Raw genomic sequence first — 57671 nt, 5'->3', positions numbered from 1 at the left:
ACCGCGGCGCAAAGCGTGTTGGGCAAGATCACGCCGATCAACAAGAACCGCGGCCACCCGATCGATCTCGACGACGGCACCAGGGTTTTGGTGACGGTGCATCCGTCCTATCTGCTGCGGTTGCCGGACGCCGAAGCCAGGGCGAGCGAATACCGCCGCTTCGTTCAGGATCTCAAAATTGCCGCCGGCGTGCTGCGAAAATCAGCACATGCGGCCTGAATTCCGCCAAGCCGGCAGCCGCAATATCTGGTGAAAAATAACGGGAAAAATTGACAATCCCGCCTGCAACCATTAATTGATGGGCGACACAATCGCATTCTCAAGGGAATGTGGGACGTTTTGGTTCACGCCATGATGCTCCTGCATGGTCGACGCGCTGCGCGGTCCTCCTCCAGCCCCGGCGCCGTGCAGCGCTCGACCCTCTTTTTTCTCGCGGCGCCACCGCCGCCGTACGGACGGCCCTCGGGGGTTCCATCGACTAAACACCCCTCGCGTAGCGAGGCGTCCTAGCCCCTCGCCGCGGCCTCCAGTTCTGCGATATCGAACTTGACCATCTTCAGCATGGCTTCCGCCACCCGCTTGGCTTTTGCCGGGTCGGGATCGTTCATCAATTCGCCGAGCCGTCTGGGCGCTATCTGCCAGGACAGGCCCCAGCGGTCCTGCAGCCAGCCGCACTGCTCGATCCTGCCGCCCTCTTTCAAGGCGTCCCACAAGCGGTCGATCTCAGCCTGCGTGTCGCATTCAACCATGATCGAGAAGCTGTGGTTGAACGGATCGAGCGGACCCGCCTCGATCGCCATGTAGCGCTGGTCGCCCAGGGTGAAGGCTGCAATCTTGACGCTGCCCGCGGGACCGCTCGGGCTCTCGGCCGGCAGGGCCGAAACCCACTGCACCGACGAACCGCGGATGTGCGAGGTGTAGAAGCCGATCGCGGCCTCCATGTCCTTCTCGAACCAGAGATGCTGTGTGACCTTCATCGGGGCTCCTTCCTCCAAATGGCCAGCGTGCGCACGGCCGCTTTCGTTCCAAGGACGGATGAAATGAACGTCCGCCGACAGGGACGACGAGATTTTCTCGTGCAGACCATCGGCCAAACCGCTGAACCGATAAGCAATTCAGGAGCGCCTTGTTGGATCCGCGCATCATAAATCGGTTCAAAGGAAAATAATGAAGACCCGCACTGGAGATACGGGCTTTCCTTGATGTGCGATCAAACTTCAGCGACGCTGCCGGCCCCCCTGTCATCTAACCTTCAAGGGCCTCGGTCAAAGATGCCCGCCTCTCAGCCTATTTCGACGGGGCGTCAGAATGACCGATATGGCTCTCAATTCAACGATGGGCGATGCAACGCCTGTCCAGCCGGCTTCGCGGCCGAACCTCGACAAGGGGTTCAATCCGCTGACCCTGATCCTGTTCTTCGGCATCCTTGCCGCCGGGCTGCTGTACGTCGCCTACAGCATCTACGTCGACATCGACGCGACCGGTATGCGGGTCACGGCCTGGCTGCCCTATATCCTCTTGCTCGTGGCGCTTTTGATCGCGCTCGGCTTCGAGTTCGTCAACGGTTTCCACGATACCGCCAACGCGGTCGCGACCGTGATCTACACCCATTCGCTGCCGGCGGAATTCGCCGTGATGTGGTCGGGGTTCTTCAATTTCCTCGGCGTGCTGCTCTCGTCCGGCGCGGTCGCCTTCGGCATCGTTTCGCTGCTGCCGGTGGAATTGATCCTCCAGGTCGGAAGCAACGCCGGTTTCGCAATGGTGTTCGCGCTGCTGATTGCCGCCATCGTCTGGAACCTCGGCACCTGGTATTTCGGTCTTCCGGCGTCCTCTTCGCACACGCTGATCGGCTCGATCATCGGCGTCGGCATCGCCAACGCGCTGATGCACGGCCGCGACGGCACGTCGGGCGTCGACTGGACCAAGGCGACCGAGATCGGCTACGCGCTGCTGCTCTCGCCGCTGTTCGGCTTCTGCATGGCCGCGATCCTGCTGCTGGTGTTGAAGTTCGTCGTCCGCAATCCGGCGCTGTATGCCGCCCCCGAAGGCAACAAGCCGCCGCCGCTGTGGATCCGCAGCGTCCTGATCGCGACCTGCACGGGTGTCAGCTTCGCCCATGGCTCCAATGACGGTCAGAAGGGCATGGGCCTGATCATGCTGATCCTGATCGGTACAGTACCGACCGCCTACGCGTTGAACCGCGCGCTGCCGGAATCCCAGGTGGCGCAGTTCCAGAAGACCTCGGACGCCGCTTCGAAGGTGATCGCCGCCAAGGGCGCCGGCCACAGCATCATCGGCGATCCCCGGCCCGCGGTGACGCAATACGTCTCCGCCCGCAAGATTAGCGAAGGCACCTACCCCTCGCTGGCCGTGCTGGTGAAGGACGTCGGCGAGCAGGTGCAGAAATACGGCTCCCTGAACAAGGTGCCGGCCGAAGCCGTCGGCAACACACGCAACGACATGTACCTGACGTCGGAGGCGATCCGCTTCCTGATGAAGGACAAGGAAAACGACCTGCAAAAGGAAGAGGTCGACACCCTCAAGGCCTACAAGGCCTCGCTCGACTCAGCCACCAAGTTCATCCCGCTCTGGGTCAAGATCGCGGTCGCAATCGCGCTCGGCCTCGGCACCATGATCGGCTGGAAGCGCATCGTCGTCACCGTCGGTGAGAAAATCGGCAAGTCGCATCTGACCTACGCGCAGGGCGCCTCCGCCGAACTGGTCGCCGCCTCCACGATCGGTGTCGCCGACGTGTTCGGCCTGCCGGTTTCCACCACCCACGTGCTGTCATCCGGCGTCGCCGGCACGATGGCGGCCAACGGTTCGGGCCTGCAGATGGCAACCGTGCGCAATCTCCTGATGGCATGGGTGCTGACGCTGCCGGCTGCGATCTGCCTGTCGGCAAGTCTCTACGTACTGTTCGCGAACTTGTTCTGAGTATCGGCAGTGCGGTAGAGGCGCGGAAGGCCGGAACCAAATTCCGGCCTTCTGCTTTCAGCTAGGTGCCCTGACCGATGATACGGCAGGCCATCGACATTCACACACCACGCGAACCCAACAGCTCTGCAGCTGGAGCCCGCCATGACCAAAAGACCCCCGAATGGCACCATCCACGATCCCATTCAGGCGGAAATGCTGGATAGTTTCGATGAGGAACTGGAACTTGAAATCGACGACGATCGTCTCGATGCACTGACCAATGAATTTGCCGACCATACGGCCGAAGAGACCATCGATCGGCGCGTCTACTTCAAGGAATTGTTTCGCCTGCAGGGTGAGCTGGTAAAACTGCAGTCCTGGGTGCAGCAGCACCACCTCAAAGTGGTGGTGATTTTCGAGGGGCGCGATTCCGCCGGCAAGGGCGGCGTCATCAAGCGCATCACCCAGAGACTCAATCCGCGGGTCTGCCGCGTCGCGGCGCTTCCGGCGCCGAACGAGCGTGAGCGCACGCAATGGTATTTCCAGCGTTACGTTTCGCACTTGCCGGCCGCCGGCGAGATCGTGCTGTTCGACCGCAGCTGGTACAACCGCGCCGGTGTCGAGCGCGTGATGGGCTTCTGCACCGAAGACGAAGTCGAAGAATTCTTCCGGTCGGTGCCGGAATTCGAACGTATGCTCGTGCGCTCCGGAATCACCCTCATCAAGTACTGGTTTTCCATCACCGACGAACAGCAGCATTTGCGCTTCATGATGCGGATCCACGATCCGCTCAAGCAGTGGAAGCTCAGCCCGATGGATGTGGAATCACGCAGCCGCTGGGAGCAATATACCAAGGCCAAGGAAGCGATGCTGGAGCGTACCCACATTCCGGAGGCTCCCTGGTACCTCGTCGAGGCCGACGACAAGAAGAAGGCACGGCTGAACTGCATCGCGCATCTGCTCGAACAAATTCCCTACCAGGAAATCAAGCGCGAGCCGGTGGTACTGCCGCCGCGGGTTCGCCATCCGGAATATAGCCGCGGTCCGATTCCACCCGAAATGTATGTACCGGAACGCTATTGAGCGCCGGACCGCAGACCGGTCCGTCAGTCGGGCAGCATCCCGAACCCGAACAATCCGGCGGCGTGTCGCTGATCGCCGACGCCGCCGTTTCGGCTGCAATTCCGGTTCAACGGAAAATAAAGAAGGCCCGCACTGGAGATACGGGCCTTCCTTGATGTGACGTTGCGCTTCACATGCGGTTCAGGTTGAAGAACCTCTATGCCGCCGCGAGCTTGTTCTCGACCAGCTTGATCCAGTACGACGTCCCGTACACGATCGCCTCGTCGTTGAAATCATAGGCGGGGTGATGGAGCCCTGCGCTGTCGCCGTTGCCGCAGAAGATGAACGCGCCGGGGCGCGCTTCCAGCATGTAAGAAAAATCTTCCGCGCCCATCAGCGGCGGCATGTCGTGGACGTTCTGGGCGCCGGCCACTTCCTTGGCCACCTGCGTCGCGAACTCGGTCTGATCGGCGTGATTATTGGTGACGGGATAGCCGCGCTCATAAACCAGGTCGATCCTGGCGCCGGTCATTTTGGCCACGCCCTCGCACACCTCACGGACGCGCTTCTCGACCGTCTCGCGCACTTCCGCCGTCAGCGTCCGCACGGTGCCGCGGAGTTCGGCGGTGTGCGGAATGACGTTGCGCGCGTTGCCGGCATGGAACTCGCAGATCGAGATCACCGCCGACTCCAGGGGATCGATGGTCCGCGAGACAATCGACTGCAGCGCGGTAATGAGCTGCGAGCCGACCAGGACGGAGTCGATACATTTGTTCGGGCGCGCGGCATGGCCGCCGAGGCCCTCGATCTTGATGTCGATCGAGTCGGTTGCCGCCATCACCGGGCCGGGCCGGATGGCGAAGGAACCGATCGGAATCCCGGGTCCGTTATGCATGCCATAGACCTGCTCGATGCCGAACCGGTCCATCAGCCCGTCCTCGATCATCGCGGCGGCGCCCGCCCCGCCCTCCTCGGCCGGCTGGAAGATCACGACCGCGTCGCCGGCGAAATTCCGGGTCTCGGCGAGATAGCGGGCTGCACCCAGAAGCATCGCGGTGTGGCCGTCATGGCCGCAGGCGTGCATCTTGCCCGGCGTCTTGGAGGCATGGGGAAGATTGGTTGCCTCCTCGATCGGCAGCGCGTCCATGTCGGCGCGGAGCCCGATTACGTTGATCTCGCCCTTGCCGGGCTGCTTGCCCTTGATGACCCCGACGACGCCGGTGCGGCCGAGGCCGGTCGCCACCTGATCGCAGCCGAATTCGCGCAGGCGGTCCGCCACGAATGCTGCAGTGCGGTGAACGTCGTAGAGCAATTCGGGATTTTCATGGATATCACGGCGCCAGGCCTGAATATCGGGTTGCAGATCGGCGACGCGGTTGACGATAGGCATGGGATTTCTCGAACCTCAGTTTGGAACGCGTAAGGCTTTTGTAGCATGCAAGGTGCGGTCCACCCAACACTCTGCCGCAGAGCCGCCATCCCCGGCGGAAGCAGGGCGGGAAAAGCGCCTCACGCGGCCAGCGTGTTCTCGACCAGCCTGATCCAGTAGGAGGTGCCGAACACGAGCGCCTCGTCGTTGAAATTGTAGGCGGGGTGATGGAGCCCTGCGCTTTCGCCGTTGCCGCAGAAAATCAGCGCACCCGGCCGCTGCTCCAGCATGAAGGCGAAATCCTCGCCAGCCATCAGTGGCGGCATCTCCTGCACATTGGCTTCGCCGGCGATCTCCCGGGCCGCCCGCGTCGCGATATCCGTCTGCCTGACATGGTTGACCGTTACCGGATAGCCGCGATCGTAGGTCAGATCGATCCTGGCGCCGGTGATCTGCGCCACGCCGGCGACGACCTCGCGGACCCGCCTTTCCACCATCTTTCGTACGTCGCCGTTCAGGGTACGGACGGTGCCCGCCAGCTCCGCGGTGTGCGGGATCACGTTGCGGGCGTTGCCCGCGTGAAACTCGCACATCGAAATCACAGCCGATTCCAGCGGATCGACGCTGCGCGACACGATCGACTGCAGCGCCGTGATCAACTGCGCGCCGACAAGCACGGAATCGATGCTTTTGTGCGGCTGCGCAGCATGCCCACCGCGCCCCTCGATCTTGATGGCGACGGCATCGCCGCCGGCCATGATCGGACCGGGCCGAAGCGCGAACGCTCCGACCGGAATGCCCGGACCATTATGCATTCCGTAGACCTGCTCGATACCGAAGCGGTCCATCAGCCCGTCCTTGATCATCGCAGCCGCGCCCGCGCCGCCCTCTTCGGCCGGCTGGAAGATCACGACCGCATCGCCGGCGAAATTGCGGGTCTCGGCGAGATAGCGCGCCGCCCCCAAAAGCATGGCGGTGTGGCCGTCATGGCCGCAGGCGTGCATCAGGCCCTTCGTTTTGGAAGCGTAAGGCAGATTGGTCGCCTCCTCGATCGGCAGCGCGTCCATATCCGCCCGCAGCCCGATGACCTTCACGTCGCCATTGCCGGCGGGCTTGCCGCCCTTGATCACGCCGACGACACCGGTGCGGCCGATACCGGTAACGACCTCGTCGCAGCCGAACTCCCGCAACCGGTCCGCCACCAATGCCGCGGTGCGGTGCACGTCGTAGAGCAGTTCCGGATGTTCATGAATATCCCGGCGCCAGGCCTGGATCTCGGGTTGAAACTCGGCGACGCGGTTGACGATGGGCATGGGATAACTGGCTTTCCGGGTTGAACGTGTCCTGTAGCATGCAAGCGGCGGTCCAACCAATGCACCCTCGCCGACACATCCGGCCTCGCCGTCATGGCCGGGCTTGTCCCGGCCATCCACGTCTGACTAATAGGTGAAAAGACGTGGATGCCCGGGACATCTGGCGCGAAGGCGCTTCGCGCTTTTGCCCGGGCATGACGGATCGCAAGTGGGCGGAAACCAAGATGCCGAAGCAGTTCGAAGGCGATTTCGATTACATTGTGGTGGGCGCTGGGACTGCCGGCTGCATCATGGCCAACCGGCTGTCGGCCGATCCGAAAAACCGCGTGCTGATCCTGGAAGCGGGCGGCAACGACAACTGGATCTGGTTTCAGATCCCGGTCGGCTATCTCTTCGCGATCGGCAATCCCCGTTCGGACTGGATGTTCAAGACCGAGGCGGAGCCCGGGCTCAACGGCCGCTCGCTCGCCTACCCCAGAGGCAAGGTGATCGGCGGCTGCTCCGCCATCAACGCCATGATCTCGATGCGCGGGCAATCCGCCGATTACGATCACTGGCGGCAACTCGGCCTGACCGGCTGGGGCTATGACGACGTACTGCCGCTGTTCAGGCGGCTGGAGGACCATTTCCTCGGGGAAAGCGAGCATCACGGCGCCGGCGGCGGCTGGCGCATCGAGGCGCCGCGGCTGTCCTGGGACGTTCTCGACGCGGTCGGTGAGGCCGCCGAGGAAATGGGCATCAGGCGCATTGCCGATTTCAACACCGGCGACAATGAGGGCGTCAGCTATTTCCACGTCAACCAGAAGCGCGGCCGGCGCTGGTCGTCGGCGCGTGGCTTCCTCAAGCCGGTGCTGAACCGCAGCAATCTGCGGCTGGAAAAGCATGTGCTGGTCGACCGGCTGATCGTCGAGAATGGCCGCGCGGTTGGCGTGCGCTTCATGCAAGGCAATGAGGTGATCGAAGCCCGCACCAGGGGCGAAGTGGTGTTGTGCGCGGGAGCGATCGGCTCGACGCAGGTGCTGCATCGAACCGGCATCGGCCCCGCCGACTGGCTGTCGCCGCTCGGCATCGACGTGACGCTCGACAAACCGGGCGTCGGCCGTAACCTGCAGGACCATCTGCAGCAGCGCGCGATCTACAAGGTCGAGGGCGTGCGCACGCTGAACGAGACCTATTACAATCTGGTCCGGCGCGGCATGATGGGGCTCGATTACGCCTTCCGCCGCCGCGGCCCGCTGACCATGGCGCCGTCGCAGCTCGGCATTTTCACCCGCTCCGATCCCCATCGCGCGCGCGCCAACATCCAGTTTCACGTGCAGCCGCTGTCGCTCGACAAGTTCGGCGATCCCCTGCACCGCTTCCCCGCCATCACCGTGAGCGCCTGCAACCTGCAGCCGACATCGCGCGGCACGGTGCGCATCAAATCGGCAACGCCGGACGAAGCGCCATCGATCGCGCCGAACTATCTCTCGACCGACGACGACCGCCAGGTGGCGGCCGATGCCATCCGCACTACGCGGCGGCTGATGAAGCAGAAACGGCTCGAACGCTATCGGCCGCAGGAATATCTGCCCGGCCCCAGCGTCGGCGATGACGACGCGTCCCTGGCCAAGGCCGCCGGCGATATCGGCACCACGATCTTCCACCCCGTGGGGACTGCGAAGATGGGCACCGCCAACGACCCGATGGCTGTCGTCGACGAGCGGCTGCGGTTCTACGGCATCGGCGGCTTGCGCGTGGTCGATGCGTCGGTGATGCCGACGATCACGTCGGGCAATACCAATACGCCGACGGCGATGATCGCGGAAAAAGGTGCGACGATGATTTTGGAGGATGGGCAGTAGAGCGGCGAGATCGAGCCGCGCCGCACGATTACGAGGCAAAGTGGGATCTTGTGCGGTTACCGCTACTCCCTCGCCGAAATTCTCGCGTGAATACGCGCCGAAAGCGCCAGGTCGTCGTTGGTGGCGTACAATTCAAGAAGGGAAATGGTTGTTTGGACGACAACCTGATCGCGCCACTGATCGATCAGCTCGGCAAGTTCTGCGGTCTCCAACGCATCGAATTCGGTGCGCATATGATAGTACCCTACGAGGTAGAGCTTCGTGGGGGCCACGCCAACGCTCTTCTGTACCAGCGCAAAAGCGTCTTCGCCCTCAATTTGCTGCGGGTAGACCGGAAAATAGATGCGCCCGGCATTCCTGTTGCCGAGAAACGGACCTTTGAGACAAATCGATATCGGGCCGGTCTTGTCCAGCACCTCCTGCGCCGACGCCGCGCAGCGATCAAGATCTGCTTCCGAAATGCCGCTCGCAAGCGTCGCGTGCAGCCTTGACCGGCGCCGTTCTCCAAGCTCCCACGCAATCTTCGGCGCGAAGCGCGCCGACTTCATGGCCCGCTCGAGCGCCTGAGCCGGCTCGGATTGCAGGAAGACCTCCGCGGCAACCGGTATCACGAGCGCATAGCGCGCCTTCTCGTAGATGCCGTTTCGATAGTCACGCCCCTCAACCTGGCTGACCACCGCGGGGTGTTCCGAATTCACGAGAGGAAGGTGCGCAAGGCGGTATCCATCGTCGAAGACAACACGCTCGCCGGATTGATATGTCTTCCGGTTAGACTGATAGGCCATCATCGAGTCGTCGCAATACGTTATAGCTGGCATCCGCCCCCTGCTCCGCGTCAGTTACGGATTATAGAAATCCGCAGCTACGCCCATAAGCGAATATTTTGGCAGACATGAAGACACTATTGCAACGTGGTCAGAATGGCTTCGCCAGGCCTGATTTCATTTCTCACGACGACCGAACAGTGAACTAGCTCGCACGGAGCCAACGGGCCGCGAATGCGCGCCCGTTAGTTCATTCACGCTATCTCGACGCTACTGCGCCCGGCGATAGTGCCTCGTCGACCTTTGCCGCACGCGCGGCTCGGGCGCGATTACCCCCTCGCCGTAATAGGCATTGGAATTGTAATAGGCATTCGATTGATCGAACGACCTATACGCCGGGCGGCCGCCGAGCACGTCGGCGTTGGGATGATAGAAGGCGTAGGCGCCGGGCTCCTGGATCGCGGCTTGCGCGAACACGGGCGTTGCGATCGCGGTCATCAGAAACGCGGCGGCGAGGGTTGGGATCGACTTGGTCATCGGTGGGATCCTCTTGTTTTGAAGTCACCCCACCCAATTGGGTGTCGCAGCGCAAAAGCGGAGGGCTGCGCGAGGGCTCTCACCGCGATGTGAAAAGCCGTGCGCGGAAATCCCGATGGCGTGAAGGCGGACCTGCTGCCACGTGCTGTCAAATGCGCAGAATATTCGCCTACAAATGAAACGATCGACGCAACGCTTTCGCTTTTGCGCAGCGCTGTACGGCGGATTGGCGATGCGCCAATCCGCCGCAACGAAATCTGCATGCTACGTCTGCGGGGGATAACGCTCGAAGGTCGGCAGTTCGTGCGCGCTCTCCATCCAGTGCAGCCGCTCGGCGGTCTGGATGTGGATCATCGCCGGGGCGGCGTTGGGATCGTCATACGTCCCGCTCTGAATGTCGACGATGCCGGGCAGGATGTTCGCGTTGGTGTAGAACAGACCCGTGCCGCAGTCGGCGCAGAATTGCCGCCGGCCGTGTTCGGAGGACTCGTAAAGCTTCGGTGCTCCCTTCGTCACCTTGAGCGCGCCCTCCGGATACATGGTCCAGCCGACGACCGGCGCGCCGGCGTGACGCCTGCAGTCGGTGCAGTGACACAGCGCATGAACGATGAGTTCGCCCGCGATCTCGTAACGGATGGCGCCACAATGGCAGCCGCCGGTGATGGTAGTCATGCTTCTCTCCCTGTCGACACGGCGATTGCCGTTCCGTCGGAGATAGGCGCGGAGATTGACGGTTCAACGACGCAATCAACTTTCCGTTGCGTCTTACTGTCGCGTGACTACGCCGACTTCCTGACCGCGTTGTCGACCAGCGTCTTGCCGAGCGACCAGATCGCGCCGGGCACCTTGTGGCTGGCGGCGATGACGTCGTCGAACGACTTCTCGATCCAGGCACAATCTTCTTCTGATATCACGAGCGGCGGCAGCAGCTTGATGGTGTGGCTGCCGTGGCCGGAGACCTGCGTCAGGATCTTGTGATCCTTGAACAGCGGCACGGTGATGAGCTGGCAGAACAGGCCCTTGTTGGCGGTCTCCAGCAGATTCCAGGAAGCCTTCAGCTTCAGCGATTTCGGCGGGCCGAACTCGATGCCGATCATCAATCCCTTGCCGCGCACTTCCTTCAGCAGTTCATAGCCCGGCACCATGCGCGTCAGTGCAAGGCGGAGCTCGGCGCCGCGCTTGGCGGCCTGTTCGACCAGCTTTTCCTGCTTGATCACATCAAGCATCGCGATCCCGGCGGCCATCGCCATATCGTTCTTCGAAAACGTCGAGCCGTGCACAACAGCTCGGTCCATCTGGCTGAAGATCTTGTCGAAGATCGACTTGCGCGTGAGCAGCGCACCGACCGGCACGTGGCCGCCCGACAGCGCCTTCGAGAGCAGCACCATGTCCGGCTCGACATTCCAGTGCTCGACCGCGAGGAATTTTCCGGTGCGGCCGATTCCGGTCTGGATTTCGTCGGCGATGAATATCGAACCGTATTTCTTGCACAGTGCGGCAGCGCCCGGCAGATATTCATCCGAGGGCATGTTGACGCCCTTGCCCTGGATCGGCTCGACGATGAAAGCTGCGACCTGGCGCGAGGACAACGCCCGCTCCAGTGCCTCAAGGTCGTTGAACGGAATCTGCGTGCACCCCGGCAACAGCGGCTCGAATCCGCTGCGGAAGTTCGCATCGTCCATCAGCGACAGCGCGCCGTAGGTCAATCCGTGGTAGGAGTGGGAACAGGACACGATGCCGGGGCGGCCGGTGGCGCCGCGCGCGAACTTGATCGCAGCCTCGGCAGTTTCGGCGCCGGAATTGGCAAAGAACACCTTGTCCAGATATGGCACATGTTCCAGCAGGCGTTCCGCGAGCACGCCGGCGAGCGTGGAGACGTCGAGTTGCACCAGATTGGGAAAATCGGCATCGAGCACGCCTTTCAGCGCGTGACGCAATGCCGGATGATTCCGGCCAATCGCAAAAACGCCAAATCCGCTGAGTAGATCGAGATAGCGGGCCCCGTCACGATCGAACAGGTATTGACCTTGACCCTTCTGAAAGCCCACATCGTAGCCGATGGTCTTCAGCACCCGGACGAGTTGCTCGTTGAGATGACGCGCATGCATGGAACTGCGCTGCGCTTGCCGCTCAACAAACAGCTCGGGAACGTCTAGATATGAATCTGGCATCGGCTACATACGTCGGTTGATGGCTGTTTCGTCAACTGAAAACGCCCAATGCGGCGTTTTGACCCCCGCTTTGGATCATCTACTTAAACATAGGTTTGAACCATGTTGCACGGCCCAAGAACTATCGCGCGTACAATAGTTTGTTCGGGAATCATTTTAGCCACAGGTGTTAATGCGGCGCGCGCCGCCGACCCCACCGGTGACTGGAAAGTGGCCGATGGCGTGGCCAACATCCGCGTCGCCCAATGTAGCGGCAACATGTGGGGCGTGGTTGCCTGGGAAAAGGTGCCGGGCGGCAAGGACAAGAACAATCCGGACGCCGCAAAGCAGAGCCGGCCGACGCTTGGCATGCCGATCCTGATCGACATGAAGAAGAAGCCCCGCGTCGATGCCTGGGAAGGCCAAGTCTACAACGCCAAGGACGGACAGCTCTACAGCTCGACGATCAAGCCTGTCGGCGCCGACCAGCTCGAGATTCAAGGCTGCGTGCTCGGCTTCCTGTGCGGCGGTGAAACCTGGACCCGCGTCGGGCCGCCGATTCCATCGAGCCCTGCCAACAGCATGGCCAAGGGCGCGCCGAAGGGTACACCCGGCACAGCGCCCAAGAGTGCTGCATCGGGCGCACCGTCGACTGCGGCTCCTGCGCCCGCGGCGCCAAAGACCACAGGCACGGCCAACCCGGCGCCTGCGAATCCTGCTCCGAAGGCCGCACCCGGTCAGAAGCAGGCGGCCGCACAGTCCGCCGACATCGGCGATATCTGCCTACTCCCCGACATCGCGCGGTTTGCCCATTAGCGCCGGCTGGAACAACAGCACCGCGGCCAGCGTGATGACGAACGACAGCGCCAGCAATTTACCCATGCTGGCGGTGCCGGGATGACTGGATAGCCACAGGCTTCCGAACGCAGTCGCGGTCGTCAGCGCCGAGAAGAAGATCGCGCGCGTCAGGCTGGACTGCAGCAGGTTGGTCCTGCCCTCGCGCCACGCAGTGACGTAATAGATCTTGAAGGCGACGCCGACGCCGAGCAGCAGCGGCATCGCGACGATGTTGGCGAAGTTCAGCGGCAGCTCGATCAACACGCAGAGTTCCAGCGTCACCGCGCCTGCCACCAGCAGCGGCACCATCGTCATCAGCACGTCGGTGACCCGTCTCAACGCCAGCCAGAGCAACAGGCTGATCACCAGCAACGCCCAGATGCCGGCGTGAATGAATGCCTTCACGATGGTGTCGCCGGACTTGAGGATCGACACCGGCCCGCCGATCGCGTTCGGCTCCGCGGCCAGAACCGCATCGGCAAAGCGGCGCAGATTGTCGTTGTCGTTGGGGTCGCCCTTCGGAAGCGCCTCGACGCGGATCAGGCCGTCCTTGGACTTCCAGCTATTGAGCAATTCCGGCGGCAGCGTCTTCAACGTCACCGGCCCGGCCTGCATCGTGTTGCGGAGCTGGTCGAACACGATCTTGAGCGGCGCGACGAAGACGTTCTGCGCCTTGTCGCGCGTCGCCTGATCGCTGCCGGAAAGCTTCGACAGCGCATCCGCCAATCTGCGCGAAGCAACGGCGCCCGGGCCGTTGCCGTCGCCGGCGGTCCTGCGCAAGGCATCGGCCGAACTCTTCAGCGCTTCCACATTCTCTTCATCCGTTGGCGCCGCATCGACCGAATCGGGATTGAGCGCAGGGCCCACCACCCTCGCCGCCTTCGCGATCAGTTGCAGTTTTGCCGGCTGATCCTCGGGCACGAAACTGTCGATCGACATCACGCGAAGAACTTCCGGCAGCTTTTCCAGCCGCGCCGCGATTTTCTTCGCATCCGCTTCCGAGTTGGTCAGCACGTTGACGGCGTTCGCGCCGGTGTTGGGATCCTTGCGCAGGTCAAGGAAGGTCGCGATCGATTCAGCGTGCGGATTGCGCAGGTTGATCGGGTTGAAGTCGAACTTCATGAAATAGAGCAGCGGCAAGCCGGCCACGACCAGAAGTAGCGTGCCGGCGACGATGATGACGCGGTGCCGTTCGAGGAATTCGTCCACCGGCGCCAGAAACGCGTAACCGACCGGCTCGCTTTCGCCGGGCGGGTGCAGCAGCTTCAGCATGGCCGGCAGAGCCGTGATGCTGGTGAGGAATGCGATCAGCATGCCGGCGCCGGCAATCTTGCCGAGCTCGGAAATGCCCTTGTAGTCGGTCGGCAGGAAACACAGGAAGCCGGCTGCGGTCGCCATCGCGGCGAGCGACAGCGGGACCGCCGAACGCCTGGCGGCGCTCTCCAGCGCCAGCGCTATGTCGTCATTCTTGAAACGCTCCGAACGGTAGCGGACGCTGAATTGAATGCCGAAATCGACGCCGAGGCCGACGAACAGCACGGCAAAGGCGATCGACAACAGGTTCAGCGATCCCACCATCATCAGGCCGACGGCGGTAGTGACCGCTAGTCCGATGAACAAGTTCACGAACACCGCCAGGATGATCTTGCCCGAGTGCAGCGCCATCCAGAGGATCACGAGCACGATGAGGACGGTGACGACGCCGTTGAGAATCGCGCCGTCCTGCACGGTCGAATATTCCTCGTTGGCAATCGGAACCGGGCCGGTCAGTCGCACGCGGGCGCTGTACTGGCCCGCAAAATTGAGATCGGTGGCGGCCTGCCGGATCGCATCGGTAGCATCCTTGCCGGGTTCGAGCTCGCTGTAGTCGAGCTTCGGCTTGAACTCGATGAAGGAGCGGCGATCGGCATCGGTCAGCGGCTTGTCGCTGACGAGTTCGCGCCACGAGAACGTCGCCGGTTTCTTGTTGAGAATATCCTCAACCGTCTGGCTGATCAGGTTGAAGGGACGTTCGGCATTGTCGAGCTTGACCTGCCCGCGCTTGACGCCGGCAAGGCCCGTTTCCAGCGCGCCGGTCAGGCCGCGGATCGAGGGATCGCCGGCCATGATCTCGATCAGAGGGGCCGCGGCTTCGAGCTGGCCGGCGACCTTGCCGACTTCCTCCACGGGGAGGAACAACAGTCCGTTCTTTTCGAAGAACTCGCCGGAACCCAGCGGCTGCACCGACTCGAAATGCTTGGTGTCGCCGGAAAGCTTTGTGAAGAGCGCGTTGCTCGCGGCACTGGCGAGTTCGGGCGTCGGCGCCTCGACCACGGCAAGAATCAGTTTTTCGCGGTCGAACGCGCGCTCGAACTGATTGTCGCGCTTGCGCCAGTCGAGGTCGGGCGAAATCAGCGTGTTGATGTCGGTGTTGATGGCGAAATGCCGGGCGGCATACACGCTCGCCCCGACTGCCAGAAGCAGCGAGAGAATAACGACGAGAGTGGCAAACCGCGTACAGGTTCTGACAATCGAGACAACAATACTGGTCAGCACTTCGTTTCTTTCTAAATCTCAAGGAGGAGCTGGGCGAAAACGCCCGCTGTCTAGCGGAGTTCCGGCAGCCGATCTAATGTTGTTTTGGCTACCCGTCAGAGGGTTCAAACCAAGCCGTCAAGATAGATCGGAACAGGCGTTCAAGGCGCCGGTATAGCCCTTTCCGATGGGCGATAAAGTGACGAACCGGTGAGGAATCGCGGTTCACGAAATGCTTTTATTGGTATTTAGTTACCGTAATTTAGTAACCATTGCGCGATCCACCCTTTTCTATGTGCACGATTTTTGACACATAGTCCTGCGCTTCCATCTACTTGGGTGGGGATGAACCTACGGTTCCGGTCATGGTGCGGATATTGCAGATATCCGGTGTGACCGGCTGCACGGAGGCTTTTGGGTAAATTTGCGAATTCAGTGCCTTGGTGCAACTTGTATAATGGACATCCCATGGAAGTGTATCTAGCGCAGCCCCGCGGATTTTGTGCGGGCGTCGTGCGTGCCATCGAAATCGTTGAGCGTGCGCTCGAAAAGTACGGTCCGCCGGTCTATGTCCGGCATGAGATCGTGCACAACAAGTACGTGGTCGAAAGCCTGAAGGCCAAGGGCGCGATCTTCGTCGAGGACCTGTCGGAGGTTCCGCCGCGTGCGGTAACCGTCTTCAGCGCCCACGGCGTCGCGCGGACGGTCGAGGAAGAGGCGGCCGCGCGCGGCCTGCCTGTCCTCAATGCCACCTGCCCGCTGGTCACCAAGGTCCATAATCAGGGCAAACGGTACATGTCCAAGGGCCGGACCCTGGTCCTGATCGGGCATGCCGGCCACCCCGAGGTCGAGGGAACCATGGGCCAGGTTCCAGGCCCGGTTCTGCTGGTCCAGAACGTGGACGAGGTGGCGGCGCTGACCCTGCCGACCGACGCCCCGGTGGCCTATATCACCCAGACCACCCTCAGCGTGGACGACACAAAGGACATAATCGCGGCCCTTCAAGCCAAATTTACAGATATTCAAGGCCCCGACATCCGGGATATCTGCTATGCGACACAGAACCGCCAATCTGCGGTAAGGGACCTGAGCAAGCTGGTGGACGTCATCTTGGTGGTGGGGGCCGCCAACAGTTCCAACTCAAACAGGCTGCGCGAGATCGGCACCGAGGTCGGGGTCGCGAGTTATCTCATTGCCGACGGGAGCGAGTTGAATCCCGATTGGCTGAAGGATGCAAAAGCGGTCGGCATTACGGCGGGCGCATCGGCGCCCGAAGTTTTGGTAGACGACGTGATCGAGGCTTTGAGGCGTATCGGACCCGTCAAGGTATCGGTGCTTCCCGGCCGGGAGGAGAACATCGAATTCCGGCTTCCAGCCGAACTGACTGCGGGCTGATCCACTTCAAAAGTTCCAAGTCTGGGCCCCCAGCCCAGACTGCAAGTTCAGAAAGAAATCTCCGAAATGGCAATACCGTTCTTCAAGGAAATGCGTATCGGCGGCTATCTGATGAAGCAGAAGCTGCTTGGCCGGAAGCGTTATCCGCTCGTGCTGATGCTGGAGCCGCTGTTCCGCTGCAACCTCGCCTGTGTCGGCTGCGGCAAGATCGATTATCCCGATGCGATCCTCAACCGCCGCATGACCGCGCAGGAATGCTGGGACGCGGCCGACGAATGCGGCGCGCCGATGGTGGCGATCCCCGGCGGGGAACCTCTGATCCACAAGGAGATCGGCGAGATCGTGCGCGGCCTGGTCGAGCGCAAGAAGTTCGTCTCGCTCTGCACCAACGCGCTGCTTCTGGAAAAGAAGCTCGATCTGTTCGAGCCCTCGCCCTACCTGTTCTTCTCGGTGCATCTCGACGGCCTGAAGGACCACCACGACAAGGCGGTGTCGCAGAAGGGCGTGTTCGACCGCGCGGTGTCCGCGATCAAGGCCGCGAAAGCGCGCGGCTTCACCGTCAACGTCAACGCCACGATCTTCGATGGCCATCCGGCGGAAGAGATCGCCAAGTTCCTCGACCTCACGACCGAGCTCGGTGTCGGCGTCTCGATGTCGCCGGGCTACGCTTATGAGCGCGCACCTGACCAGGAGCACTTCCTCAACCGCACCAAGACCAAGAAGCTGTTCCGCGACGTCTTTGCGCTCGGCAAGGGCAAGAAGTGGAACTTCATGCATTCCGGCCTGTTCCTCGACTTCCTCGCCGGCAACCAGAGCTACGAATGCACGCCTTGGGGCATGCCGGCGCGCAACATCTTCGGCTGGCAGAAGCCCTGCTATCTGCTCGGTGAAGGCTACACCAAGACCTTCAAGGAGCTGATGGAGACCACGGACTGGGATTCCTACGGCACCGGCCGCTACGAAAAGTGCGCCGATTGCATGGCGCATTGCGGCTACGAGCCGACTGCCGCCACCGCGGCGCTCAACAACCCGCTCAAGGCCATGTGGGTGGCGCTCAAGGGCATCCGCACCACCGGTCCGATGGCGCCCGAGATCGATCTCTCCAAGCAGCGCCCGGCGCAGTACATCTTCTCCGAACAGGTGCAGAAGAAGCTTTCGGAAATCCGCCGCGACGAAGCGGCTGCCGCCGCTGCCAAGCAGCAGGAAAAGGCTTCGACCGCCGCCTGAACGGGATGAGCGAAAAGATGAGGGCCTCGGTTCCTGAACGAACCGAGGCCCTTTCTTTTTGTTTGACGCCGTTCGAATTCCCGAAGCCCGGTGCCGCTGAGCGGATCAGGCCTCCGCCATGGCAGGGCTCTCGCCATGCAGAAAACCCCTGCAGCCGCGAAGCGAGCGCAGCGCGCGATTGAAATCCAGTCCCGTGGAGACCAGTGCGCGGAGCGACTTCGGATCGCGCGCCACGCCGCGCAGCACCTTGCCGAGGTCGATATCGCCGTTCGGCTTGATCGCGTTCTTGGCGATCGCCGGAAGCGCACGGCTGGCCGGATCGGAGATGACGCGCAGCGCCGCGAACGGCAAGCCGGCCTCGGCTGCATAGGCTGCGGCAATATGGCTCTCCATATCGACCGCCGCCGCGCCCGTCTCCGAATGCAGCGCGGCCTTGCAGGCCGTCGCCGCGATCACCTGTTCCACGCCTGAAAGAACGCCGCGAACGACGCGCCGGCGACGAAGTGCCGCACGCGCGATCATTTCCTCGTTCAGCGCCAGACCAGCCAGAAAACGGGTATCGCCGGCCAGAACCTCGGTCGCCACCACCACGTCGCCGGACTTCAGCGACGGGTCCAGCCCGCCGGCCACGCCGAACGAAATGACACCCCTGAAAGTGGTAGAATCGAGCGTTGCCAGCAGCGCGCGCAATTGCTGCGGATCGCTGGAGCTGCAGATGACAATCATGCCGGGCCCGGCCGCGATGCGGGCTTCCTGCACCAATCCTGTAACAATCAAAACCGGCCGCGGATCGATCGAATCACGATCAACCTGATTGTCCGCAATCGCGGCGGCCCCCGCCCCCCAAGTCACATCCCGACCCCTACCACCCTGCTGTTGGTGCTTCTCAAATTCCGATACCGCGCCAGCGCCCAGAGCGGAAAGAATTTCGAGTAACCATGATACCGCAAGTAAAACACCCGCGGAAAGCCTGTAGCCGTGTAACGCGCCTCGTCCCAAAGCCCTTTCTCGGTCTGTGTGGCTTTTAGGTACTCCACGCCGCGCACGACAGCCGGGTTCTCCACCTCTCCGGCCGCCATCAATGCAAGCAAGGCCCATGCCGTTTGCGAGGAAGTCGATGGGGCCTTCTCGTATCCCTTGTAATCGAGTCGGTAGCTGACGGCATCCTCGCCCCAGCCGCCATCGCTGTTCTGGATCGAAACCAGCCAGTCCACAGCTTTGCGCATCATCGGATCCAGGTGGTCGATACCTGCGACATTTAGTGCACAGAGCACCGACCAGGTCCCGTAGATGTAATTGAGACCCCAGCGGCCGTACCATGAGCCTTCCGCAAGCTGGGTACGGCGCAGATAGGCGATTCCGTCCGCGACAGACTTGCTGGTCTCGGCGGTCTCGCCGAGCTGCGCCAGCATCGAGATGCAGCGCGCGGTGACGTCCTCGGTCGGCGGATCGAGCAGCGCGCCGTGATCGGAGAACGGGATGTTGTTCAGGTAGTATTCGAGATTGTTGACGTCGAAGGCGGCCCAGCCGCCATCGCGGCTCTGCAGTCCCTCGATCCACTCGCGGCCGCGCGCAATTGCCTCATCATATTCCTTGCTGCCGGACTGACGGCGCGTCCGGTCCATCGCCATCACCACCACGGCGGTGTCGTCGAGGTCTGGATAGTGAGCGTTGTTGTACTGGAACGCCCAGCCGCCGGGGCGCACGTCGGGCGCCTTCGCCGCCCAGTCGCCCTTGAGGTCGAGCACCTGCCGCGGCTTCAGCCAGTCGAGGCCCTGCTCCATCTTCTTGAGCGTATCTTCACCGCCGACCTCCGCCAGCGCGTGGCAGGTCAGCGCGGTGTCCCACACCGGCGAGACGCAGGGCTGGCAATAGGCCTCGTGCTCGCCGATCACGAGCAGCTTGTCGATACCCTTGCGGGTGATCGCGCGTGGCGGAAAGTCCGGTCCCTTGCCGAGCGCGTCGTACATCATGACGATGTTGGCCATCGGCGGATAGATTGCGCCCATGCCGTCTTCGCCGTTCAGCCGCTCCTCGGTGAACGCGAGCGCGGCGTCGATCGCGCGCTGGCGCAGCTTCTTCGGAAATAGCGGCTCGACGACGCGCAGGATCTTGTCGAGCGTGCTGAACAGGGCGTACCAACCCCAGCTCTGATGCGGCGCCTTCTTGTTCATGCCGACCGATTTGGGATCCTGCAGGAACAGTTCGTCGATGCCGACGCCCTTCGGATTCCTCGCCACCGGCTTCAGCGCCGCCAGCACCATCAGCGGGACGATCGTGGTGCGCGCCCAGTAGGAAATCTTGTTGAGGTGGAACGGCGACCACATCGGCAGCAGCATGATCTCGATCGGCAGCACCGGCACCGCGCGCCAGCTCAGCACGCCGTAGAAAGCGAGCAGGAATCGCGTGAAGACGTTGCTGCCCGCGGCGCCGCCGCGGCTGCGGATCGCTTCGCGCGCGCGCACCATATGCGGCGCATCGACGGAATCGCCGATCATCTTCAGCGCGAAATAGGATTTGACGCTGGCGCTCATGTCGAACGGGCCGTCCTGCACCAGCGCCCAGCCGCCATGATTGCCTTGCGTGCGGCGCAGATAGTTGGCGATCTTGGCCTCGAGCTCGCTGTCGACGGGCTCGGCGAGATAGTGGCGCAGCAGGACATATTCGGAAGGGATCGTGCTGTCGGCTTCCAGCTCGAACACCCAGTGCCCGTCGGATTGCCGATAGCCGAGCAGCGCTTCGGTCGCGGAAGAGATGCTCTTCTCCAGCGCGACGGGATCGACTGGCGCGACGGGGTCGGCGGCGATGGTTTTGTCGATGGCAAGCATTTCGCTATACATCCCTATATTCGCGACGGGCTCTGTGAAGCCGGTCACGCACGTCCGGCCGGGCCTCAAGACCTCGCCAGGACCAGATCGGCGGCGCGGTCACCCGACCGCACCGATCCCTCGATGGTTGCCGGCAGGCCGGTATCGGTCCAGTCGCCGGCGAGAAACAGGTTTTTGAATGAGGTCACCGCCCCCGGCCGCAGCGCATTCTGCTCCGGCGTCGCCTCGAACGTAGCACGTCGTTCACGCACGATCTGCCAGGGCGGCAGCGGCAATTCGGCCGGCAGGCCGGCGGCCTTGCAGACGTCGCGCCAGATCGCCAGCGCGAGCTCTTCGCGCGGCATGTCGACCAGCCGGTCGCCATTGCTGATGGTGACCGACAGCCGCTGCGGGAACGCGAACAGCCATTCAACGAGACCACCGACGACGCCGAGGATCGGCGCCGCATCCTTCGGCGGATCGTAGCGGAAATGCGCATTGACGATGGCGCGGAATTTTGTCGGCGTCTTCAGGCCCGGCAGCAGCGATGCTGCGGAGCGCGGCGGCACCGCGAGCACCACGACATCGTCGGGGCCGAGCGCAACGGTGTCGCTGCCGAATTTCAGTTCGCCGACGGCGTTGCCGGCTAGCGCGAACTCGCGCAGCTCATGGCCGAGCTGAACCGAGGCGCCCTTGTCCTGCAGCAGCTTGATCGCGGGTTCGACCAGCACCGCGCTGAGGCCATCGCGCGCGATCAGCGGCCGGCACGCCTGCCCGCCCGCCAGCAGCGTTTCCCGCACGATCGCACCAGCGAGGCCCGCCGAGCCTTCGGGCGGATCGACATTGAGCGCGGCCAGCAGCAGCGGCTGTACCAGCCGGTCGTACAGCGTGCCCTTGCAGGGGATGGTGTCACCGACCAGCTTGCCGGTGCCCGCCCAGATCAGCGGCATCAAGGCGAGATAGTCGCGCAGCCCGGTATCGGGGACGCGGCGCGCCTCATCGAACACCCACAGCGGCAGTTTGCCCTCACCGAGATCGAGCAGCCAGCGCTGGCCTGTTGAGATGTCGGCGAACGGAAACTGCGCCAGCTTCGGCCCGACCAGCCCCGCCTCGGTGCCGATCGACCTGGCATAGGCCCGGGCATGGCTATTGCCTGATAACAACAGATGGTTGCCGTTATCGATGGTGAGATTGGTAGCCGCGTCGAAATAGGAACGGCAGCGGCCGCCGGTCTGTTGCGTGGCCTCGTGGACATGCACACGGTAATTGGCGTTGGCGAGCCGCACGGCTGCCGAAAGGCCGGAAATGCCGGCGCCGATGATATGAGCGTTTTTCTGCATCAGATGATCGCGTAACGGAGAAGGATGGCAATCTTCGCCCATTTGTGGACGCGGACCGGCTCGCGCGGGACGGCAAAGCCCCTTGCCAGCAACAGGTCCAGAATCACGCGGTAATATTTCGACATGATCCGCGGCGCGCGCACGACGCGCCGCGAATTGCGTTGCATGATCTCGTCGGCTTTCTCGAAATGCTTTTTCGCGCGCTCGGCCAGCGCCAGGCAAACTTTCGGCAATGCGCGATCGACGGTCACGCGCTGCGGATCGTCGGTGGTGATGCCGGCAAGCAGCAGGCTTTCGCGCGGCAAGTAGAGACGGCCGAGGCCGGCGTCTTCATCGATGTCGCGCAGGATGTTGGTCAATTGCAGCGCGCGGCCGAGATGGTGGGCGAGCAGGATGCCGTCTTCCTCTGGCAGGCCGAACACGCGAACCGACAGGCGTCCGACAGCACTGGCGACGCGGTCACAATAGAGATCGAGCGTGGCAAGGTCGGGCGCGCGGATATCCTGCGGCACGTCCATTTCCATGCCGTCGACGATGGCGAGGAAATCCTCGCGCTTGAGGCCGAAAGTTTTGACGGATGCGGCATAATCCTGCAGGCGCGGCGGCGGATGGCCCTGATAGAGGGCGTCGACGTCGTTGCGCCATTGCTGAAGCGCAGCCAGCCGCTCGGGCCGCGGCTCGTGGGAGTCGGCGATGTCATCGACCTGCCGGCAGAAGCTGTAGATCTGGAACATCGCCTCGCGCTGGTCGCGCGGCAGGATGCGCATCGCGGCATAGAACGAACTGCCGGACGCGGCGGTGCCGTAATCTGCGTTGGCCGCCGCCGTCTGCACCGTCATGCGCCGGCCGCCGGTGTCGAGAGCGGGCGGCGCCCCACCGCGCGGCTGATGATCTCGCTTGTGATGCCGCCGATGGTATGGCCGAGCAACTCCAGCTTGCTCAGATGCACGCGCTCGCTGAGCGGATCGCGCACCTTCAGCATGCCGACGATCTGGTCGGCAAACGTCTGGATCACGGAAATATCCAGCCCGAGCCGGAAGTCCTTCACTTCAGCACTCAACGATTTGCTTTCATTCAGCAGGGTTTCGGTGCGCACCGCCAGCGCATGAAGGCATTGCAGCAGCGCCGGCTGCGACTTCGCCTCGCCGAGCATCTCGACAGTAGCGCCGCTGGCGGCCAGTGCATCGCGCGGCAGGTAAACGCGGTTGAGATTCCTGTAATCCTTGCCGCAGTCCTGCAAATGGTTGTTGATCTGCAGGCCCGCGCACAGCGCGTCGGAAGCGGCCCAGGTCGAGGTGCTCTCGCCATGGACGTCGAGCATGAAGCGGCCGACCGGCATGGCCGAATAGCGACAATAGTGAACGACCTCGTCCCAGTTCTCATAACGCAGCTTGGTGACGTCCATCCGGAACGCCACCAGCACGTCGAGCGCGTGCCGCGGCGCCATTGAACGCTCGGCGAGGGCCTGGCGCAGGATCACCGCTTCCTTCTGCGTATCGCCCTTGCCCAGCAGTTCGGCCTCGAACAGGTCGAGATAGCGCAGCTTCTCGTCCGCGCTCAGTTCCGCGTGATCGGCGATGTCGTCGGCCGTCCGGACGAAATTATAGAATGCGAGAATCAGCGCCCGGTGGCGCGGATGAATGATCCACGACGCGACCGGAAAATTCTCGTCGCGGTCGGTCTTTCCGGATCGCAGGTCGCTCGCGGTGGTCATCAGGAACCGGCTACATCCATCGGGATTGGCGGCATGCGCCGATGCTTCGGCGCATGCAATGTGATTGCGGGCCCCATATAGGGGAATCCGCAGCCAAAACCAATGCTATATGGGCTGACTAGCCCCGCCCGTGACGCGCGTCATAGAGCCAGGAAACGGCTGTGCCGCGGGGTTAACGGACGCTTGAGCGTCTTATTGGCCGTTGTTCTTGAGAACCTGGTTGCAGGCCTGGCTGATCTTGGACCGATTCTCCTTGAGGCACGCCAGGATCGTCAGATCGCCCTGATCGATGACCGGACGGCAGAACTTCTGCACATCCTTCGTGCAGGCCTTCTGCTCCTCCGCCGTTCCGCTGCGCTGCTGGGCGAAGGTGGCGGTCGACGAGACCGAGATCGACAACAAAGTGAGGGCCAGGAGAGATTTGCGCATCATATTCCTTCATTTCGGCAGCATGAAATCCTGTTCCCGATTTGCGTTTCGGCCTTGCCGGGACGGATTTGTTTGGATGACAGGCGCCGCGTAACGCAGCAGCGTGCACAGGACAAGCATGGCAAATGCGGCCAAATTTGCGGCGACATCGACGACGAGTTCAGCACGTTAAATAACCAACTGATATTTAACGTGTATTTTTGCAACAACTGTCCAACAATTGGATATTGCAGACGACGCGGCGCAAAGCTAGATGCTGCAGCGACGGTGCCGATGTGAACGATCGATTCCACCCCGGGCCGCTTGTGCCCATTTCCCGCCGCGACCGGCGGAAACTGCACTCCGTCATTTGAACCTAAGGTACTGCGGGAACACTAAATCTTCGATGCGGCGAGACGTATCTTTGCAAAGAGCGTCTATTTTGATGGGAAAACTACAAATGAAACTGTTTGGTTCCAGCTTGTTCGGTCAGGCTCTCGCAGCGGCCGGCGTCGGCGCCGCGCTCATGTTGTCGGTCACCGCAAGTCATGCCCAGGCGGGGGGCCCGTTTGCCGGCTTCGACGGAAACTGGAGCGGCACCGGCACGGTCGCCCTCTCCAACGGCACCACCGAGAACATTCGCTGCAAGGCGGACTACAAGGTCAACGCCAACGGGCTCGGCCTGAAGCAAAACCTGCACTGCGCCAGCGACAGCTACAAATTCGATCTGTCGAGCGACGTCACCAGCCAGGGTGAGCGCATCTCCGGCAACTGGAGCGAAAAGAGCCGCAATATCTTCGGCAACCTGCAGGGCACCGCCGGCGGCGGCCAGATCGACGTGTTCGTCGAGGCTTCCGGATTTGCGGCCAACCTGAATTTGCGCACCACCGGCAACAAGCAGAGTGTGCAGATCGACTCCAAGGGCGAGATCCGCGGCGTCAAGATCACGATGACCAAGACCTGATACGGTTCTTCAAGCTACGCGCCAATGGCGGCCTCCCCCGGAGCGCCGCCATTTTCATTTCGGCAGTTCAGCGGAATTGCCATGCCCAGTGCGCATCGCCGCGGTCGCGGCGTTCGGCGACCTCGACGCGCATGAAGCGATCATGCGCGAGCGCAGCGCCCACCCACAATTCGTTCCAGGCATCGAACACCGCTGGCGACAGCGCTTCGCGCTCCGCCATCAGCCGCCACGATGTCTGGCGCACGGTTGCATGCGTGTCATCCAGCCCCAGTTCCGCATCGTCATCCTGCGCACGCGACAGCCGGGCGAAGGCCGCTGCAAAACCGGCCGCGCCCGCTTCGACCCCGCCCAGCATCGCGGCGACGTCGTCGAACGTGTGCATCCCGACCAGCCGGGCAGCGGCACCGGCGAGATGGCCGCCCTCCTCCGGGCCGAGCACGGCGATGGTTTCCGGCACGATCGAGGTGACGTATTCCATCGCATAGTTGCGCAGCACCTTTTGCAGCCGTTCCTCAGGCCACGTATTCTCGTGCAGGCGCGGCGCCAGATCGGCGCGGAACGGCGGGCAGCGCTCGCCGGGCGAAAACTGCAGCCGCTCCTCCGGCGCGAGATCGCGATCCCACTCCTTGTAGTAACCTTCCAGCCCCGGTTGGCCGTCGACGGTCTGTCCCGTGCAGACGAAGCCGAGCCTGGGATTGCCGAGTACGACGCCGTTGTTGGCGTGCCATCCGCGCAGCATCGCCCGTGACACGTCGGACGGAATGCCGCAGATCGCGGTACCCGACCAGATCCAGCGCGGCGGTGGATAGCGTACCCAGGCCTTGCTGTCGCTCTCATGGACATACTCGACCTTCACGCCGCCGACCTGGTTCGACAGATAGTGATATTGCGCGCAGGCCACCGCATGCGGCAGCTTGTCGAGACCGAGCTTCTTCAATCCGGGCAGGAAGCGCGCCAGTTGCTGGCGGCGAAAGGTGCGGAACACCACCTCGGCCGCACGCGGCGCGCCGGCCCGCGAAGCCAGCATCAGGATCAGCCCGGTGAGATAGGAATGATAGATGTGCTCGACCGCGCGGTAGGCGGCGGCGTCGGCCGCAGGCCGGGCGGCTAATCCTGCAGACGTCATTCCTCAGCCTCTCTTCGGCGGCCGTTGATCGGCCGCCCCTTGTTATGCTCAAGCCGTATCCGACTCTCGCTTTTTTGTTTGACGCGTTTTCTTCACGCGAACCGGCATCCACTTCGCTCGAAAACGCTATGGCTATCCGGCAGGCTTGTTCTCCGCCGGCTTGGTGTGGTCGATCCCGCGGATCTTCTCCGACAGATTAATCAGGAACATCGAGGTCGGCCGCAGGATGAAGAGGTCGGCCACCAGTGCTGCGATCATCGAGAACGCGCTGAGCCAGCCGAACAGCCGCAGCGACGGCAGGTCGGAGAACACGGTGACGACGAGACCGCAGGCCAGCACCACCGTGGTCAGGATCAGCGCGGGACCGACCAGCACGGTGGCGCGCTCGACCGCCAGTTCGGACGTGACGCCCGGCTTACTCTCCAGCCGCAAGCGATTGAGGAAGTGGATGGTGGCGCTCAAACCGAGACCGAACGACACCGTCAGCGCGACGACGCTGGCGAATTGCAGGCCCTCGCCCAGTATCCACAGCACCGTGCCCGATGCCACGACCGGGAAAATGCCGGGCAGAATGCACGAGAACATCACCACGACGGAGCGGAACGCGAGGCCGATGAAGACCGCGACCAGTAGGAACTCGATCGTCAGGCCGTGATTGAGCTTCGAAATCATGTTGGCACTGTTGCGCGCGGCAATCGCCGACAGGCCGGTGACCGCGATCTCAAAGCCGGGATGCTCCGCGCGCACCTTGTCGAGCGCCTTGTCGAGCTTGTCGACCACGGGAAGGATTTGGCTGGAATCGAGATCGGGCACCCGCCCCGACACGACCACCGCATCCTGATCGGCCGAGATGAAACGGCGGACCAGATGCTCGGGGATGACGCTGACATATTGCTTCAAGGTTTCGACGTCGCCGCTGCCGGCCTTCTCGGCGAGCCAGCGGCGCAGGGTTTCGAGCGACCAGACGTTGCCGACGCCGGCCGATTTCTCGACCATGGCGTGAACTTCGGCGATCGTCTTCAGCGTATCGGGCGCATAGAGCGAGGCGCCCTTGGGGAATTCGATCAGGACGTCGATCGGATTGGCGCCGGTAAGCTTGGCGTCGAGGCGGCTCGACGCCGCCACGGCCTGCCGCTTGTCCGGCACCTGGTCCGCGAGCCGGTAGCGCGGCTCCAGCGTGGCGTAGATATAACCGAGCGCGCCGACGAAGAGCAGCGCGATCAGGCTGAACATGCCGGGGCGCCCGACCATGCGCACCGCGATCCAGTAGCAGAAATTGCGCAGCATCTGCACGCCGGCGTCCGCGCTCTGGAACTTGACCGCAAAGATCTTCTCGTTGCGCACGAACAGCACACCGAACACCGGCACCAGCGACAGCACGGCCACCAGCGCGATGATGGTGGCGGCAAGGCCGGCCTCGCCGAATTTGCGGATCAGTTCGGAATCGGAGAATTGCAGCGCGATAAACGAAATGCCGGCGGTTGCGTGGGTGAGCACGCAGGCCGGACCGACCACCAGCACGGCGTTGGTGAAGGCGGTAAACTTGTCCTGTCCCGCAATCAGGCGGTCGCGCGCCGCGAAGGTCAGCTGCATCGAGTCCGAGAAGCTGATCACCATGATGAGCGGCGTCATCACGTTCAGGAACATGTTGAGATTGAAACCGGCCCAGCCGAGGCCGCCGAGCGCCAGCAGGATCGCGATGATCGGCGGGAAGGCCGCGACCACCATGAACGATATCTTGCGGAAGAAGATGATCGCAATGATGCAGCCGGCCAGGATGCCGAGGATGTTGTAGGTCAGCCCGTCGCGCTTGACCGCGTTGCGGATCTCGAGCTGCATCACGGGAACACCGGAGAGCTGGGCGTTGAGACCACTGCCCGACAGATCGTCGGCCATGATCTTCCGCATTTCGCCGACGACCTTGCCGAGATCGTTCGAGGAAACGACGCTCGGCTCGAGCGAGAGCACGATCAGCGCCAGCGTTCCGTCTTCCGACAACAGCTTGCCGCGAATGATCTCGTTTGATTTGACGGTCTCGGCGAACTTCTCGTAGGCGGCGCCTTGCGGCAGTTCAGGCGGGAACAGTGCGGCCGGCAGCTTGCCGGGCTCCGGCGCCTGGCGCGCCGAAAACAGCGAGACCAGACCGCGCACGCCCTCGACCAGTTGCAGGTCGGTGACCATCTCGCGGATCTTTTCGAGGTTCTCGCGGGCCAAGAGCGTCTTGCCCTCGACCACGACGAGGACGTCGAATTCGGTCGCCGGGAAGCGCTTGGTCACGGCCTCGTATTGCTTGTAGTCCTTGGAGTCGGAGCGGAACAACTGGCTCAGCGAGTCGTCGATCTTGATCCGCTGGATACCGAACAGCGCGGCCACGACCAGCGCGACGAGAATGACCAAGGACAGGATGGGTGCCTTGACCGCGATCAGGCCCATGCGCTCGAGCCCGAAGGCGATGCTCTTGCCTGGCGGCGGCGGCTCCTCGATGGCTTCGACGTGGACGCGACTTTCGGAGTTCTTGTCGAGCATACCCTGTCCAGTTCTCACGTCGGCCTGTTCGTGCAGCTTGGCTTATGCAATTGGTGGCGCGAAAGCGGCTTTGACAACCATCATCCGATCGGCGCTAACCATTGAAATCACGCGGTAAATTAACCGGCGCCGTTTTACAGGGCGGAGCCCCGTCCGGCAAGCATGCGGGAGAGGGCAAATCGGCATGAAGATGACGAAAATCCACGTTAAGTCTCTGATTTGCCACACCCGCCGGCACGGTCCCGGCGGATAACGACAACCCCGGTCGTGCCCACGCGGCGCAACGACCTCCGGTCAATTTTTCGGGAACGGCACGTAAGAGGCGAGCGAGGCGCCGCTCAGTCCATTTTCTTCTCCGCCTCCATTCCGGCGCGGAGTGCGGCCTTGAACGCGGTGTCGAACAGGCCGATGTACTGGCTCGCATTGACGTTGGAAATATGCGCGGTGTCGCGGAAATTGGCCTGCCCGTTCCGGACCAGGTAGCAATATCCGTGCTCGCAGACGACGGACAGCGGGTCCACGATCAGGAGATGCGGATTATCCCGGTGCCGGTCGAGGACGCCCGCGATCTCGCCTCGGAAGGTACTCATTGTCAGGCCGGGGCTCGCCTCGACTTTCCATTCGTCGATCGCCTTGCCCACGCGGATCTGGTTTTCGATCCATCGCTGCGGCAGATCGAAGTTGATGTTGAGTAACGGCATGATCAGGACGACGGTCTTGCCCGCCGCAAGCAGCCGGTCCGTCAGGGCGGAAATTTCAGCCGCGTTGCCCCAGTTGCTGCCGAGCACGACGATGCTTGGCTCCGCCTGCGCCAGCACGAAATCGAGCGTGCTGCGATTGAATTGCCGGCACGGCGCCTGATCGCTCGCATTGCCGGCCGCATCGTCGACGAAGGCCCGGCACGCGCTTTGGGTTGCGATCAGGCCATGGATGCCATTGTCGAGCGCCGCCGACGAAACCGGCTCGAGGTACTGGTTGGCAAAGGAATCTCCCCACAGGATCGCAGTTGGCCGGTCCACGGCCGGCGCGCTGCCGAAGCTGCAATAGGTCTCGGTCGTCTTCTTGTTGGAGTTGGCGTTCCGGAAACACTCATCGCGCGGCGTGTTGGTCCGGCGCGCGAGTTCGGCAGGCCGCAGGTAGTCCGGAAGTCTGCCCGGAAAACCGTGATTGAGGAAAGCCAGCGATACGAAGCCCGCGAACACGGCAAACGAAACACCTGAGGCGGTCAGCAGCCGGCGCGGGGTCCAGAAATCGCGCTGCGTTCGCACCGGCTGCTCGACGCAGCGGTAGGATAGCGCGCCAAGCACGAGCGAGGCCAGCACCATCATGATCTTCTGCGCGCCGCCGACCTCATAGCCGCGCACCGCCAGCCAGCTCAGGGCGAATACCCAGACCGGCCAGTGCCACAAATAGATCGAGTAGGACCAGTCGCCGATGCGCTGGACCGGCGATAGTGCGAGCAGGCTTCGCTCGCCCGTCCCCTGCCGCGCCGCGACTATCAGGGCAGCGCCGAGGATCGGCAGGATCGTGAGTATGCCAGGCCATCGCGCTTCGGGCAGAGGATAGATGGTGCAGCCTGCGACCAACGCCCAGCCGGCGAGCGCAAGAAACGGCGATTCCAGCCAGGAGGCTTTCACGCCTTCCGATCGGCGCCGGATTTCCGCTGCAGCAATCAATCCGCCTGCGAGCGGCTCCCATGCTCTCGCGCGCAACGAGAAGAACGACGAACCCATCGCATCATGCAGGCTCGCCCACAAGCACCATGCGAGAGACACGGCGGCGAAGATTTGCAACGCGACCGTCACGGCGCCGAATGATGACTTGGTGCGGGCAGCGATCCGCCAGACCACCCAGGCAATCAGCGGCATCCAGACGTAGAACTGCCACTCCAGCGACAGCGACCAGGTGTGCAGCAACGGCTTGGTCTGCGCGGCCATGGCGAAATAGCCGTTGTCGCTGTTGAAGGCGAAATTCGACACAAACGCCAGCGCCGACAGCGCCTGCAGCAGATGCTTGAGATATTCTCCCGGCAAGGTCACGAACCAGCCGATGACGACGGATACCGCGACCACGACCGCCAATGCCGGATAGATCCGGCGCATCCGCATCATGACGAAGGCCCAGAGCGAAAAGCGACCGAGCCGCAGGTCGTTCAGCACCTTAGTCGTCATGAGATAGCCGGTGATGACAAGGAAGACGTCGACGCCGACGAATCCACCGGCAAATCCCGGGATCTGGAAGTGAAAGCCGACGACCGCGATCACCGAAAGCGCCCGCAGCGCATTGATGTCGAGCCGGAACCCGTCCGTGCCCGCATGCGTGCCCGTCGCGCCGCGCGTCCCCGCTGTCTCCATCGCCTGTCCTGCCCGCTCCTCGCCCGCTTATATCAGGCGCGGGTTGGCTCACCGTGGCGGAGCGGCCACACATCGATTCGTTTTCAGGCTCAATCGGCGGGTTTAGCGGCGATCAGCGCGGTACCGCTTTCATCCTTCAGCGCCACGCCGCTGACCTCTCGCGCGATGGCTTCGCGCACCAGCCACGCGATCTTGAACGCGGCTTCATCGTAGCTCAGGCCCGCACCGTGGATGTTGGACACGCAATTGCGCTTCTCGTCGGTGAGGCCGATGCGCGGCGCAAAGGTCAGATAGGCGCCGAGGCTGTCGGGCGCCGACAGGCCAGGCCGCTCGCCGATCAGCATCACCACCAGCCGCGCGCCCAGCACCGCGCCGATCTCGTCTCCGAGCGCCACGCGCGCGCCGGAAGCGACCACGACATGGCCGAGCGGGATTCCCGCTTCCGTCAGGCGTGGCGCGAGATGACGAACCAGTTCGACCGCGTGAAGATTGACGGCCGCCGGCGACAGCCCGTCGCCGATCACGATCACGACCTCGCTCGCGCTGCCGCTGCGGTCTTCCAGCGCGCGCCGCGAATCCGCCTCCAACATGCGTCCGAGATCGGGACGGCGCAGGTAGTCGCTGCGGTCGCGTGCCTGACTGCAAACCTCGCTGACCTCAACGTCGAGGCCAGCCAGCCCGGCAACCAGATGCGGCGCATCGAAGGCGGCGTGAACGGCGTCGCGCGCGCGGGCGTGGTCGAGCGTAAAGGCAAGCAGCGCCTCGGTCGGCATGCTCGCGCCGGAGCGGCCGAGGCCGACGCGCGCCGGCGTCAGCTCCCGCAAGGCTTCGAGCGGGCGGGACGGCGGCGCCGGCGTTTTCATGAGCTTCTACTCGGCAGGGACCGAGGCCTCGCGCAGCCGGATCGAATAATTCGACGCGTTCTGCTGGCCGCCGGACGCCGCCCGCGCGAACATGATCAGGTGGTGTCCGATCATGGCTGGACCGATCAGGCCCTCGATATCGCCACGGCGGAGCCGGCCAAGCGCGAACTTCCAGAACACCTTTCTGTAATCGCCGAGCACGCCGACTTGCCAGAAGATGTTCCGGAGCATGATCAGGGCGCGCTTGATATTGGCCCAGCTTTTCTGCTCGGGGCTCACCGGCACCTTGATCCGCTGCGAATAGGTGTAATCGCATTGATGCTGGTAGCGCGCGAACAGCTTGGCCGGCTCGTAGGCGACTTCCATGCATTTGCGCCAGGACTCGACGACCTGATCGTAGGGCAGCAGGAACTCGACATTGGAGTCGCGGCCGTCGTCGTCATTGACGAGCCTGCCTTCCTTCTCCAGCCGGTCCCACAGCGGCGTCTTAGGCAGCGCCTGCAGCAGATTGATCGTGAGCAGCGGGATTTGCGACTGCTCGACGAACTGCAGCAGCGCGTCGCCGGTTTCCGGCTTGTCGGTGTCGAGCCCCATGATGATGCCGGAGACGACTTCCATGCCGTAGGAATTGATGGTCTGGATGCCTTCGAGGATCGGGACCATCATGTTGTGGTCCTTGTGCATCGCCTTCAGCGCGTCGGGATCGGGCGTCTCGATGCCGCAGAACACCGTCACGAAGAACGCCTCGCGCATCTTCTCCAGAATCTCGGGCCGCTTGGCGATGTTCAGCGTCGCCTCACAGGCGAGCCGCATCACGTAGCCGGTCCGCTTCTGCCACTCGACCAGATGTGGCAGCAGATCCAGCGCGGCCTTGCGGTTACCGATGAAATTGTCGTCGACGAAATAGACCGAACCCGTGACGCCGCATTCCCTGAGCTTGTCGAGCTCGGCGACGATCTGCTCAGGCGTCTTCAGGCGCGGGTTGCGGCCGTAGAGACCGGGGATGTCGCAGAATTCGCACTGATAGGGGCAGCCGCTCGAATACTGGATGCTGCCGAGAAAATACTTTTTCACCTCCGCCAGCTCGTAGGCCGGAATCGGAAACTCGGTCATCGACAGGCGATCCTTGGTCGTCAGCACCACCTGCTGCTCAGGCCGCGACGGGTCGCGCGCCAGCCGTGCGATCAGATCATTGGTGGCGTCGCCAAGTTCGCCGACATGCAGATAGTCGAACGATGGATAGTAATCCGGACATGCGCTCACCGAAGGTCCGCCGATCGCCACCGCGAGATCGAAGGCATGGGCGCGGCGGCAGATGTCGTTCATCTGCTGGCGCTGGATGTGCATGCCGCTGACGAAAACCGCTTCCGCCCATTCGAAATCTTCCGTGGAGGCCGGGCGGATATTTTCGTCGATGAAGCGGACCGGCCAGTTCGCCGGAAGATAGGCCGCGATAAGCAGCAAGCCCTGTGGCGGCATGAACGCCTGCACGCCGTCGGTCAGGGGATAGGCATGTTCGAATGTACCGAAAGAGGACGTGTAGCGCGGGAAGACGCACAGGATACGGCGTACCGTTTCAATGCCTTCAGCTCTCATTAAATTTCCTCAACGCTGGCGCGAATTTAAGCACGACATTGAAAGCTGGGCCAGAAGTTCTTCAATATTGTGACAGTCACCTCTAACTCGCTGTGGGTTCAATTGGTTGCACGAAAAACCGGCCGGTTGCGGCGCCCCGGGGCTCAGGCGATCAGGCGCGAGGCAAATTCGGGTAGCAGACCTGTGTTCCCCGCAAGCCGGAAATCGCTGTCGGCGAGGCCTGCGCGCACCAGCCAGTCGTCGAATTCCGGCGCCCGCTTCAGGCCGAACAGGTCGCGGATGTAGAGCGCGTCGTGAAACGAGGTCGACTGATAGTTCAGCATGACGTCGTCGGCACCCGGCACGCCCATGATGAAGGTGACGCCGGCGGCGGCCAATAGCGTCAGCAAATTGTCCATGTCGTCCTGGTCGGCCTCGGCATGGTTGGTATAGCAGACGTCGACGCCGAGCGGCAGGCCGAGCAGCTTGCCGCAGAAATGATCCTCGAGGCCGGCGCGGATGATTTCCTTGCCGTCATAGAGATATTCCGGGCCGATGAAGCCGACCACGCTGTTGACCAGCAGCGGATCGAAGGCGCGCGCCACCGCATAGGCCCGCGCCTCGCAGGTCTGCTGGTCGACATGGTGATTGGCGTTGGCCGACAGCGCCGAGCCCTGCCCGGTCTCGAAATACATTAGATGATCGCCAACCGTGCCGCGGCGAAGCGACAGCCCGGCGTCGCGCGCCTCGCGGAGCAGCGCGAGATCGACGCCAAAGCTGCGGTTGGCGGTTTCCGTCCCCGCGATCGACTGAAACACCAGATCGACCGGTGCGCCCTGCCCGATCAATCCGAGCGTCGTCGTCACGTGGGTAAGCACGCAGCCCTGGGTCGGGATCTGCAGTCGCGCGATGATGCCATCGAGCAGCCGCAGCAGTTCGCCGATCACAGCCGGATCGTCGCTGGCCGGATTGATGCCGATGCAGGCATCGCCCGATCCCAGCAGAAGGCCGTCGAGGATCGACGCGGTAATGCCCTTGGCGTCGTCGAAGGGATGATTGGGCTGTAGCCGCACGCTCATTCGTCCCTTCAGGCCGATGGTGTTGCGGAACGCCGTGGTCACGGCGCATTTTTTTCCAATCAGGATCAGGTCCTGGTTCCGCATCAGTTTGGAGACGCCGGCGGCCATTTCCGGCGTGATCCCGCGCGCAACCTTCGCCAACGTCTCGGCTGTCGCCGCATCGGAGAGCAGCCAGTCGCGGAAACCGCCGACGGTCAGCGACGATATGGCCGCGAAGGCCGGGGCGTCGTGGCTGTCGATGATCAGCCGCGTGATCTCGTCGTCCTCATAAGGAATGACGGCCTCGTTGAGAAATTGCTTGAGCGGCACGTCGGCGAGCGCCATCCGCGCCGCGATCATCGCTTCCGCGCCTTCGGCCGCGACGCCGGCAAGACGATCGCCCGACCGCGGCGGCGTCGCCTTGGCGAGCAGTTCACGCAGATCGCCGAACACGTAGGCGGTGGCACCGACGACCTGGCGATAGACCATGCTGACCTTCCCGCGCCTGTACCCGCGCTCTGCCGCCCAGCTAATCTATGCCGGGCAGACAGCCAAGGCTACCCAGCCTAGTCCAGCGTACCGAAATGGCGAACGGCAAAGCTTATCTCATAGGCCACCGCGGCAAGCGCAAACAGAAGGTGGAATTTCGGATTGCGCGTTCTCGCAGCGATCGCCGACAGCAGGATGAATGCGCTGATGGCGACGAGATAGTCCATGCCCAGCGACCGCAGATGCGCTTCGCCCTTTATCCAGGTGTCGACTACATCGAGCGCTTCGGTGAGGGCGGCAAAGCCAAAGAACCAGCGGCGGCGCGAGAGGAAGTAATCTTCGTAACCCTGATATTCATCGAGATCCTGCGGGAAAAGCAGGACGCTCAGGAAATAGTACATCGATGCGTACACGCAAACGAAGAAGTAAAGGCCATACGTCCAGTGCTGGATCTGGCTCAGCCGAAACTCAAACCACCAGAACGTGACGACGTTCAGCAGCGTCCAGGCGACCCAGGCAAGATGTACAGGCCAGATCGGGTAGCGACCGGGATGCTGGACCAGGCCCGCGATGCCGCTGACCAACCGCGTGACGCTGAGCCCCAGGATCAGGGCGATCAGTACGCGCACGTGAAGATAGAGATCGGCGTTGCCCGGCAAGGCGGCGGCACTTTGAATCATGAGTCCCGGTTCTCACGCATAAGCATCGCGCCGCCCGCAGCAGGCGCATACGACGAAATGGAGCGATGGTTTGAGAATTGCGCGCTTGCCGCCCCGGGCAAGGCGAGTTCGAACAAGCTCCGCCGCCTTGCTCGCTGTCTAGCTTGATTCGCCGCAGAGATGTCTGCCGAAGCGATTTGCGCCTGGTGCGAACTTCCCCTGCCGTTGCGGTTCACGGGACCGGCGTCACCCTCCGGCTTCGGCCACCTCCAATTGTGCCGGTAAAGCCGAGCCCGTTCGGGTCGCGCGGAGCTGCCAAATCTTCCTGGTGATGGAACCCATCCCGAAGCGTAATTACCTGAAATTACTTGGTAATTAGTATTAGTTGCAGGGTCCGTAACTTCGCGCGTTAAGACATTTTCCATCTAACTTCGGCACACTTTGCCTAAGTAAGCGGCAGTCGCTGGATTGCGTTCCGGCGCGCCGATACGGCTGAAATTTTGCAATCCCTTATTGGTTTTGGTGACGCCATGGCATCCCGGTTTTCGCTCGCAGCCAAATTGTATTCGATCTTTGCGCTGTTCGCGCTGCTGGTTGCGGCCATCACGGCGCTGTCCGACTACAACACCCGCCAGAACGCCGCCCTCACCGAAGCGGTCTCGATCGCCAGCCGCGCCGCACTCAATGTCGAGCGCATCAATTCGCTGGTCTATGCCGTCGTGATGGAATCCCGCGGCATCTACATGTCGACGGAACCGCCAGTGGTGAAGAAATACGGCGACGGGCTGCTCAAGTTCAACGAGCGCATCGTCGACGTCGTGAAGAACTGGGAAGCGCTGGTTCAGACCGATGACGCCCAGCAATTCGCCACCTTCAAGAAGCGCATCCAGCAATTCGTCGACTTCCGGAAAGAACTCGTTCGCCGCGGCGTCGAGATCAACGCGGCTGCCGGGCGCGAATGGGGCGACAACGACGCCAACCGCGAAGTGCGCACCGCGCTGAACAAGGACCTCGAGGCGCTCTCCAAGGTCTACGCCGAACGCAGCAAGAAGCTGGCGCAACAGACCGACACCAACCACACGCTGGCCTTTGTACTGACCGCCCTTGGCGTCATGGCGCTGGCTGTCGTCGTTATCGGCATCCTGATCATTTCGCGCTCGATCGCCCGCCCGCTGTCGGTCATCACCGCCACCATCAAGCAGGTCGCCGACGGCGCTGAGGGCGTCGAGGTTCCGCACACCGGCCGCGCCGACGAGATCGGCGCGCTGGCCCGCGCCATCAAGATCTTCCAGGAGGCGATGGATCGCAACCGCAACCTCAATTCGCAGGTGCTGGGGGATTCCAAGGCGCGCGATGAGCGTTCCCGCCACATTGAGGCCTCCGTCGATGCCTTCCGGGAAGCGATCGGCGGCGTGCTGCGCGCGGTCAAAGACAATGCGACCTCGATGCGCGGCACCGCAGAGACCATCGCCAACGTCTCATCGGAAGCGAGCGGACGCGCCGTGGCCGCCAGCGGTGCGACCGAGCAGGCTTCCAGCAACGTCTCCGCGGTCGCCAGCGCCGCGGAAGAGCTCTCCGCGTCCGTCGAGGAAATCGGCCGCCAGGTGCGGCAATCGGCCAGCGCCGTCGAGCAGGCGGGCCAACGCACCGAGAAATCGGTCGCCGAAATCGAGGGCCTTGCGGCCGCAACCCAGCGCATCGACGGCGTGCTGAGCCTGATCCAGGCGATCGCCGAGCAGACCAATCTGCTGGCGCTCAACGCAACCATCGAGGCGGCGCGCGCCGGCGATGCCGGCCGCGGCTTTGCCGTGGTCGCCCATGAGGTCAAGGCGCTGGCCGAGCAGACCGCGAAAGCGACCGCCGAAATCGGTCAGAACGTCGGCCTGATCCAGACCTCGACCAAGACCTCCGTCGAAGCGGTTCGCGAGATCGGCAACGCGGTGCGCGAGATCAACGAGGTGACGTCCATCATCGCCAGCGCGATCGAGCAGCAGGATTCGGCTACCCGCGAAATTTCCTCGAACGCGCAATTGGCGGCGCAGGGCAACGGAACGCTGGTGGTCAATATCTCTTCGCTCAGCGATGCGATCGGCACGACCAGCACGGCCGCGGCCTCCGTGCTCACCGCCTCCAGCGAACTGACGGCGACCGCCGATACGCTGTCCCGCGAGGTCGAAAAATTCTTCCGCAACCTGCGCGCGGATTCGTCCGAGCAGGTGCGGAAGACGGGGACCTGACTCCCGATCTAGGGCGCCTCTATGCTGCCAGAAACGGTATCTCGACCGCCAGTGTGTAGCCGTTGACCATCAGCAGGCCACCCGCGGCACCGACGATGCTGCCGACGATCGCAAGCCAGGGCAGCGTCGCGACGATCGAGACCGAGATCAGCACGATGGCGATCTGCAGAAGCGCTTCGGCATAGTCGAAGTAGGGATCCTGCTTCAGCGCGTGATCGCGCTTGCTCTCGTAGTCCTTGGCCCGCACCATCAATTCCTTCTTGCCCTCCTGCGTCTCCGGCTCGGACTCGTAGCGTGCCGCCGTCTTGCGATAGGCCTCCGCTTTTGCTTTCAGTGCCGCCCTCGCCTCGGCGTTGAGGCTTCCGTCCTGCAGGAACGCCAGTTCGATCGCGTCGGCCGCGAGGTTGTAGTCGGTCTGGCGGATGTTCTTGGCCTGGTAGAAGGCGTATTGGTTCGCGGCATAGATGTTGTTGTTGGTCGCCTCCTTGCCGGCGTTGGCGCCGCCAAGCCCGGTGATGGCCAGCAGCATCGCCAGAATGGCGATGCCGACCGCCGCGCGCTGCTTGAAGCGGTCGTTCTCCTTATCCTGATCCATCATTTCGGCGGCGTCTTCGGCTTTCATCGATCGGCTCCTGCTCGCTCCTAAAGGGAAGGCACGATAAACAACGACGTTATGACAACATCGCGACGCACGAGCACGTTGATTTGTTCCGCAGAATGCGACAGGCGCGATCGGTCATAGGAAGGCGTCACTCCACCAGCACCACGTCCACGGCGACGCCGAGCTTCTGCTTGCGCGATCCGACGATGATGCCGTCGACCGGCGAGACGTCGGAAAAATCCCGACCGATCGACAGGATGATGTGGTCGTTCTCGACCAGCAGGTCGTTGGTCGGGTCGAAGCCGACCCAGCCGAGCTCGGGGCCGCACCAGACCGACACCCAGGCGTGGCTGGCGTCGGCGCCCTGCAGGCGCGGCTGGCCGGCGGGCGGAATGGTGCGGAGATAGCCGCTGACATAGGCCGCTGGCAGGCCGAGCCCGCGCAGGCCCGCGATCATCACATGGGCAAAGTCCTGGCAGACGCCGTGACGCTTTTCGAGCACCTCCTTGAGCGGCGTCGAAATCACGGTGGCCTTGGGGTCGTACCTGAAATCGCGGCGGATCCGGGACATCAGGTCGACGGCGCCCGCGAGGATGCCGCCATCAGGCGGGAAGCTTGGCGCGGCATAGGCGGTGAGCGGCGCCAGCACCGGCACCAGCGAACTCGCAAAGACATATCCAACCGGCGACGCGGGACCGAGGCTGGTGGCCTCGAATGCGACGTCGCGGATGCGCTCCCAGGACGGGCTGGGCGCCGCGCGCGCAGGCGCCTGGCGCGAGACCGAAACCCGCGAGCGGGAATCGATCCGCAGATTGCGATGCGCGGTCTCGATCAGCACGCTCTCGGTATGGGTTCCGAAAAAATCCCGCCGCACCGTGCGCTCGGCCGGCCGCGGCCGGATCTCGACCGAATGGGAGATCAATTGCTGCCCGTCGCTGCTGCGCGGCTCCAGCCGCAGCGAGCAACGCGCAAAGCTCACCGGGCTCTCGTAAGCATAGGTCGTGACGTGACGGATGTCGTAGATCACGCGAGGCCCGTCAGCTTCTCCGGCCGGCTCGCATGCGGTCCGTGCGGGAAATAATGCTGACCGATCGCGTCGGCGAGATTGAGCAGAGCCTGTTCGAGCGCGAACAGGGTCGTGACGTCGAGCGTAGCGGCCTCTCCCGTCGTCAGCGTCGCCTGCAATGCCACGGCCAGCCGTTGCGGCCGCTCGATAAGGCCGTGCTCCTTCAGGCTCGGGAGGGCTGCGATATGATCATTCAGCGTCGCCACCTGAAACGCGACCGAGCGCGGATTATAGGGATCGAGCACCGCAAGATCCCGCACCGGCGCCAGCGCCGGCCCGACCAGATAGCGCGAGCGGTAGGTGATCTGGCAATCCACCAGCGTCAGCAGGGCGTCGAGGTCATCCTCGCCCGCTTCGTCATAGGCAAACTGCCGCGCAAACCGCACCGTGTTGATGGCGCGCTCGGCGCGGCGGCCCATGTCGAGGAAGCGCCAGCCGGCGGCGCGGTTCATGTTCTCCTGCGCGAGGCCGGCAAGGCTCGCCAGTTCCTGCAGCGTCAGTTCGGCGGCGCTGACGACGCTGTCGTCATCGTCAACCTGCAGCGCGAGGCGCTCGACCATTTCGGTGATGACCTGCCAGGCGTCGGGCGAAAGCCGCTCACGCAACGAGCTCGCGGTGCGCTGCACCGATCGCACCAGGGACAACGCCGAGCCGAACTTCTCCTCGCTCTGCAGCGCCTCGGCGATCACCCGCGCCGGGTTTGACCGTGTCGTTTGCGAGGTGGCGCCCCAACTCACCAGAATGCGCTGGATGCGCTCGACCGAATGCAGCGCGGTTGGCGCGCCATTGGCCGGATCGCGCGTCGAGGTGCCGAGCACGCGGATCAGCCGCAGCGTCGCCTCGGCGCGTTCGAGATAGCGGCCGAGCCAGAACAGATTGTCGGCGGCGCGGCTCGGCACCACGCCGGCGATCCGCCTGATGCGTACGGTTTCGGCGGCCGGCAGCAGCGTCGACGTCGAGACCGCCTTGTCGGAAACCACCCAGACATCAGCCGCTCGCGCGCCGTCCCCCATCGACACGGCGCGGGCATCGGGCTGGTCGGCGATTCGGCAGAAACCGCCGGGCATTATGGTCCAGCCTTGCGGGGTGGCCGCCGCAAATACTCTCAGCACGAACGGGCGCGGCGTGATCCGCCCCTGCTCCCACACCGGCGTCGTCGACAGCCGCACCAGTTCCTGGCCGACGTAATCGATGCCGCGGTCGGTGATCGCCTGCCGGAGCCGGTCGCGTTCGTCGGGCGGCAGTTCGCCTGCAAGCACGGGCCCATGGCTGGAAAAGCCCGGTACGGCCCGGCCATAGGCGCCCTCGATCGCGAAATCCTCCAGCCGCGACAGCACCTCCTCGCGCGCAGATTTCTGGCCGCACCACCAGGTCGCGATGTGCGGCATGATCAAGGTCTCGCCGAGCAGACGCCGGCACAGGCTGGGCAGGAAGCCGAGCAGCGCCCTCGCCTCCAGCACGCCCGAGCCCGGCATGTTGGCGACGACGACGCCGCCCTTGCGCACGACATCGATCAGGCCGGGCACGCCGAGCTGCGAGGAGGCATCGAGTTCGAGCGGATCGAGAAAATTGGAATCGACCCGGCGCAGCAGCACGTCGAGCCGCTTCAGGCCTGCGACGGTGCGGATATGGATGCGGTCGCCGCTGACGGCGAGATCGTCGCCTTCCACCAGCAGGAAGCCGAGATAGCGCGCGAGCGTGGCGTGCTCGAAATAGGTTTCGCTGAAGGCGCCCGGCGTCAGCAAACCGATGCGCGGCTCGTCGCGGTCGGCGCTGGCGCGCAATGAATCGCGGAATGCCTCGAAGAACGGCGCCACGCGCTCGACGTTCATTGACTTGTAGAGATTGGAAAAGGCGCGCGACAGCACCAGGCGATTTTCCAGCGCGTAGCCTGCTCCCGACGGCGCCTGCGTGCGGTCGTTCAGCACCCACCAGCGGCCGTCGGGGCCACGGCCGACATCGGCGGCATAGAAATGCAGATGACGCCCGCCGGGCGGTTTGACGCCGCAGACGGCACGCAGATATTCGTTGCTGCCGGCAATCGCGGCCGCCGGCACCGCGCCCTCGGTGACCAGCCGGCCCTCGCCGTAGAGATCGCGCAGGATGCTTTCGAACAACTGCGCACGCTGCGCGATGCCGGTGGTCAGTTGCTGCCAGTCGGCCTCGTCGATGATCAGCGGCAGATGGCTGAGCGGCCACAGCCGATCGGCGGTCTCGCCCGGCGCGCGATAGGTGACGCCGGCCTCGCGCAGATGGCGGTCGGCGGAGGCGAAGCGCCGCTCGATATCGACGGGCGAGAGCGCCGCAAAGGCATCGAAGAAGCGGGCCCAGGCCGCGCGGGGCGCGCCATCGGGCCCGATATATTCGTCAGGGATTCCGGGCAGCCGGGCATAGTCGCGCGTCCACTGCGCCATCCGGCGCTGGCCCGGACGGGCCTTGCTGTCCTGACTGTTGCCCTGGCCTGACATTCCGATTCCCCGAGACTGCCGATTAGATCAGGAGCGGCGTCCTCAAGTCGAGTGTCAAAGGGAATTCAATGGTGCGTTCCTCGGGCGGCGGCTCGATTTTGCCCGGGGTGTGGCCGTGATCCTGAAACCGGGCCAGCCGGCGGGCTTCCGCCTCATAGGAATTGACCGGCTTGGTCTCGTAGTTGCGGCCGCCGGGATGGGCGACGTGGTAGACGCAGCCGCCGAGCGATCGGCCGTTCCAGCTATCAATTAAGTCAAATGTCAGCGGCGCATGCACCGGAATGGTCGGGTGCAGTCCCGAGGCGGGCTGCCAGGCCTTGAAACGGACGGCGGCGACCGCCTCGCCAGAGCGGCCGGTTGGCGTCATCGGCATCCGCCGGCCATTGCAGGTCACGACATGGCGTCCCTCGACGAAGCCCGTCGCCTTGACTTGCAGCCGCTCCACCGAGGAATCGACATAGCGCACGGTGCCGCCGGCCGAGCCCTCCTCGCCCAGCACGTGCCAGGGCTCCAGCGCCTGCTGCAATTCCAGCGCGACGCCGCCATGATGGACGCGGCCGAACACCGGAAAACGAAACTCGAGCTGCGCCGAATACCATTCCGGCGAGAACTCGTAGCCGGATAGCTTGAGCTCATCGAGCACCCCGAGAAAATCCTCCCAGAGGAAATGCGGCAGCATGTAACGATCGTGCAGCGTGGTGCCCCAGCGCACGAACTTGCCTTGCTGTGGCTCGCGCCACAGCTTTGCAATCAGCGCGCGGATCAGGAGTTGCTGCGCCAGCGACATCCGCGGGTCGGGCGGCATTTCGAGCGCGCGGAATTCGACCAGCCCGAGGCGGCCGGTCGGCCCGTCGGGCGAATAGAGCTTGTCGATGCAGATTTCGGCGCGGTGGGTGTTGCCGGTGATATCGACGAGGATGTGCCGGAACAGGCGGTCGACCAGCCACAGCGGGGCTTCGATGCCGGGCGGCGGCACATGCGAGAGCGCGATTTCCAGTTCGTAGAGCCCGTCATGCCGCGCCTCGTCGATGCGCGGCGCCTGGCTGGTCGGGCCGATGAACATGCCGGAGAACAGATAGGACAGCGACGGATGGCGCTGCCAGTACAATACGAGGCTTTTCAGCAGATCCGGGCGGCGCAGGAACGGCGAGGCTTCCGGCGTGGAGCCGCCGACCACGACATGATTGCCGCCGCCGGTGCCGGTGTGGCGGCCGTCGACCAGAAAGCGGTTGGCGCCGAGCCGAACCTTTGCGGCATCTTCATACAGGCCGAAGGTGATATCGACCGCCTCGCGCCAGCTTTGCGCCGGCTGCACGTTGATCTCGATGACGCCGGGATCAGGCGTCACCTTGATCACCTCGATGCGCGGATCATAGGGCGGCCCGTAGCCTTCGACGTGAACCGGGATCTGCATTTCCTCGGCGGTCGCCTCCACCGCCGCGATCAGTTCGAGATAGTCCTCGACCTTTTCAACCGGCGGCATGAAGGCGCACAACACGCCGTCGCGGATTTCGACTGATGTCGCCGTACGCACCGGCTTGGCCTGCTTCGGCTTCTGCGCCAGCCGCGAGGGCACGCCATCCGCCACCGTATCCTTGTCTTCCTTCGCCAGTTCGAGCCGCGGCTCCATCGGATCCTGCTCGACGATGTAGGGATATTCTTCCGGCTCGACATGCGGCAGCGATGCCATCGGCAGCCGCAGCCCGAGCGGAGAGTCGCCCGGGATTAAGAAGAGATGGCTGCGCCGAAGCTGCCAGTGCTCGCTCATCCAGCCCGCAGCGTCCGCGTGCTGGATCGGCAGCACGAAGCCTCTGGCCTTGTTGAGCCCTTCGTCGAACACCCGCGCCATGCGCGCGCGCTCTTCCGCGTCGGAGAGCTTGGAGTCGGTGGGATCGACATTCACCGGCAGCGCGGCTTCCTTTTGCAGCCAATGCACGGGGTCTTCGTAAGCAGGCATCACGTAGTCGACGCCGAGCCCGAGCCGCTTCGCTGTGCCTTCCATAAAGGCTTTGGCGTCTTCGATCCCGGCCTTGCGGGGATTCTCGATCGTCGCGATCAGATCGGCATTCTTCCAGATCGGCACGCCATCCTTGCGCCAGTAGAGGCCGAACGCCCAGCGCGGCAGGCTTTCGCCCGGGTACCACTTGCCCTGCCCGTAATGCAGCAACCCGCCCGGCGCAAAACGCGCGCGCAGCTTGCGGATCAGCTCATCCGCCAGCGCCTGCTTGGTTGGGCCGATAGCGGCGATATTCCACTCCGGCGATTCCAGATCGTCGACCGAGACGAAGGTCGGCTCGCCGCCCATGGTGAGGCGCACATCGTCGGCACTGAGATCGGCATCGACCTGCTCGCCAAGACTGTCGAGCCGCGCCCAGGATTCATCCGAGAACGGCCGCGTGATCCGCGGCGCCTCGCGGATGCGCCGGACGCTCATCTCGAAACCGAAATCGACTTCGGCGAATCCGGCGCTGCCCGAAATGGGTGCGGCGGAGCGGTAGTGCGGCGTGGCGGCGACGGGGATGTGCCCCTCGCCCGTCAGCATGCCCGAGGTGACGTCGAACCCGATCCACCCCGCGCCCGGAAGATAGACCTCGGCCCAGGCGTGGAGATCGGTGAAATCGCTTTCGACCTCGCGCGGGCCTTCGACCGGATCGATGTCGGGACGGAGCTGGATGAGATAGCCGGAGACGAAGCGTGCGGCGAGCCCGAGGTGACGCAGAGCCTGGATCAGCAGCCACGCCGAATCGCGGCATGAACCGGAGCCGCGTGCCAGCGTCTCCTCCGGCGTCTGAATGCCCGGCTCCATCCGGATGACATAATTGACCTTCTTCTGAAGCTGCGCGTTGAGTTCGACCAGAAAATTGACGGTGCTGTCGGCCTCGCGCGGAATCTCCTTCAAGTAAGCTGCGAAGAGCGGCCCCTGTTCGGCGGTGGCGAGATACGGCGCGAGCTCGGTCTTGAGATCGTTGGGGTATTGGAACGGAAACGAATTGGCGTAAGGCTCGACGAAGAAGTCGAAGGGATTGACCACCGTCATCTGCGCGGTGAAGTCGACCTCAATCTTGAGTTCGGTCGCCTTCTCCGGAAACACGAAGCGCGCCAGCCAATTGCCCTGCGGATCCTGCTGCCAGTTCACGAAATGATTGGATGGCGTGACCTTGAGCGAATAGCTCAGGATCGGCGTGCGTGTGTGCGGCGCCGGGCGCAGGCGGACGGTTTGCGGGCCGAGATCGATCGGTCGGTCGTATTTGTAGTGCGTGACATGATGTAGTGCGACGAAGATCGACACGGACCGGAAACTCCAGCGGCTTTTTTAAGCAGAACACCGGTTCCGGGTGGGATCAAGCATTAACAACGGGCACGGAGTGCCTACGGGAAGTGCGGCCCCGCTGTCGTCCCTGCGAACGCAGGGACCCATACCGCGTGATCGATCGACGAGGCAGTTGGTCGACGCCTTCTGCAACAACGAAGGCCGGCGGCTATGGGTCCCTGCGTTCGCAGGGACGACGCCAGAGTGGTGCATGGAGCTACATCGTCGCGCCAATCACCCAGGGCGCGAACTCGGCGCTGCCGAAATCGAAACTCTCGCTCTTGGTCGGCTGGCCGGATGCCGTTTTCAGCATCAGTTCGAAAATGCGCTGGCCGCATTGCTGCACGGTTTCCTCGCCGTCGAGGATGGTGCCGCAATTGACGTCCATGTCGTCTTCCATGCGCTTGTACATCGGCGTGTTGGTGGCGAGCTTGATCGAGGGCGCGGGCTTGCAGCCGAACACGCTGCCGCGGCCGGTGGTGAAGCAGACCATGTTGGCGCCGCCGGCCACTTGGCCCGTGGCAGCGACCGGGTCGTAGCCGGGCGTGTCCATGAAGACGAACCCCTTCTTGGTGATGGGCTCGGCGTAGTTGAGCACGTCGACCAGATTGGTACTGCCGGCCTTGGCCATCGCGCCCAGTGATTTCTCCAGAATCGTGGTAAGGCCGCCGGCCTTGTTGCCAGGGCTCGGATTGGCGTTCATCTCGGCGCCTTCGCGCTTTGTGTATTCCTCCCACCAGCGCATCAGGCCGACGAGCTTTTCGCCGACCTCGCGGCTGACCGCTCGCCGGGTCAGGAGATGTTCGGCGCCGTAAGTTTCAGGCGTCTCCGAGAGGATCACGGTGCCGCCGTGGCGCACGAGCAGATCGCTCGCCGCGCCCAGCGCCGGATTGGCGGAGACGCCGGAGTAGCCATCGGAGCCGCCGCATTGCAGCGCGACCGTCAATTCGCTGGCCGGCACCGGCTCGCGCTTCACCTTGTTGGCGTCGGTCAGCGCCTCCTTCACGAAGGCAATTCCGGCTTCCACCGTCTTGCGGGTGCCGCCGACTTCCTGGATGTCCATCGCACGCAGCCGTCCGGCGAGCTTCTGCTCCTCCATCAGCCCGCCGATCTGGTTGACCTCGCAGCCGAGACCCAGCACGACCACATGGGAGAAATTCGCATGTCGCGCGTAGCCGCCGAGCGTGCGGCGCAGCAGCGCCAGCGGCTCGTTCTGCGTCATGCCGCAGCCGGTCTTGTGGGTCAGCGCCACGACGCCATCGACATTCGGGAAATCGGCCAGCGGGTTATCGCCGGTAAAGGGATTCTTCTTGAACATATCGGCGACGATGCTGGCGACATGGGCGCTGCAATTCACCGAGGTCAGGATGCCGATATAGTTGCGCGTCGCCACCCGCCCGTCACCGCGGCGGATGCCGTCGAAGGTCGCGGGCAGATCAAAATTCGGCACCGGCTTGACGTCGACGCCATAGGCATAGTCCTTGGAAAAATCGCCCATGCCGCAGTTCTGCGTGTGAACATGCTGGCCCGGCGCGATCGGCGCGGTGGCGAAGCCGATGATCTGGCCGTAGCGGCGCACCGGCTCGCCCATGGCGATCGGCCTGATGGCGACCTTGTGGCCGGCGGGAATGCGCTCGACCGTGGTGACGCCAGCAGCCACCACCATGCCCGGCGGCAGGCTCGCGCGCGCGATCAGCACGCCATCGTCAGGGTGCAGGCGGATCACGGGTGCGGGGGTCGTCATAGTGGTGTCTCCTCGAGTTCGCAGTCACCTCTCCCCGTCCTTTACGGGGAGAGGGAATCTAAATCACGCCTTGCCGGCGCTATCCTTGCGGGTCTGGTTCACCTGCATCTTGGCGTAGGTCGACATCAGGCCGACCTCGTTCGACAGCGTCACCAGCTTGAAGCCCATGTTGATGGCACGCACGGCGCCCTCGGCGCCGGAGCAGTGAATGCCCGGATTGAGGCCGCGCTTGCCGCACTCCTTGATGATCTTCTCGTAGATCTTGAGGATCTCCGGCTCGTCGCGGTCGAGCTTCGGCACCAGGCCATAGGAGAAGCCGAGATCGGACGGGCCGATATAGACGCCGTCGATGCCCTCGACATCGAGGATCGCTTCCATGTTCTCGACTGCGGTCTTGGTCTCCATCATCGGCAGCAGCACGATCTCGTCGTTCGCGGTCTGCTGGTAGGAGCCGGCCGAGCCATACATGCCGGCGCGGATCGGGCCGTTCGAGCGCGTGCCCTTCGGCGGGTACTTGGCGAACTGAACGAGATCCTTGGCTTCCTGCGGGGTGTTGATCATCGGGCAGATCACGCCATAGGCGCCGCCGTCGAGCACCTTGCCGATGATGCCGGGTTCGTTCCAGGGCACGCGGACCATCGGCGTGACCGGGTGGCCGTTCATCGCCTGGAAGCACTGAACCATCGAGAGGTAATCCTGCACGCCGTGCTGCATGTCGACGGTGACGCTGTCGAAGCCGCATTGCGCGATCACTTCGGCCGAGAAGCCGGAGGGGATCGCGAGCCACGCGTTCACCACGGCCTTGCCCGAGGCCCATACTTTCTTGACATTGTTGGTTGCCATTGATCGCTTTCCCTTTGTGATCGTTACGATTGTTGGAGTTCGTGAGGTGAATTAGCTGGTGGCGCGCTGAATGCTGGTCTCGCTGACGCCGACCTCGCGGGCGGTGTTGACGATCGCAGCCCAGGTATCATCAGGCAGCGGCACGCCGTTCTTGGTGCGCTCGGCGCGCGTCTTCCGTTCCGGATCGCCCGGGACCAGCACGGACTCGACGCCGGCGATCGGCTTGGTCTCGCGGATGAAGTCGGTATAGCGCGAGATTTCGCCGTCGAAGAAGTTGGCGGTGTCGACCACCTTGGGATCGACATAGAAGGAGAGCATGCCGTTGGCGAACTGCCGGCCGCCCGACGTGGCGCCGGTGCCGGTCAGCGCGCCGCCGAGCAGTTCGCAGATGAACGCAAGGCCCGAGCCCTTGTGCTCGCCGAACGCGCGGATCGCGCCGGTGCCCTTGGTATGGTCGCGCGGCCCATCCGGAGTGTAAGGACCATAGAGCACGGACGGCTCTTCGCTCAGCGTGCCGTCGGCATCGACCAGCGCGCCCGTGGGCAACTTTTTGCCGCCGCGGCTCGCGACCAGCACCTTGCCCTCGGCGACGATGGAGGTCGCAAAATCGAGCACGATCGGGTCCTGCCCCTTGCGCGGAATGCCGACGCAATAGGGCGCGGTCGAGAGCCGTTTCTGGACACCGCCGAACGGCGCGACCAAGAGCGAGCCGGCGGCGTTGACGAAGTGCACCGATACCAGGCCTTCGGCGGCAGCCATCTCCGCCCAGTCGCCGACGCGGCCGATATGGCCGGCGTTGCGCAGCGCGATTGCAGACAGTCCCGCCTTCTTGCACTTCTCGATACCGGTCCGCACCGCGAACGGCGTCACGGTCTGGCCGTAGCCGAACTTGCCATCGACCACGGCGAGCGAGGGCGTATCGACGACGATCTCGGGGGTCTGGTTGGGAATGACGTTACCGGTCTTCTTCCAGCGGATGTAGACGGGAACCCGGATCACGCCGTGGCTGTCATGGCCGGTGAGATTGGCCGTCGTGAGGTAGGTTGCGATGCGCCTCGCTTCCTCGGGCGAGGATTCCGAATGGGAAAAAACCTCAGCGACGAAATCGATCAGATTGTTGACTTTTATTGTGACCATGTCCGGATTTCAGCCCTGTCCTTGTACGGCGGAGGCCTGCGCTTGAGCAGCCAGGCCTGCGACTCCCGCGCCGGTTTTCATGACCGGCTTGGCCGGCACTTTGAGCGAAAAACGGCGTGCATGTCTACTCGCCTCGATCGCATTTAGCCAAATGATTGCAATCATTTGTCCGCCCGCTATGCACCGGCTCGGTAGCATCATGCAAATTTGTGATTACTCGTCGGCCTCGGCATCGCCCTCACCTGCGACTTCCATCGCCGCAAGGCTGCGCTCCAGTTCACCCAGCATGTCCTGCAGCTCAGCGAGCTTGCGCGCACCATAGCGCTGGGTGATCTCGGCGTAGATCGCTTCCGAGGTCGGCGCCACCGCCTCGATCAGCTTCAAGCCCTTGGACGAGATCGACACCTCGCCGCGGCGCAGGTCCGTCTTGGCGGCACGGCGCTCGATCAGGTCGCGCGCTTCGAGATCGCGCAAGATCCGCGACAGGCTCGGCCCCAGCAGGAACGCGACGCGCGCCAGCTCGGTCACCTCGATGGTATCCACCGCCGTCAGCGCGCGCAGGATCCGCCATTGCTGCTCGGTCAGGCCGTGATTGCGCAAGGAGGGACGGAACTGGCGCATCACGGCTTCGCGCGCGCGTAAGAGCGACATCGGCAGCGAACGCGAGAATTCGCGCATCGGCCCGCGGCGCGCTTCCGGTGTTCCCTCCTGATCCGAACGCGGTCCGTTCGGCGATTTCTTGCCCGTCATGTCTGGTGATCCGCCAATCGGGAATCCTCGATCTCGCGAAGGATAAAGTTTTGCGGCGCAACAAGCATCAAATCAGTTTGCGCCGGATAACTTAACATGTTAAACAAATTTCAGCACCCGCTTTTTTTGCTGAAACAGCCGGACGCTCATGGCCCTTTCAACAGACGACATCCGCAGCGCCGCCGCGCGGCTCGATCAGGCCGAGAAGACGCGCAAGCAGATCCGCCAGCTTTCGCTCGAACATCCCACCATAACGATCGAGGATGCCTACGCTATTCAGAAAGCCTGGGTCGAGATGAAGGTCGCCCAGGGCCGCGTCGTGAAGGGCCACAAGATCGGCCTGACCTCGAAGGCGATGCAGAGCGCGCTCAATATCGACGAGCCTGACTCCGGCATCCTGCTCGACGACATGTTCTTTGCCGACGGTGGGCTGGTGCCCTCGGACCGCTTCATCGGCACCCGCGTCGAGGCCGAGCTTGCCTTTATCATGAAGTCGCGGCTGTCGGGACCAGACTGCACGATGTTCGACGTGCTGAACGCCACCGATTACGTGGTGCCCGCGCTCGAAATCCTCGATACGAGGGTCGAACGGGTCGATCCGCAGACCAAGGCGACCCGGAAGATCTTTGACACCATCGCCGACAACGCCGCGAATGCCGGCATCGTGCTCGGCGGCCGCCCGATCCGGCCGATGGACGCGGACCTGCGCTGGATCGGCGCGCTGTGTTTCCGCAACGGCCAGCTTGAGGAAACCGGGCTTGCCGCCGGCGTTCTCAATCATCCCGCGACGTCGGTCGCCTGGCTTGCCAACAAGATCGCGCCGAACGGGCTGGCGCTGGAAGCCGGACAGGTGGTGCTGGCGGGCTCGTTCATTCGGCCGATCGAGACCCGCAAGGGGGACACGATCCAGGCCGACTATGGCCCCTACGGTTCAGTGAGCTGCTACTTCGCCTGAAGGACGACAGGAGCCATCGCAACATGCCGCACTTCACGATTGAATATTCGAGCAATCTCGATGGGCGCGTCGATATGGGCGCGGTCGTTGAACTTGTTCGCAAGGCCGCGGTCGAGACCGGCATCTTCCCGCTCGGTGGTATCCGAGTCCGCGCCATCAGATGCGAGCACTATGCGATTGCCGATGGCCGCCAGAACTACAGCTTTCTCGACATGGTGCTGCGGCTTGGCGAAGGCCGCGACCTCGCCACCCGCAAGAAGGCCGGCGAAGATATCTTCAAGGCCTTGTCGGCCTATCTCGATCCGGTGTTTGCGAAAGAGAAGTTCGCGTTGTCGTTCGACATGCAGATCAACGACAAGGAAACAAGCTGGAAACGCAACAACATCCACGAAGCTCTGAAGGTGGAAACTATCAATGGATAAAGCGACACCCAAGGACATGTTTCAGGCCAACCGCGACCGCGTAGCCCCCCTGCTCGCCAAGCTGAAGAGCGACGGCATTGGGCACATGATCGACGGCAAGACCGTGCCGTCGATCTCCGGCCAGACGTTTGAGACGAAGTCGCCGGTCGACGGCGCGGTGCTGGCGTCGGTCGCCCGCGGCAACGCCGAAGACATCGACCGTGCGGCCACCGCAGCCGCGACGGCCTTCAAATCCTGGCGCGAGATGCCGGCGACAGCGCGGAAGAAGTTGCTGCATCGCGTCGCCGACGCCATTGAGGACAACGCTGACGATATCGCCGTGCTGGAATGCATCGATACCGGCCAGGCCCACCGCTTCATGGCCAAGGCGGCGATCCGGGCGGCGGAAAACTTCCGCTTCTTTGCCGACAAATGCGCCGAGGCTCGGGACGGCCTCAACACGCCAAGCGAGGAGCACTGGAACATCTCGACCCGGGTGCCGATCGGCCCGGTCGGCGTCATCACGCCGTGGAACACGCCGTTCATGCTGTCGACCTGGAAGATCGCGCCCGCGCTCGCCGCCGGCTGCACCGTCGTGCACAAGCCGGCGGAATGGTCGCCTGTCACGGCGGACCTGCTGGCGAAACTTGCAAAACAGGCCGGCCTGCCTGACGGCGTGCTGAACACCGTCCACGGCATGGGTGAGGAAGCCGGCAAGGCGCTGACCGAGCACCCCGCTATCAAGGCGATCGGCTTTGTCGGCGAAAGTTCGACGGGCTCTGCGATCATGGCGCAGGGCGCCCCTACCCTGAAGCGCGTCCATTTCGAACTCGGCGGCAAGAACCCGGTGATCGTGTTCGACGACGCCGATCTCGACCGGGCGCTGGATGCGGTCGTCTTCATGATCTACTCGCTGAACGGCGAGCGCTGCACCTCCTCCAGCCGGCTGCTGGTGCAGCAAGGCATTGCCGACAGGTTCATCGAAGAGCTGACAGCGCGGGTCAAGGCGCTGAAGGTCGGCCATCCGCTCGATCCGGCGACCGAAATCGGGCCGCTGATCCATGAGCGGCATCTGGCCAAGGTCTGCAGTTATTTCGAGGTCGCCAAGAAGGACGGCGCCACCATCGCGGTCGGCGGCAAGCCGCATGACGGGCCCGGCGGCGGGCATTATGTGCAGCCGACGCTGGTCACCGGCGCGCATGCGAACATGCGGGTGGCGCAGGAGGAGGTGTTCGGCCCCTTCCTGACCGTGATCCCGTTCAGGGATGAGAAGGACGCCATCGAGATCGCCAATGGCGTGCAGTATGGCCTCACCGGCTATGTCTGGACCGGCGACATGGGCCGCGCGCTGCGCGTCGCGGATGCGCTGGAGGCCGGCATGATCTGGCTCAACTCCGAAAACGTCCGCCATCTGCCGACCCCGTTCGGCGGCATGAAGGCCTCCGGCATCGGCCGCGACGGCGGCGATTACTCGTTCGACTTCTACATGGAGACCAAGCACGTCTCGCTCGCGCGCGGGACGCACAAGATTCAGAAACTGGGAATCTGACAACCACCGTCGTTCCGGGATGGTCCGAAGGACCAGACCCGGAACCTCGAGATTCCGGGTTCGATGCTGCGCATCGCCCCGGAATGACGAACCAACCAAGGGAACGCCCATGCCGGTGCCGACACACATTTTCGACCCGCCGTTCAACATCATTCGCTGCAGCCACGCCGTGCTCGACGTCGTCGATCTCGGCAAGAGCCGTGCGTTCTACGAGAACACCGTCGGCCTTCATGTCGAGGACGCCGACGACCAGGCGGTGTACCTGCGCGGCAGCGAAGAGCATCAGCATCACTCGCTGGTCTTGCGAAAGGCCCCTGTCGCGGCCTGCAGCCGGCTCGGTTTCAAGGTCGGCAATGACGGCGACCTCGACAAGGCGGCGGCGTTCTTTTCCGAGAACGGCATCACTTACGCCTTCGTCGACCAGCCATTCCAGGGCCGCACGCTGCAATTCACCGACCCCGCCGGCTTCCAACTCGAACTCTATGCGACGATGGAGAAGCGCCCGCATCTGCTGCGGCGCTACGACTTATATAAGGGCTGCCATCCACAGCGGCTCGACCACTTCAATGTCTTCGCCGCCGAAGTTCAGGACACCGTCGATTTCTACGCCCGGCTCGGCTTCCGGCTGACCGAATATGGCGAGGAGGATGGTCCGAACGGTCGGATCGCGGCGGCCTGGATGCATCGCAAGGGCAATGTCCATGACTTCGCCATCACCAACGGCAAAGGTCCTCGCCTGCACCACTTCGCCTATTGGACGCCGACGGCCATGAACATCCTGCATCTCTGCGACGTCATGGCTTCCAGCGGCTATCTGAAGAACATCGAGCGCGGCCCGGGGCGGCACGGCATCTCGAATGCGTTCTTCCTTTATGTCCGGGATCCGGATGGCCATCGTCTCGAACTCTATACCAGCGATTATTTCACCGGCGATCACGACCATGAACCGCTGCGCTGGTCGCTGAAGGACCCGCGCCGGCAGACGCTGTGGGGCGCGCCCGCGCCGCGCTCCTGGTTCGAGGAGGGCTCGCCCTTCTCCGGGCAAAAGGTGCGCGAACCGGCCTTCGTCGCCGACGTCACGATCGCGGACTAAGAAGATGGCCCCTTCTCGCCTTGCCACCTACACCGTCAACGGCGCGCAGAAATACGGCGCCGTGACCGATGCCGGCATCGTCGATCTCTCCGCGCGGTTCGGAAAGGACTATCCGACGCTGCGCGAGGTCATCGCCGCTGGTGCACTGATGAAACTCGCCGACGAAGGCGCGCGGCACCAGCCGGACCACGCGCTCGATGCGGTCACCTGGCAGCCCCCGATCCCCGCGCCGGAAAAGATCATCTGCATCGGCGTCAACTATCCGGACCGCAACGCCGAATACAAGGACGGCCAGGACGCGCCGAAATATCCGAGCATGTTCATGCGCACGCCGCGCTCCTTTGTCGGCCACAACGCGCCGCTGGTCCGCCCGCGTGCATCCGCGCAGCTCGATTACGAGGGCGAACTGGTGCTGGTGATCGGCAAGGCCGGACGGCACATCAAGGAGAGCGACGCGCTGGACCATATCGCCGCCGTCACGCTCTGTAACGAGGGCACGCTCCGCGACTGGGTGCGGCACGCCAAGTTCAACGTCACGCAAGGCAAGAATTTCGACTCCACCGGCAGCCTCGGCCCCTGGATCGTGCCCTACACGCAAGAAAGCCAGATCGCGGACATCCGCCTGACCACCAAGGTCAATGGCGAGACGCGGCAGGACGACCGCACTGGCCGGTTGATCTTCGGCTTCCGATACCTCATCAACTATCTCTCGACCTTCACCACGCTGGTGCCGGGCGACGTCATCGTGACGGGAACGCCGACCGGCGCCGGCGCGCGGTTCGACCCGCCGCGCTATCTCAAGCCCGGTGATGTCATCGAGATCGAAGCCGAAGGCGTCGGCGTGCTGAAGAACGGCGTGATCGACGAAGCCTAACCTGCAAGCGAGTGGATAGTACAATGAGCTCAACTTCCGGCGGCGAAGCAATCGTCAACGGCCTCGTAGCACATGGCGTCGATACCGTGTTCGGGCTGCCCGGCGCACAGATCTACGGCCTGTTCGACGCCTTCCACCAGGCGCAATTGAAGGTGATCGGCGCGCGGCACGAGCAGGCCTGCGGCTACATGGCCTTCGGCTATGCGCGCTCATCGGGCAAGCCCGGCGTGTTCAGCGTAGTGCCCGGGCCCGGCGTGCTCAATGCCAGCGCGGCGCTGCTCACCGCCTTCGGCTGCAACGAGCCGGTGCTCTGCCTCACGGGACAGGTGCCGACGGCGTTTCTCGGCAAGGGCCGCGGCCATCTGCACGAGATGCCGGACCAGTTGGCGACCCTGCGCACCTTTGTCAAATGGGCCGAGCGGATCGAATATCCCGATGCCGCGCCATCAGTCGTATCGCGCGCGTTTCAGGAGATGATGTCCGGCCGCCGTGGCCCGGTGTCGGTGGAGATGCCATGGGATGTGTTCACCCAGCGCGCGCAGGTCGGTCGTTCGACGGTGCTCGATGCCCTGCCCGCGCCGCAACCCGACCCTGACAGGATCAAGGCGGCGGCGGCGCTGATCAAGGAGGCGAAGCGGCCGATGATCTTCGTCGGCAGCGGCGCGATCCATGCTGCTGGCGAAATCCTCGAACTTGCCGAGATGATCGACGCGCCGGTGGTGGCGTTCCGCAGCGGCCGCGGCATCGTCTCCAACGCGCATGAGTTAGGCCTGACCATGGCGGCCGGCTATAAGCTGTGGCCAACCACCGATCTGATGATCGCAATCGGTACCCGCGCCGAGCTACCGACATCCGGCTTTCGCTGGCCGTATCAGCCGAAGGGATTGAAATCGGTTCGTATCGATATCGATCCCGCCGAGATGCGCCGGCTGGTGTCCGACGCCGCCATCGTCGCCGACGCCAAGACCGGCACGGCCGATCTGGTGGCGGCGGTGAAGAAGGCCGGTTACAGCAAGACGAGCAGCCGCCGCGGTGAGATCCGCGAGGCAACCGCGGCGGCACAGCAGGAGATCCAGAAGGTTCAGCCGCAAATGGCGTATCTGAACATCCTGCGCGAGGTGCTGCCGGCGAACGCCATCGTCACCGACGAACTGTCACAGGTGGGTTTTGCCTCCTGGTACGGCTTTCCGATCTACGAGCCGCGCACCTTCATCACGTCCGGTTATCAGGGCACGCTCGGCTCGGGCTTCCCGACCGCGCTCGGCGCCAAGGTCGCCAACCCCGACAGGCCCGTGGTCGCGATCACGGGCGACGGCGGCTTCATGTTCGGCGTGCAGGAACTGTCGACCGCCGTGCAGTTCAAGATCGGCGTGGTGACGCTGGTGTTCAACAACAACGCCTACGGCAATGTGCGCCGCGACCAGCGCCAGCATTTCGACGGCCGGGTGGTGGCGTCAGACCTGGTCAATCCGGATTTCGTGAAACTGGCGGAATCCTTCGGTGTCGCCGCGGCGCGCGTCACCTCTCCGGATCAGTTCAAGCCTGCGCTGGAAAAGGCGCTGGCCGATGGCGGGCCTTATGTGATTTCGGTGGAGGTGCCGACGGATTCGGAAGTGAGTCCGTGGGCGTTCATTCATCCACCGAAGCCGTAGGCGTGCCTGGTTACATCGCGCGCGGGCAAGGTTGTTCGCTTCGGTTTCGAAGGTGGTGGTGGGGCCCGACGTTCGCGGCTTAGGCAGGACGCTGGGCTTGTTCACTTCAACCGTCCATACCGAGTGGGCGATATCTGCTTTCCATCAGGCGGCGTGGCAGGTCGAGTGGCTCACCTGCTGAGCCCTTCCCCGTTGCGGTGTTGATTTAGGTCAACCTCGCAGTCCCATTTCGCTGCAAGTGTCATCCGGGTGGCCGTCAGACCCGAGAACTTGACCACCGTTAAATGTGAGAAGTTGGGGCGCGAAAAGGTCGACGAGCAGCAGGCACTGGCTGCTGAACCTGGAGTGGGCGATGGTACGGAAGGCACGCATTTCGAGACGGAAGCCGATGGTGCGAAGGACGCCGCAGCGTTTGTCAAAACTAATGGCGGAGCAGGAAAAGCTGAAACAGCAGGTCAGCGTGTCCGAAAGCGCTGCGCGAAAGACGTCGCGACCTGGCTAGGTCATTGCGATCCAAGGCGAACCCGCGATCTCAGCATCCGTTTTCCCGGCGGCTACGCGCCTTCTGTTCTCGCGCGGACTTAGTGATATATCGCGCACGTCAGTCCGGTTTTTCTCTATCGGCATTCCAGACCAAGTCACGCAATCGGTGTGGCACAAAGTGTACTTCACTTCGCCACCTTCGATTTATGACGGTGCAAGCCAAAGCGGCTATGTGTCGATCTCGTTCATGAAGATGAATGGGAACTCGATAGGACGGTTTGCATCTTATCGCACAAGCAACCCTTGCGCGCCGGATTTGCCTAGCGCACACTTGCCACCTCAAGCACTATCATAAGAACTTACGGAGGATGCAGACCATGCCACGGGTCAAGCAAGCTTCGAAGCAGAAACGCACAACCAAAGCCGCCGTGACGGTGCTGGGTGCCACCGGACTGGGTTTTTCGCTGCTGGGTAACACATCAGCATCCACGATGCCCGCTGCTGATATCGCGCAATCTGACAATACTTCGCCCAATCAGCGCTTCGTTCTTAGCGAAGAGGAAATGGCCGACGTCAGTCTCGCCACGTTCCATCTCCTCGATAAGGAAAGCGTTGGCGGCGGCGTGCAGCTGGCAGCCCGCGGATGCGGCCGTGGCTGCGCGGCCCGTGGCTGCCGGGGCTGCGCGGCCCGTGC

The 57671-nt window shown here is 63.4% G+C and carries 46 protein-coding genes (1 of these 46 running past the window's edge); 17 read left to right on the top strand and 29 right to left on the bottom strand.

All coding sequences use genetic code 11. From position 1 onward, the window contains the following. Nucleotides 1-219: the 3' end of a UdgX family uracil-DNA binding protein gene (locus tag CQ12_RS27355; protein WP_057838395.1), read on the top strand. Its footprint begins 1239 nt before the window's first position; the window shows 219 of its 1458 coding nt (coding positions 1240-1458); its start codon lies beyond the left edge, outside the window; its stop codon occupies nt 217-219. A 287-nt stretch (nt 220-506) separates the two neighbouring features. Here CQ12_RS27355 and CQ12_RS27350 read toward each other — a convergent pair whose 3' ends face one another. Further along, nucleotides 507-977, bottom strand: coding sequence for a VOC family protein (locus CQ12_RS27350; RefSeq protein WP_057838449.1), 471 nt, complete (start codon nt 975-977; stop codon nt 507-509). Between the two features lie 331 nt (nt 978-1308). On the opposite strand from CQ12_RS27350, the gene CQ12_RS27345 reads away from it, so the two are divergent. Both CQ12_RS27345 and ppk2 read left to right on the top strand, forming a co-directional pair. Next, nucleotides 1309-2937, top strand: a complete 1629-nt coding sequence (locus tag CQ12_RS27345; protein WP_057838394.1) for an inorganic phosphate transporter — start codon at nt 1309-1311, stop codon at nt 2935-2937. A gap of 144 nt (nt 2938-3081) precedes the next feature. Further along, nucleotides 3082-4002, top strand: coding sequence for a polyphosphate kinase 2 (gene ppk2 / locus CQ12_RS27340; protein WP_057838393.1), 921 nt, complete (start codon nt 3082-3084; stop codon nt 4000-4002). Between the two features lie 196 nt (nt 4003-4198). Here the strand turns inward: ppk2 and CQ12_RS27335 are convergent, their stop codons facing one another. Together CQ12_RS27335 and CQ12_RS27330 are read right to left on the bottom strand one after the other, a co-directional pair. Then, nucleotides 4199-5371, bottom strand: a complete 1173-nt coding sequence (locus tag CQ12_RS27335; protein WP_057838392.1) for a M20 aminoacylase family protein — start codon at nt 5369-5371, stop codon at nt 4199-4201. 119 nt (nt 5372-5490) lie between these two features. Next, nucleotides 5491-6663 (bottom strand): M20 aminoacylase family protein, encoded by a 1173-nt coding sequence (locus CQ12_RS27330; RefSeq protein WP_057838391.1) that lies wholly within the window; start codon nt 6661-6663, stop codon nt 5491-5493. Between the two features lie 224 nt (nt 6664-6887). Between CQ12_RS27330 and CQ12_RS27325 the strand changes: the two genes are divergently transcribed. Beyond that, complete coding sequence (locus CQ12_RS27325; RefSeq protein WP_057838448.1) at nt 6888-8507, top strand: GMC family oxidoreductase; 1620 nt, start codon at nt 6888-6890, stop codon at nt 8505-8507. 62 nt (nt 8508-8569) lie between these two features. Here CQ12_RS27325 and CQ12_RS27320 read toward each other — a convergent pair whose 3' ends face one another. The 4 genes from CQ12_RS27320 to hpnO all read right to left on the bottom strand — a co-directional run bounded on the left by CQ12_RS27320 (nt 8570) and on the right by hpnO (nt 11979). Next, nucleotides 8570-9295 carry a hypothetical protein gene (locus tag CQ12_RS27320; protein WP_057838390.1) on the bottom strand — a complete coding sequence of 242 codons (726 nt, stop codon included), beginning with the start codon at nt 9293-9295 and terminating at the stop codon, nt 8570-8572. Nucleotides 9296-9541: 246 nt separating this feature from the next. Beyond that, nucleotides 9542-9808 carry a hypothetical protein gene (locus CQ12_RS27315; RefSeq protein ID WP_057838389.1) on the bottom strand — a complete coding sequence of 89 codons (267 nt, stop codon included), beginning with the start codon at nt 9806-9808 and terminating at the stop codon, nt 9542-9544. 264 nt (nt 9809-10072) lie between these two features. Further along, nucleotides 10073-10480, bottom strand: a complete 408-nt coding sequence (locus tag CQ12_RS27310; protein WP_057838388.1) for a GFA family protein — start codon at nt 10478-10480, stop codon at nt 10073-10075. Between the two features lie 107 nt (nt 10481-10587). After that, nucleotides 10588-11979 (bottom strand): aminobacteriohopanetriol synthase HpnO, encoded by a 1392-nt coding sequence (gene hpnO / locus CQ12_RS27305; protein WP_057838387.1) that lies wholly within the window; start codon nt 11977-11979, stop codon nt 10588-10590. A gap of 102 nt (nt 11980-12081) precedes the next feature. Here hpnO and CQ12_RS27300 point away from each other — a divergent pair, with 102 nt between their 5' ends. After that, entirely contained in the window at nt 12082-12774 is a 693-nt protein-coding gene (locus CQ12_RS27300; protein WP_057838386.1) for a DUF2147 domain-containing protein, read from the top strand. Here the strand turns inward: CQ12_RS27300 and hpnN are convergent. Continuing rightward, on the bottom strand, nt 12742-15330 hold the full coding sequence (gene hpnN / locus CQ12_RS27295) for a hopanoid transporter HpnN (RefSeq protein ID WP_057838385.1): 2589 nt from the start codon (nt 15328-15330) through the stop codon (nt 12742-12744). The two genes, CQ12_RS27300 and hpnN, sit on opposite strands and share 33 nt — an antisense overlap. A 447-nt stretch (nt 15331-15777) precedes the next feature. On the opposite strand from hpnN, the gene ispH reads away from it, so the two are divergent. Further along, nucleotides 15778-16704 (top strand): 4-hydroxy-3-methylbut-2-enyl diphosphate reductase, encoded by a 927-nt coding sequence (ispH, locus tag CQ12_RS27290; RefSeq protein WP_057838384.1) that lies wholly within the window; start codon nt 15778-15780, stop codon nt 16702-16704. Between the two features lie 66 nt (nt 16705-16770). Beyond that, a complete protein-coding gene (gene hpnH, locus CQ12_RS27285; protein WP_057838383.1) occupies nt 16771-17931 on the top strand; it encodes an adenosyl-hopene transferase HpnH in 1161 nt (386 codons plus the stop codon). 105 nt (nt 17932-18036) lie between these two features. On the opposite strand, the gene CQ12_RS27280 is transcribed toward hpnH, so the two are convergent. From CQ12_RS27280 to CQ12_RS27255, 6 genes are all read right to left on the bottom strand, one after another. Beyond that, a complete protein-coding gene (locus tag CQ12_RS27280) occupies nt 18037-18783 on the bottom strand; it encodes a phosphorylase (RefSeq protein WP_283807421.1) in 747 nt (248 codons plus the stop codon). Then, complete coding sequence (gene shc / locus CQ12_RS27275) at nt 18780-20759, bottom strand: squalene--hopene cyclase (RefSeq protein WP_057838446.1); 1980 nt, start codon at nt 20757-20759, stop codon at nt 18780-18782. Before shc ends, CQ12_RS27280 begins: the two co-directional genes overlap by 4 nt. A gap of 65 nt (nt 20760-20824) precedes the next feature. Then, nucleotides 20825-22078 (bottom strand): hydroxysqualene dehydroxylase HpnE, encoded by a 1254-nt coding sequence (gene hpnE / locus CQ12_RS27270; RefSeq protein ID WP_057838382.1) that lies wholly within the window; start codon nt 22076-22078, stop codon nt 20825-20827. After that, nucleotides 22078-22917 (bottom strand): presqualene diphosphate synthase HpnD, encoded by an 840-nt coding sequence (gene hpnD, locus CQ12_RS27265; RefSeq protein ID WP_057838381.1) that lies wholly within the window; start codon nt 22915-22917, stop codon nt 22078-22080. The genes hpnE and hpnD overlap by 1 nt, the downstream gene beginning before the upstream one ends. Continuing rightward, entirely contained in the window at nt 22914-23792 is an 879-nt protein-coding gene (gene hpnC, locus CQ12_RS27260) for a squalene synthase HpnC (protein WP_057838380.1), read from the bottom strand. Before hpnC ends, hpnD begins: the two co-directional genes overlap by 4 nt. Before the next feature lie 192 nt (nt 23793-23984). Next, the gene (locus CQ12_RS27255) at nt 23985-24221 is read right to left on the bottom strand and encodes a hypothetical protein (RefSeq protein ID WP_057838445.1); all 237 of its coding nucleotides are present in this window, start codon (nt 24219-24221) and stop codon (nt 23985-23987) included. 439 nt (nt 24222-24660) lie between these two features. On the opposite strand from CQ12_RS27255, the gene CQ12_RS27250 reads away from it, so the two are divergent. After that, nucleotides 24661-25164, top strand: a complete 504-nt coding sequence (locus CQ12_RS27250) for a hypothetical protein (RefSeq protein WP_057838379.1) — start codon at nt 24661-24663, stop codon at nt 25162-25164. Nucleotides 25165-25231: 67 nt separating this feature from the next. Here CQ12_RS27250 and CQ12_RS27245 read toward each other — a convergent pair whose 3' ends face one another. The 7 genes from CQ12_RS27245 to CQ12_RS27215 form a co-directional block, all read right to left on the bottom strand. Further along, nucleotides 25232-26290 carry a hypothetical protein gene (locus CQ12_RS27245; RefSeq protein WP_057838378.1) on the bottom strand — a complete coding sequence of 353 codons (1059 nt, stop codon included), beginning with the start codon at nt 26288-26290 and terminating at the stop codon, nt 25232-25234. Nucleotides 26291-26422: 132 nt separating this feature from the next. After that, complete coding sequence (locus tag CQ12_RS27240; protein WP_057838377.1) at nt 26423-28816, bottom strand: efflux RND transporter permease subunit; 2394 nt, start codon at nt 28814-28816, stop codon at nt 26423-26425. Between the two features lie 338 nt (nt 28817-29154). Next, complete coding sequence (locus tag CQ12_RS27235) at nt 29155-31170, bottom strand: acyltransferase family protein (protein WP_057838376.1); 2016 nt, start codon at nt 31168-31170, stop codon at nt 29155-29157. Between the two features lie 89 nt (nt 31171-31259). Next, nucleotides 31260-32033 (bottom strand): ethanolamine ammonia-lyase subunit EutC, encoded by a 774-nt coding sequence (gene eutC / locus CQ12_RS27230; RefSeq protein ID WP_057838375.1) that lies wholly within the window; start codon nt 32031-32033, stop codon nt 31260-31262. Nucleotides 32034-32039: 6 nt separating this feature from the next. Next, entirely contained in the window at nt 32040-33629 is a 1590-nt protein-coding gene (locus tag CQ12_RS27225; protein WP_057838374.1) for a B12-binding domain-containing radical SAM protein, read from the bottom strand. A 143-nt stretch (nt 33630-33772) separates the two neighbouring features. Further along, on the bottom strand, nt 33773-35155 hold the full coding sequence (locus CQ12_RS27220; protein WP_057838373.1) for an ethanolamine ammonia-lyase subunit EutB: 1383 nt from the start codon (nt 35153-35155) through the stop codon (nt 33773-33775). A 77-nt stretch (nt 35156-35232) separates the two neighbouring features. After that, entirely contained in the window at nt 35233-35835 is a 603-nt protein-coding gene (locus CQ12_RS27215; RefSeq protein ID WP_057838372.1) for a hypothetical protein, read from the bottom strand. 509 nt (nt 35836-36344) lie between these two features. On the opposite strand from CQ12_RS27215, the gene CQ12_RS27210 reads away from it, so the two are divergent. Then, nucleotides 36345-38051: a methyl-accepting chemotaxis protein gene (locus CQ12_RS27210; RefSeq protein WP_057838371.1), complete on the top strand. Its 1707-nt coding sequence runs from the start codon at nt 36345-36347 to the stop codon at nt 38049-38051. Between the two features lie 19 nt (nt 38052-38070). Here CQ12_RS27210 and CQ12_RS27205 read toward each other — a convergent pair whose 3' ends face one another. The 8 genes from CQ12_RS27205 to hpaR form a co-directional block, all read right to left on the bottom strand. Beyond that, nucleotides 38071-38673 carry a DUF4337 domain-containing protein gene (locus CQ12_RS27205; RefSeq protein ID WP_057838370.1) on the bottom strand — a complete coding sequence of 201 codons (603 nt, stop codon included), beginning with the start codon at nt 38671-38673 and terminating at the stop codon, nt 38071-38073. Nucleotides 38674-38800: 127 nt separating this feature from the next. Continuing rightward, nucleotides 38801-39679, bottom strand: coding sequence for a transglutaminase family protein (locus CQ12_RS27200; RefSeq protein ID WP_057838369.1), 879 nt, complete (start codon nt 39677-39679; stop codon nt 38801-38803). Continuing rightward, complete coding sequence (locus tag CQ12_RS27195; RefSeq protein ID WP_057838368.1) at nt 39676-42186, bottom strand: circularly permuted type 2 ATP-grasp protein; 2511 nt, start codon at nt 42184-42186, stop codon at nt 39676-39678. Before CQ12_RS27195 ends, CQ12_RS27200 begins: the two co-directional genes overlap by 4 nt. Nucleotides 42187-42208: 22 nt before the next feature. Continuing rightward, nucleotides 42209-45475, bottom strand: coding sequence for a transglutaminase family protein (locus CQ12_RS27190; RefSeq protein ID WP_057838367.1), 3267 nt, complete (start codon nt 45473-45475; stop codon nt 42209-42211). 238 nt (nt 45476-45713) lie between these two features. Further along, nucleotides 45714-47240 (bottom strand): UxaA family hydrolase, encoded by a 1527-nt coding sequence (locus tag CQ12_RS27185; RefSeq protein WP_057838366.1) that lies wholly within the window; start codon nt 47238-47240, stop codon nt 45714-45716. Nucleotides 47241-47303: 63 nt separating this feature from the next. Continuing rightward, entirely contained in the window at nt 47304-48083 is a 780-nt protein-coding gene (locus CQ12_RS27180) for an HpcH/HpaI aldolase family protein (RefSeq protein WP_057838365.1), read from the bottom strand. A 51-nt stretch (nt 48084-48134) separates the two neighbouring features. Beyond that, a complete protein-coding gene (locus CQ12_RS27175; RefSeq protein ID WP_057838364.1) occupies nt 48135-49220 on the bottom strand; it encodes a malate/lactate/ureidoglycolate dehydrogenase in 1086 nt (361 codons plus the stop codon). A gap of 213 nt (nt 49221-49433) precedes the next feature. Continuing rightward, nucleotides 49434-49970, bottom strand: coding sequence for a homoprotocatechuate degradation operon regulator HpaR (gene hpaR / locus CQ12_RS27165; RefSeq protein WP_057838362.1), 537 nt, complete (start codon nt 49968-49970; stop codon nt 49434-49436). A 148-nt stretch (nt 49971-50118) separates the two neighbouring features. On the opposite strand from hpaR, the gene hpaH reads away from it, so the two are divergent. The 8 genes from hpaH to CQ12_RS27130 all read left to right on the top strand — a co-directional run. Next, the gene (hpaH, locus tag CQ12_RS27160; RefSeq protein ID WP_057838361.1) at nt 50119-50925 is read left to right on the top strand and encodes a 2-oxo-hept-4-ene-1,7-dioate hydratase; all 807 of its coding nucleotides are present in this window, start codon (nt 50119-50121) and stop codon (nt 50923-50925) included. A gap of 23 nt (nt 50926-50948) precedes the next feature. Continuing rightward, a complete protein-coding gene (locus CQ12_RS27155) occupies nt 50949-51347 on the top strand; it encodes a 5-carboxymethyl-2-hydroxymuconate Delta-isomerase (protein WP_057838360.1) in 399 nt (132 codons plus the stop codon). Then, nucleotides 51340-52875 (top strand): 5-carboxymethyl-2-hydroxymuconate semialdehyde dehydrogenase, encoded by a 1536-nt coding sequence (gene hpaE / locus CQ12_RS27150; protein WP_057838359.1) that lies wholly within the window; start codon nt 51340-51342, stop codon nt 52873-52875. The genes CQ12_RS27155 and hpaE overlap by 8 nt, the downstream gene beginning before the upstream one ends. A 109-nt stretch (nt 52876-52984) precedes the next feature. After that, nucleotides 52985-53968, top strand: coding sequence for a 3,4-dihydroxyphenylacetate 2,3-dioxygenase (gene hpaD / locus CQ12_RS27145; protein ID WP_057838358.1), 984 nt, complete (start codon nt 52985-52987; stop codon nt 53966-53968). Between the two features lie 4 nt (nt 53969-53972). After that, nucleotides 53973-54842 (top strand): fumarylacetoacetate hydrolase family protein, encoded by an 870-nt coding sequence (locus CQ12_RS27140; protein ID WP_057838357.1) that lies wholly within the window; start codon nt 53973-53975, stop codon nt 54840-54842. A gap of 23 nt (nt 54843-54865) precedes the next feature. Then, nucleotides 54866-56494, top strand: coding sequence for a thiamine pyrophosphate-dependent enzyme (locus tag CQ12_RS27135; protein WP_057838356.1), 1629 nt, complete (start codon nt 54866-54868; stop codon nt 56492-56494). 270 nt (nt 56495-56764) lie between these two features. Beyond that, nucleotides 56765-57079, top strand: coding sequence for a hypothetical protein (locus tag CQ12_RS44275; protein ID WP_157088533.1), 315 nt, complete (start codon nt 56765-56767; stop codon nt 57077-57079). 275 nt (nt 57080-57354) lie between these two features. Beyond that, nucleotides 57355-57671, top strand: a 317-nt coding sequence (locus CQ12_RS27130) for a hypothetical protein (RefSeq protein ID WP_157088532.1), incomplete at its 3' end; no start/stop codon positions are given.

The organism is Bradyrhizobium jicamae (assembly GCF_001440395.1).
GTDB classification, from domain to species: Bacteria; Pseudomonadota; Alphaproteobacteria; order Rhizobiales; family Xanthobacteraceae; genus Bradyrhizobium; species Bradyrhizobium jicamae.
Note: the sequence above shows the minus strand (reverse complement) of the source record. Positions and strands in the feature narration are given on the sequence as shown.

Coding starts and splice junctions, on each gene's coding strand:
- CQ12_RS27300 (WP_057838386.1), top strand. CDS start 12,082: ATGTTGCACGGCCCAAGAACTATCGCGCGTACAATAGTTTGTTCGGGA.
- hpaE (WP_057838359.1), top strand. CDS start 51,340: ATGGATAAAGCGACACCCAAGGACATGTTTCAGGCCAACCGCGACCGC.
- hpnD (WP_057838381.1), bottom strand. CDS start 22,917: ATGACGGTGCAGACGGCGGCGGCCAACGCAGATTACGGCACCGCCGCG.
- CQ12_RS27240 (WP_057838377.1), bottom strand. CDS start 28,816: ATGCTCGACAAGAACTCCGAAAGTCGCGTCCACGTCGAAGCCATCGAG.
- CQ12_RS27330 (WP_057838391.1), bottom strand. CDS start 6,663: ATGCCCATCGTCAACCGCGTCGCCGAGTTTCAACCCGAGATCCAGGCC.
- CQ12_RS27250 (WP_057838379.1), top strand. CDS start 24,661: ATGAAACTGTTTGGTTCCAGCTTGTTCGGTCAGGCTCTCGCAGCGGCC.
- CQ12_RS27320 (WP_057838390.1), bottom strand. CDS start 9,295: ATGATGGCCTATCAGTCTAACCGGAAGACATATCAATCCGGCGAGCGT.
- CQ12_RS27235 (WP_057838376.1), bottom strand. CDS start 31,170: ATGGAGACAGCGGGGACGCGCGGCGCGACGGGCACGCATGCGGGCACG.
- CQ12_RS27180 (WP_057838365.1), bottom strand. CDS start 48,083: ATGGCAACCAACAATGTCAAGAAAGTATGGGCCTCGGGCAAGGCCGTG.
- CQ12_RS27195 (WP_057838368.1), bottom strand. CDS start 42,186: ATGTCAGGCCAGGGCAACAGTCAGGACAGCAAGGCCCGTCCGGGCCAG.
- CQ12_RS27335 (WP_057838392.1), bottom strand. CDS start 5,371: ATGCCTATCGTCAACCGCGTCGCCGATCTGCAACCCGATATTCAGGCC.
- eutC (WP_057838375.1), bottom strand. CDS start 32,033: ATGAAAACGCCGGCGCCGCCGTCCCGCCCGCTCGAAGCCTTGCGGGAG.
- CQ12_RS27175 (WP_057838364.1), bottom strand. CDS start 49,220: ATGGTCACAATAAAAGTCAACAATCTGATCGATTTCGTCGCTGAGGTT.
- CQ12_RS27210 (WP_057838371.1), top strand. CDS start 36,345: ATGGCATCCCGGTTTTCGCTCGCAGCCAAATTGTATTCGATCTTTGCG.
- CQ12_RS27225 (WP_057838374.1), bottom strand. CDS start 33,629: ATGAGAGCTGAAGGCATTGAAACGGTACGCCGTATCCTGTGCGTCTTC.
- hpnC (WP_057838380.1), bottom strand. CDS start 23,792: ATGACCACCGCGAGCGACCTGCGATCCGGAAAGACCGACCGCGACGAG.
- CQ12_RS27155 (WP_057838360.1), top strand. CDS start 50,949: ATGCCGCACTTCACGATTGAATATTCGAGCAATCTCGATGGGCGCGTC.
- CQ12_RS27140 (WP_057838357.1), top strand. CDS start 53,973: ATGGCCCCTTCTCGCCTTGCCACCTACACCGTCAACGGCGCGCAGAAA.
- CQ12_RS27255 (WP_057838445.1), bottom strand. CDS start 24,221: ATGCGCAAATCTCTCCTGGCCCTCACTTTGTTGTCGATCTCGGTCTCG.
- CQ12_RS27205 (WP_057838370.1), bottom strand. CDS start 38,673: ATGAAAGCCGAAGACGCCGCCGAAATGATGGATCAGGATAAGGAGAAC.
- shc (WP_057838446.1), bottom strand. CDS start 20,759: ATGCTTGCCATCGACAAAACCATCGCCGCCGACCCCGTCGCGCCAGTC.
- CQ12_RS27185 (WP_057838366.1), bottom strand. CDS start 47,240: ATGACGACCCCCGCACCCGTGATCCGCCTGCACCCTGACGATGGCGTG.
- ispH (WP_057838384.1), top strand. CDS start 15,778: ATGGAAGTGTATCTAGCGCAGCCCCGCGGATTTTGTGCGGGCGTCGTG.
- CQ12_RS27215 (WP_057838372.1), bottom strand. CDS start 35,835: ATGATTCAAAGTGCCGCCGCCTTGCCGGGCAACGCCGATCTCTATCTT.
- hpnE (WP_057838382.1), bottom strand. CDS start 22,078: ATGCAGAAAAACGCTCATATCATCGGCGCCGGCATTTCCGGCCTTTCG.
- ppk2 (WP_057838393.1), top strand. CDS start 3,082: ATGACCAAAAGACCCCCGAATGGCACCATCCACGATCCCATTCAGGCG.
- hpaR (WP_057838362.1), bottom strand. CDS start 49,970: ATGACGGGCAAGAAATCGCCGAACGGACCGCGTTCGGATCAGGAGGGA.
- hpnO (WP_057838387.1), bottom strand. CDS start 11,979: ATGCCAGATTCATATCTAGACGTTCCCGAGCTGTTTGTTGAGCGGCAA.
- CQ12_RS27325 (WP_057838448.1), top strand. CDS start 6,888: ATGCCGAAGCAGTTCGAAGGCGATTTCGATTACATTGTGGTGGGCGCT.
- hpaD (WP_057838358.1), top strand. CDS start 52,985: ATGCCGGTGCCGACACACATTTTCGACCCGCCGTTCAACATCATTCGC.
- CQ12_RS27350 (WP_057838449.1), bottom strand. CDS start 977: ATGAAGGTCACACAGCATCTCTGGTTCGAGAAGGACATGGAGGCCGCG.
- CQ12_RS27220 (WP_057838373.1), bottom strand. CDS start 35,155: ATGGTCTATCGCCAGGTCGTCGGTGCCACCGCCTACGTGTTCGGCGAT.
- CQ12_RS27310 (WP_057838388.1), bottom strand. CDS start 10,480: ATGACTACCATCACCGGCGGCTGCCATTGTGGCGCCATCCGTTACGAG.
- CQ12_RS27245 (WP_057838378.1), bottom strand. CDS start 26,290: ATGACGTCTGCAGGATTAGCCGCCCGGCCTGCGGCCGACGCCGCCGCC.
- CQ12_RS27345 (WP_057838394.1), top strand. CDS start 1,309: ATGACCGATATGGCTCTCAATTCAACGATGGGCGATGCAACGCCTGTC.
- hpnH (WP_057838383.1), top strand. CDS start 16,771: ATGGCAATACCGTTCTTCAAGGAAATGCGTATCGGCGGCTATCTGATG.
- hpaH (WP_057838361.1), top strand. CDS start 50,119: ATGGCCCTTTCAACAGACGACATCCGCAGCGCCGCCGCGCGGCTCGAT.
- CQ12_RS27135 (WP_057838356.1), top strand. CDS start 54,866: ATGAGCTCAACTTCCGGCGGCGAAGCAATCGTCAACGGCCTCGTAGCA.
- CQ12_RS27315 (WP_057838389.1), bottom strand. CDS start 9,808: ATGACCAAGTCGATCCCAACCCTCGCCGCCGCGTTTCTGATGACCGCG.